At 50.1% G+C, this 56,947-nt stretch carries 58 protein-coding genes and 3 pseudogenes (2 of these 61 only partly in view); 18 read left to right on the forward strand and 43 right to left on the reverse strand.

The genetic code is table 11. From position 1 onward, the window contains the following. From Dvar_RS32560 to Dvar_RS32605, 10 genes are all read right to left on the reverse strand, one after another. Positions 1–1,850: the 5' portion of a heavy metal translocating P-type ATPase gene (locus tag Dvar_RS32560; protein WP_419657298.1), read on the reverse strand. It extends 250 nt beyond the left edge of the window; the window shows 1,850 of its 2,100 coding nt (coding positions 1–1,850); it begins with the start codon at positions 1,848–1,850; the stop codon falls past the left edge of the window. Positions 1,851–1,859: 9 nt separating this feature from the next. Further along, positions 1,860–2,078 (reverse strand): hypothetical protein, encoded by a 219-nt coding sequence (locus Dvar_RS32565; protein ID WP_419657299.1) that lies wholly within the window; start codon positions 2,076–2,078, stop codon positions 1,860–1,862. Between the two features lie 98 nt (positions 2,079–2,176). Then, positions 2,177–2,575 carry a hypothetical protein gene (locus tag Dvar_RS32570; RefSeq protein WP_419657300.1) on the reverse strand — a complete coding sequence of 133 codons (399 nt, stop codon included), beginning with the start codon at positions 2,573–2,575 and terminating at the stop codon, positions 2,177–2,179. Then, complete coding sequence (locus tag Dvar_RS32575) at positions 2,575–3,087, reverse strand: hypothetical protein (protein ID WP_419657301.1); 513 nt, start codon at positions 3,085–3,087, stop codon at positions 2,575–2,577. The genes Dvar_RS32570 and Dvar_RS32575 overlap by 1 nt, the downstream gene beginning before the upstream one ends. A 26-nt stretch (positions 3,088–3,113) precedes the next feature. Then, positions 3,114–4,133, reverse strand: coding sequence for a hypothetical protein (locus Dvar_RS32580; protein WP_419657302.1), 1,020 nt, complete (start codon positions 4,131–4,133; stop codon positions 3,114–3,116). 351 nt (positions 4,134–4,484) lie between these two features. After that, a complete protein-coding gene (locus Dvar_RS32585) occupies positions 4,485–4,880 on the reverse strand; it encodes a hypothetical protein (RefSeq protein ID WP_419657303.1) in 396 nt (131 codons plus the stop codon). A gap of 239 nt (positions 4,881–5,119) precedes the next feature. Then, positions 5,120–7,420, reverse strand: a complete 2,301-nt coding sequence (locus Dvar_RS32590; protein WP_419657304.1) for a heavy metal translocating P-type ATPase — start codon at positions 7,418–7,420, stop codon at positions 5,120–5,122. Beyond that, on the reverse strand, positions 7,404–7,580 hold the full coding sequence (locus tag Dvar_RS32595) for a hypothetical protein (RefSeq protein WP_419657305.1): 177 nt from the start codon (positions 7,578–7,580) through the stop codon (positions 7,404–7,406). The genes Dvar_RS32590 and Dvar_RS32595 overlap by 17 nt, the downstream gene beginning before the upstream one ends. Before the next feature lie 309 nt (positions 7,581–7,889). Beyond that, on the reverse strand, positions 7,890–8,690 hold the full coding sequence (locus Dvar_RS32600; protein ID WP_419657306.1) for a DUF4198 domain-containing protein: 801 nt from the start codon (positions 8,688–8,690) through the stop codon (positions 7,890–7,892). 145 nt (positions 8,691–8,835) lie between these two features. Next, positions 8,836–9,159 carry a hypothetical protein gene (locus Dvar_RS32605; protein ID WP_419657307.1) on the reverse strand — a complete coding sequence of 108 codons (324 nt, stop codon included), beginning with the start codon at positions 9,157–9,159 and terminating at the stop codon, positions 8,836–8,838. Between the two features lie 348 nt (positions 9,160–9,507). On the opposite strand from Dvar_RS32605, the gene Dvar_RS32610 reads away from it, so the two are divergent. Both Dvar_RS32610 and feoB read left to right on the forward strand, forming a co-directional pair. Further along, a complete protein-coding gene (locus tag Dvar_RS32610) occupies positions 9,508–9,780 on the forward strand; it encodes a FeoA family protein (protein WP_419657308.1) in 273 nt (90 codons plus the stop codon). A gap of 38 nt (positions 9,781–9,818) precedes the next feature. Next, positions 9,819–12,359: a ferrous iron transport protein B gene (gene feoB, locus Dvar_RS32615; RefSeq protein WP_419657309.1), complete on the forward strand. Its 2,541-nt coding sequence runs from the start codon at positions 9,819–9,821 to the stop codon at positions 12,357–12,359. A gap of 400 nt (positions 12,360–12,759) precedes the next feature. Here the strand turns inward: feoB and Dvar_RS32620 are convergent, their stop codons facing one another. Beyond that, positions 12,760–12,975 (reverse strand): hypothetical protein, encoded by a 216-nt coding sequence (locus tag Dvar_RS32620; protein ID WP_419657310.1) that lies wholly within the window; start codon positions 12,973–12,975, stop codon positions 12,760–12,762. 2,044 nt (positions 12,976–15,019) lie between these two features. Between Dvar_RS32620 and Dvar_RS32625 the strand changes: the two genes are divergently transcribed. From Dvar_RS32625 to Dvar_RS32640, 4 genes are all read left to right on the forward strand, one after another. Continuing rightward, positions 15,020–15,256, forward strand: coding sequence for a hypothetical protein (locus Dvar_RS32625; protein WP_419657311.1), 237 nt, complete (start codon positions 15,020–15,022; stop codon positions 15,254–15,256). 493 nt (positions 15,257–15,749) lie between these two features. Then, positions 15,750–16,325 carry a DNA methylase gene (locus Dvar_RS32630; protein ID WP_419657312.1) on the forward strand — a complete coding sequence of 192 codons (576 nt, stop codon included), beginning with the start codon at positions 15,750–15,752 and terminating at the stop codon, positions 16,323–16,325. Then, complete coding sequence (locus Dvar_RS32635) at positions 16,306–17,985, forward strand: integrase (RefSeq protein WP_419657313.1); 1,680 nt, start codon at positions 16,306–16,308, stop codon at positions 17,983–17,985. The genes Dvar_RS32630 and Dvar_RS32635 overlap by 20 nt, the downstream gene beginning before the upstream one ends. Continuing rightward, positions 17,961–18,629: an AAA family ATPase gene (locus Dvar_RS32640; RefSeq protein ID WP_419657314.1), complete on the forward strand. Its 669-nt coding sequence runs from the start codon at positions 17,961–17,963 to the stop codon at positions 18,627–18,629. The genes Dvar_RS32635 and Dvar_RS32640 overlap by 25 nt, the downstream gene beginning before the upstream one ends. Positions 18,630–18,900: 271 nt before the next feature. On the opposite strand, the gene Dvar_RS32645 is transcribed toward Dvar_RS32640, so the two are convergent. From Dvar_RS32645 to Dvar_RS32665, 5 genes are all read right to left on the reverse strand, one after another. Beyond that, positions 18,901–19,179 carry a site-specific integrase gene (locus tag Dvar_RS32645; RefSeq protein ID WP_419657315.1) on the reverse strand — a complete coding sequence of 93 codons (279 nt, stop codon included), beginning with the start codon at positions 19,177–19,179 and terminating at the stop codon, positions 18,901–18,903. A 391-nt stretch (positions 19,180–19,570) separates the two neighbouring features. Beyond that, entirely contained in the window at positions 19,571–19,876 is a 306-nt protein-coding gene (locus tag Dvar_RS32650; RefSeq protein ID WP_419657316.1) for a HigA family addiction module antitoxin, read from the reverse strand. 22 nt (positions 19,877–19,898) lie between these two features. After that, positions 19,899–20,111: a type II toxin-antitoxin system RelE/ParE family toxin gene (locus Dvar_RS32655; RefSeq protein ID WP_419657317.1), complete on the reverse strand. Its 213-nt coding sequence runs from the start codon at positions 20,109–20,111 to the stop codon at positions 19,899–19,901. 3 nt (positions 20,112–20,114) lie between these two features. After that, positions 20,115–21,506 (reverse strand): IS66 family transposase, encoded by a 1,392-nt coding sequence (tnpC, locus tag Dvar_RS32660; RefSeq protein WP_419655468.1) that lies wholly within the window; start codon positions 21,504–21,506, stop codon positions 20,115–20,117. A 463-nt stretch (positions 21,507–21,969) separates the two neighbouring features. Continuing rightward, a complete protein-coding gene (locus Dvar_RS32665; RefSeq protein ID WP_419657318.1) occupies positions 21,970–22,446 on the reverse strand; it encodes an N-acetyltransferase family protein in 477 nt (158 codons plus the stop codon). 148 nt (positions 22,447–22,594) lie between these two features. Here Dvar_RS32665 and yefM (Dvar_RS32670) point away from each other — a divergent pair, with 148 nt between their 5' ends. Together yefM (Dvar_RS32670) and Dvar_RS32675 are read left to right on the forward strand one after the other, a co-directional pair. Further along, positions 22,595–22,846, forward strand: a complete 252-nt coding sequence (yefM, locus tag Dvar_RS32670; protein ID WP_419657319.1) for a YoeB-YefM toxin-antitoxin system antitoxin YefM — start codon at positions 22,595–22,597, stop codon at positions 22,844–22,846. Continuing rightward, a pseudogene (locus Dvar_RS32675) lies at positions 22,843–23,098 on the forward strand (Txe/YoeB family addiction module toxin). The gene yefM (Dvar_RS32670) and the pseudogene Dvar_RS32675 overlap by 4 nt, the downstream one beginning before the upstream one ends. Before the next feature lie 146 nt (positions 23,099–23,244). Here the strand turns inward: Dvar_RS32675 and Dvar_RS32680 are convergent. From Dvar_RS32680 to Dvar_RS32720, 9 genes are all read right to left on the reverse strand, one after another. Then, the gene (locus Dvar_RS32680) at positions 23,245–23,688 is read right to left on the reverse strand and encodes a hypothetical protein (protein WP_419657320.1); all 444 of its coding nucleotides are present in this window, start codon (positions 23,686–23,688) and stop codon (positions 23,245–23,247) included. After that, on the reverse strand, positions 23,658–23,951 hold the full coding sequence (locus tag Dvar_RS32685) for a hypothetical protein (RefSeq protein WP_419657321.1): 294 nt from the start codon (positions 23,949–23,951) through the stop codon (positions 23,658–23,660). The genes Dvar_RS32680 and Dvar_RS32685 overlap by 31 nt, the downstream gene beginning before the upstream one ends. 414 nt (positions 23,952–24,365) lie before the next feature. Next, positions 24,366–25,295 (reverse strand): YceI family protein, encoded by a 930-nt coding sequence (locus Dvar_RS32690; RefSeq protein WP_419657322.1) that lies wholly within the window; start codon positions 25,293–25,295, stop codon positions 24,366–24,368. A 385-nt stretch (positions 25,296–25,680) separates the two neighbouring features. Further along, a complete protein-coding gene (locus tag Dvar_RS32695) occupies positions 25,681–26,304 on the reverse strand; it encodes a type 1 glutamine amidotransferase family protein (RefSeq protein WP_419657323.1) in 624 nt (207 codons plus the stop codon). A 96-nt stretch (positions 26,305–26,400) separates the two neighbouring features. Continuing rightward, entirely contained in the window at positions 26,401–26,688 is a 288-nt protein-coding gene (locus Dvar_RS32700; protein ID WP_419657324.1) for a hypothetical protein, read from the reverse strand. Between the two features lie 321 nt (positions 26,689–27,009). Next, positions 27,010–27,402, reverse strand: a complete 393-nt coding sequence (locus tag Dvar_RS32705; RefSeq protein WP_419657325.1) for a hypothetical protein — start codon at positions 27,400–27,402, stop codon at positions 27,010–27,012. A 188-nt stretch (positions 27,403–27,590) separates the two neighbouring features. After that, complete coding sequence (locus Dvar_RS32710; protein ID WP_419657326.1) at positions 27,591–28,145, reverse strand: hypothetical protein; 555 nt, start codon at positions 28,143–28,145, stop codon at positions 27,591–27,593. A gap of 509 nt (positions 28,146–28,654) precedes the next feature. After that, positions 28,655–29,170 (reverse strand): hypothetical protein, encoded by a 516-nt coding sequence (locus Dvar_RS32715; protein WP_419657327.1) that lies wholly within the window; start codon positions 29,168–29,170, stop codon positions 28,655–28,657. A 132-nt stretch (positions 29,171–29,302) separates the two neighbouring features. Further along, complete coding sequence (locus Dvar_RS32720) at positions 29,303–30,106, reverse strand: reverse transcriptase domain-containing protein (RefSeq protein WP_419657328.1); 804 nt, start codon at positions 30,104–30,106, stop codon at positions 29,303–29,305. 339 nt (positions 30,107–30,445) lie between these two features. Here Dvar_RS32720 and Dvar_RS32725 point away from each other — a divergent pair, with 339 nt between their 5' ends. Both Dvar_RS32725 and Dvar_RS32730 read left to right on the forward strand, forming a co-directional pair. After that, positions 30,446–30,625 (forward strand): hypothetical protein, encoded by a 180-nt coding sequence (locus tag Dvar_RS32725; protein WP_419656365.1) that lies wholly within the window; start codon positions 30,446–30,448, stop codon positions 30,623–30,625. Further along, positions 30,615–32,813 carry a recombinase family protein gene (locus Dvar_RS32730; protein WP_419656366.1) on the forward strand — a complete coding sequence of 733 codons (2,199 nt, stop codon included), beginning with the start codon at positions 30,615–30,617 and terminating at the stop codon, positions 32,811–32,813. The genes Dvar_RS32725 and Dvar_RS32730 overlap by 11 nt, the downstream gene beginning before the upstream one ends. Before the next feature lie 22 nt (positions 32,814–32,835). On the opposite strand, the gene Dvar_RS32735 is transcribed toward Dvar_RS32730, so the two are convergent. After that, the gene (locus Dvar_RS32735) at positions 32,836–33,063 is read right to left on the reverse strand and encodes a reverse transcriptase domain-containing protein (protein WP_419657329.1); all 228 of its coding nucleotides are present in this window, start codon (positions 33,061–33,063) and stop codon (positions 32,836–32,838) included. Between Dvar_RS32735 and Dvar_RS32740 the strand changes: the two genes are divergently transcribed. The 3 genes from Dvar_RS32740 to Dvar_RS32750 all read left to right on the forward strand — a co-directional run bounded on the left by Dvar_RS32740 (position 33,003) and on the right by Dvar_RS32750 (position 35,721). Further along, entirely contained in the window at positions 33,003–33,344 is a 342-nt protein-coding gene (locus tag Dvar_RS32740) for a DUF5372 family protein (RefSeq protein WP_419657330.1), read from the forward strand. The genes Dvar_RS32735 and Dvar_RS32740 overlap by 61 nt on opposite strands. A 19-nt stretch (positions 33,345–33,363) precedes the next feature. After that, the gene (locus Dvar_RS32745) at positions 33,364–33,495 is read left to right on the forward strand and encodes a hypothetical protein (protein WP_419657331.1); all 132 of its coding nucleotides are present in this window, start codon (positions 33,364–33,366) and stop codon (positions 33,493–33,495) included. A 144-nt stretch (positions 33,496–33,639) separates the two neighbouring features. Continuing rightward, complete coding sequence (locus Dvar_RS32750; RefSeq protein ID WP_419657332.1) at positions 33,640–35,721, forward strand: recombinase family protein; 2,082 nt, start codon at positions 33,640–33,642, stop codon at positions 35,719–35,721. 1,015 nt (positions 35,722–36,736) lie between these two features. On the opposite strand, the gene Dvar_RS32755 is transcribed toward Dvar_RS32750, so the two are convergent. The 3 genes and pseudogenes from Dvar_RS32755 to Dvar_RS32765 form a co-directional block, all read right to left on the reverse strand. Beyond that, positions 36,737–37,114: a hypothetical protein gene (locus tag Dvar_RS32755; RefSeq protein ID WP_419657333.1), complete on the reverse strand. Its 378-nt coding sequence runs from the start codon at positions 37,112–37,114 to the stop codon at positions 36,737–36,739. A 733-nt stretch (positions 37,115–37,847) separates the two neighbouring features. After that, positions 37,848–38,016: pseudogene (locus Dvar_RS32760) on the reverse strand (transposase); the annotation flags it as partial. 133 nt (positions 38,017–38,149) lie between these two features. Then, positions 38,150–38,923: a transposase gene (locus Dvar_RS32765; RefSeq protein ID WP_419657334.1), complete on the reverse strand. Its 774-nt coding sequence runs from the start codon at positions 38,921–38,923 to the stop codon at positions 38,150–38,152. A 301-nt stretch (positions 38,924–39,224) separates the two neighbouring features. Between Dvar_RS32765 and Dvar_RS32770 the strand changes: the two genes are divergently transcribed. From Dvar_RS32770 to Dvar_RS32785, 4 genes and pseudogenes are all read left to right on the forward strand, one after another. Beyond that, complete coding sequence (locus Dvar_RS32770) at positions 39,225–40,241, forward strand: IS110 family transposase (RefSeq protein ID WP_419657335.1); 1,017 nt, start codon at positions 39,225–39,227, stop codon at positions 40,239–40,241. 407 nt (positions 40,242–40,648) lie between these two features. After that, positions 40,649–41,373, forward strand: a pseudogene (locus tag Dvar_RS32775) (transposase); the annotation flags it as partial. A 239-nt stretch (positions 41,374–41,612) separates the two neighbouring features. After that, complete coding sequence (gene yefM, locus Dvar_RS32780) at positions 41,613–41,864, forward strand: YoeB-YefM toxin-antitoxin system antitoxin YefM (RefSeq protein ID WP_419657319.1); 252 nt, start codon at positions 41,613–41,615, stop codon at positions 41,862–41,864. After that, entirely contained in the window at positions 41,861–42,115 is a 255-nt protein-coding gene (locus Dvar_RS32785; RefSeq protein ID WP_419657336.1) for a Txe/YoeB family addiction module toxin, read from the forward strand. Before yefM (Dvar_RS32780) ends, Dvar_RS32785 begins: the two co-directional genes overlap by 4 nt. A 325-nt stretch (positions 42,116–42,440) precedes the next feature. Here the strand turns inward: Dvar_RS32785 and Dvar_RS32790 are convergent, their stop codons facing one another. From Dvar_RS32790 to Dvar_RS32810, 5 genes are all read right to left on the reverse strand, one after another. Beyond that, a complete protein-coding gene (locus Dvar_RS32790; RefSeq protein ID WP_419657337.1) occupies positions 42,441–43,040 on the reverse strand; it encodes a hypothetical protein in 600 nt (199 codons plus the stop codon). After that, complete coding sequence (locus Dvar_RS32795; protein ID WP_419657338.1) at positions 43,037–43,495, reverse strand: C-GCAxxG-C-C family protein; 459 nt, start codon at positions 43,493–43,495, stop codon at positions 43,037–43,039. Before Dvar_RS32795 ends, Dvar_RS32790 begins: the two co-directional genes overlap by 4 nt. A gap of 111 nt (positions 43,496–43,606) precedes the next feature. Next, on the reverse strand, positions 43,607–44,410 hold the full coding sequence (locus tag Dvar_RS32800; protein WP_419657339.1) for a DUF6597 domain-containing transcriptional factor: 804 nt from the start codon (positions 44,408–44,410) through the stop codon (positions 43,607–43,609). Positions 44,411–44,585: 175 nt separating this feature from the next. Continuing rightward, complete coding sequence (locus Dvar_RS32805) at positions 44,586–44,933, reverse strand: DUF3795 domain-containing protein (protein WP_419657340.1); 348 nt, start codon at positions 44,931–44,933, stop codon at positions 44,586–44,588. Positions 44,934–45,073: 140 nt separating this feature from the next. Then, the gene (locus Dvar_RS32810) at positions 45,074–45,412 is read right to left on the reverse strand and encodes a YciI family protein (RefSeq protein WP_419657341.1); all 339 of its coding nucleotides are present in this window, start codon (positions 45,410–45,412) and stop codon (positions 45,074–45,076) included. Positions 45,413–45,946: 534 nt separating this feature from the next. Between Dvar_RS32810 and lexA the strand changes: the two genes are divergently transcribed. After that, positions 45,947–46,564, forward strand: coding sequence for a transcriptional repressor LexA (gene lexA, locus Dvar_RS32815; protein WP_419657342.1), 618 nt, complete (start codon positions 45,947–45,949; stop codon positions 46,562–46,564). A gap of 9 nt (positions 46,565–46,573) precedes the next feature. On the opposite strand, the gene secD is transcribed toward lexA, so the two are convergent. The 9 genes from secD to Dvar_RS32860 form a co-directional block, all read right to left on the reverse strand. Beyond that, positions 46,574–49,165: a protein translocase subunit SecD gene (gene secD, locus Dvar_RS32820; RefSeq protein ID WP_419657343.1), complete on the reverse strand. Its 2,592-nt coding sequence runs from the start codon at positions 49,163–49,165 to the stop codon at positions 46,574–46,576. A gap of 25 nt (positions 49,166–49,190) precedes the next feature. Then, complete coding sequence (locus Dvar_RS32825) at positions 49,191–49,670, reverse strand: biotin/lipoyl-containing protein (protein ID WP_419657344.1); 480 nt, start codon at positions 49,668–49,670, stop codon at positions 49,191–49,193. Positions 49,671–49,695: 25 nt separating this feature from the next. Next, on the reverse strand, positions 49,696–50,700 hold the full coding sequence (locus tag Dvar_RS32830) for an OadG family transporter subunit (protein ID WP_419657345.1): 1,005 nt from the start codon (positions 50,698–50,700) through the stop codon (positions 49,696–49,698). 13 nt (positions 50,701–50,713) lie between these two features. After that, on the reverse strand, positions 50,714–51,862 hold the full coding sequence (locus Dvar_RS32835; RefSeq protein WP_419657346.1) for a sodium ion-translocating decarboxylase subunit beta: 1,149 nt from the start codon (positions 51,860–51,862) through the stop codon (positions 50,714–50,716). A gap of 17 nt (positions 51,863–51,879) precedes the next feature. Further along, positions 51,880–53,433, reverse strand: coding sequence for an acyl-CoA carboxylase subunit beta (locus Dvar_RS32840; RefSeq protein WP_419657347.1), 1,554 nt, complete (start codon positions 53,431–53,433; stop codon positions 51,880–51,882). Between the two features lie 69 nt (positions 53,434–53,502). Then, complete coding sequence (locus tag Dvar_RS32845) at positions 53,503–54,393, reverse strand: hypothetical protein (RefSeq protein ID WP_419657348.1); 891 nt, start codon at positions 54,391–54,393, stop codon at positions 53,503–53,505. Next, positions 54,390–55,697 carry an SLC13 family permease gene (locus tag Dvar_RS32850; RefSeq protein WP_419657349.1) on the reverse strand — a complete coding sequence of 436 codons (1,308 nt, stop codon included), beginning with the start codon at positions 55,695–55,697 and terminating at the stop codon, positions 54,390–54,392. The genes Dvar_RS32845 and Dvar_RS32850 overlap by 4 nt, the downstream gene beginning before the upstream one ends. Positions 55,698–55,809: 112 nt before the next feature. Beyond that, positions 55,810–56,532 (reverse strand): twin-arginine translocase subunit TatC, encoded by a 723-nt coding sequence (gene tatC / locus Dvar_RS32855; protein WP_419657350.1) that lies wholly within the window; start codon positions 56,530–56,532, stop codon positions 55,810–55,812. Positions 56,533–56,621: 89 nt separating this feature from the next. Next, positions 56,622–56,947, reverse strand: partial view of a hypothetical protein gene (locus Dvar_RS32860; RefSeq protein WP_419657351.1) — the final stretch only. The gene runs 331 nt beyond the window's last position; 326 of the gene's 657 nt are visible here — the last part of the coding sequence; its start codon lies off the right edge, out of view; the stop codon is at positions 56,622–56,624.

Raw genomic sequence — 56,947 nt, forward strand, 5'->3', positions numbered from 1 at the left:
TTGGCCAGGTTCGATCCGCCAGGCATGCAGATCCCCACCTGGGCCGTGATCATGGCCGGCGCATCGTTGACGCCGTCGCCCACGAAAGCCACGGTTGCTCCCTCATCCTTGAGGTCCTTGACGATCCGCGATTTGTCCTCCGGTTTCATCTCCCAGTGCAGTTCGCTGACCTCGTCGAGGGGGCCGATCACGGCCTGGGCCGTGTCCCGGTGATCCCCGGTGATCACGATGATGCGACGGATGCCGGTTTCCTTGAGGCCGCGCAGTATCATGGGTGCCTCGGGCCGCAGATCGTCCCGAAAGGCGATCACCCCCTCCAGAATGCCGGAACGGCTGATATACAAAAGGTTGTTGCCCTCGCGACGCAGCCGGTCGGTCAATTCCTCCACCCCGCTGCAATCCACTTGTTCGTCATCCTGCAGAAAATGCAGGCTGCCCGCCAGCACCCGTTCATCGTCGACATAGGCCGATACACCATGGGCCACGATGTAATCGACATTGGACATGGCCGGCAATTCCAGACGCCGCTCTTCGGCAGCCCGGACCACGGCATGGGCCACCGGATGGGCGTAATGCTGCTCGGCAGCAGCGGCCAGCGCCAACAGCGCGTCGGGGGTCAACGCACCGGTGGAAATGACATCGGTCACATTGAGCACGCCATTGGTCAGGGTGCCGGTCTTGTCGAGTACGAGGGTATCGACAGCGGCCAGGGCATCCAGGGCCTGAGCCCCCTTGACCAGCACACCGCTGTGGGCCGCATCGTACATGGCTGTTTTCACGGCCACGGGATTGGCCAGCTTGATGGCGCAGGAGTAATCCACGGTCAATACGGCGGTGGCCCGGGCAATATCTCCGGTGAGCATGAAGATCGCCAAGCCCAGGGCCAAGGTCACCGGTACCAGGCGATCGGCCAGCTCGGCGCTATGGGTCTGAGACTGCGATTTCATGCGCAACGCGTTTTCCATGAAGCGCGTGATGCGGGCCATGCTCGTCTCCGAGCCGACCCGCTCGGCCTGGATGATCAACCGCCCCTCTTCCACCACGGCACCAGAGAGAATCTCCTTGTCGGGATGCAGGTGCACGGATACCGACTCACCCGTAATCGAACTCTGGTTAACCGACGCTTCCCCATCCACCACGGTTCCATCCACCGGGATGATGTCACCGGGACCGCAGATGATCCGGTCACCAACGGCCACATGGCTGATCGGCTCGCGGACCTCTTCTCCGCAGCGTTCGACCCAGACATGCTCGACCTGGGGCCGCAGCAGGCTTTTGAGCAGTTCTGTGGACCGGTTTTCTGAACTCGCCTCCAGATATTCACCCAAAGACAGTAAAGTAACGATGGAATTGGCCGTAAAAAAATCGCCGCGGGCCAGGGACAAACCCACAGCGGCGGCATCGAGGGTTTCCACCTTGATGCCTTGGTTCAATAGCGTGTCCAAACCGTTCAAAAGGGTCGGCAACCCTAACAGCAGACTCAGCGGCGCCGACACTTCCAATGGTGTTTTCAGACTGCTCAGCGTCAGGGCGCCCTTGAGAAATACATCGGCCAGTTCGGGCGCAATCGAACCATTGAGATCCCCATGGGCATAGGCTTCGGCGGGTAAATCCCGTAACTTGTCGAGAAGTTTAGTACGGTTTTCCGGACGGCCGTCATATTCGACTACAATACTTCCGCCCCGGCGGTTGATCCGCGTGCGCACGATTCCCGGCAGGTTCTCGATCACCGCCTGGAGGTACGCCGCATCCAATAACGGATCGTAAAGGTGCGGGTAGTGGATCCGTATTCTACGCGGCAGTTCATGGGCAATACGCAGCGATCGATTGTTTTTAATTGTTTCTTTCACGGCCCAGGCTCATTTCAACGGTGTTTTGGGTTGATAAAGCCGGTAGTGCCAATAGGAGAAACCGATCATTGCCAGCCCGGCACCGATATGCAGACGGCTGGCCTTGCGCCCCATAAATCCGGTAACAAGCAAGGTTCCCATGGACGCCACCATACCGACTTTGGCCAACTCACGTTGTTCCTTTACCGGCAGGAACGGCTCCTTTTCAGCCGTATTCCATTTTGACATGGGGTGCCACCTTTTCTCACGGTGAGAAAGAGTGAACGACTGGTGCCGTCCGCTCTTTCTCACCTTCTTTTATAAAGCAGGGTTGATATGTGGGTGTCCTAAGGTTGACTCAACGTTTTTTCCGCCCTGGCATCCCTGACCCGTTCCTTTACCTCTTCGATCCCGCCTACAACCGCGGACCAGGCAGCCACAGAGCCTTTGATCACGGCATTTTGGACGGTCGGGTTGGTCACCAGCAGAGTAACGCCGGCCCCCAGCAGCAATCCCTTGAGATAGCTGCTGTTGGTGTAGTCGAACCATGATCCGATGGTGGATGTCGGCGCGGTCGACACCAGGCTCCGCTCCCGAATGGCCGCTTCGGGCGTCCTGACATACGGCGCCTGGCCATCATAAACCGTTTGGTAGGCGGGCTGCTGGTTGGCGACTTGTTGGTTGGCCACTTGCTGAGGCGTCGTGTATCCCGCCGGGTATTGATTGGTATAGTACGTGTTAGACATCAGTCCTCCTTTTCCCCAGCGGAGCCGGTTTTGGCTGCGGCTTTGGCTTTTGGTGTAGTTTTGGCTTTGGCGGCCGGCTTGGTCTTGGATGCCGGTGTGTCCGCTTCTTTGGCCTCCGGTGCTTCTTTGGCCTCCGGTGCTTCTTTGACCTCGGGTAGAGCCGCGGCCGGTGCAGGCTGGGGTTCAAAAGCCGTATCGTAAAGGTATTTGGTGGCCGTCGCCACGGTCAATAGGCCGGCCACATTAAAAAGCCCGCCGAGTCTTAGGGCGCCGACAACCGCTGTCGCCGCGGCCGTGGCCACGCCGGCACCGGCCGAATCGCGGACCACGTTCTTCAGGGCTTGCCCGTGGTTAATTTCGTTGTTGTTTACTCGCCGGATGTTGGCGGCGGCCGAGCTGGCCGCCCCGACGATCACCCCCAGTCCGCCCATGGCCAGGGCCGAGGGCGTTACCGGCGTCGGCCGGGCCGGATACGTGCCGGACGGGTAGTGTATATTGCGCGTATTATCCATCGTCACACTCCTTTTGCCTTTATTACTCAACCCTTATCAGCCTCGGTAGTGGCCTGGGCCGGTTTAGAAAATGCGCCGAAGATGCCGCCAAAGGTGCCGGCAACGGCGGTTTTGACTGTTTCACTGGTCAGCAGCACCGTCAGGACGGCGCCGATCAGGGCGCCTTTCCAGAACTGGGTGTCGAACCCGCTATACAAGGCAGCCAGTTTACTCATATCCGGCTGTTCTCCGTTGGCAATGTCCTTGACCACGTCGGCAATGCGTCCGTAGTTTTCCGCATGATTCCCCGGCGCGGACTGGCCGGCAGCAGTATAGTCCTGAGGATCCCCGGGATAGGGCTGCTGGTAGTAACCGGACGCCGTATATGCCGTGCCCGGGCCCATCGTACCCGTTCCAGGCGGCGGTTGAAAACCGGGTTGTTGGCCCATGGCCGCCGTAGGGTCCATCGTCTGGCCGTAGGCTGGATTCATCCCCCCGTAAGCCATGCCCTGGGGTGGCACCTGATAGCTGGCCTGCCCGCCTGGCATACCCTGGCCCGCAGCCGGGTCCATGCCACCATAGGCCATGCCTTGGGGCGGCATCTGATAGTTGGCCTGCCCGCCTGCCATGCCCTGACCCGCAGCCGGGTCCATGCCTGTATAGGCCATGCCTTGGGACGGCACCTGATAACCGGCCTGGCCCATGCCGCCGCCATCTGCCATCGCGGGACCGGTGGGGGTGCCATTCATTGAGCCGTGCCCCATTGCCCCTGGCATTGCCTGGCCATGGGTAGCCTGTTCGGAACCACCATATCCGCCGCCACCGCTGTGTTCCTCGCCCCCGACCGGCATCCCCTGGACGTTTCCCGCGGAGCTCGGATCGTTGGACGCATCCGGCCGCCCCACAACATACCCTTCTGAATTGTAACGGGGAATGTCATAGGCATTCATGGTCCCGCTTCCCTGGCCCGGCACCGCCGAAGATCCTGTCAGCGTCCCTTTTCGGTCAGCCCCGGAAGCTCCTGACGCAGCTTCATCCTGACAGGCGTCTTCCTTATGGTCACTCATTTTTTACTCCTAAGGTTTAAAATATTTAAATCGATACCAAAAAATTAGTTTGCAGTGTTGTTTTCTTATCGATGAGAAGTGGATAGGATATATAAGGAAGAAATAATGAAATGACCTTATAAAAAAGAAGATTCATTCCAGTTCAACACAGCAATATCCTGTTCAGCATAAGACAACGAAATCCGCCCCTGCTTTAATTGAGCGATGTGCATAACACAGGGCTCAACAGCAGTCAAAGAAAAAAGCAAAAGCACTACATGACTACTTCTTGATTTTCTCAATCGGGAATGGCTGGAACAAAATAATTCTCAGATAGTTGATGCACAAATGTCACATTCTGCACTATTTTTGTCAGTTTTTTCTCATTCGTTTTAAAAAATTATCCAGCATGGTATTTGCCAAGGAACTCAAATGATTTTCATCACTGCTCATCATCATCTCATCCAACCATGACGGCTCCCAAACGACAGGATCATATTCCATGACAATCGATCGCCCGGTCAGGTTGAGGCGCACGTCTTTGATACCGGGAACCATGGCTGGGTTCTCGGCCATGGCCGCGCCATCGATTTGCGGCAACGCATCGACGCCAAAAAGCGTTTTCACCAAGCCCCCCGGTTTTTCTCTCACCTCACGCAGGGCGGGGTCGGTCAGCAGTTTCGTTGCGAAACGCAGGCGAATCCGCCCCGGTATATGATGTGCCACCTTCAAGTACTGTCGTAAGTCCATCAACTCTTTCAGTTCCATTTGTTAGTCTCGTTCGTTGCTTGAATTTTTGTTTGATAGCACTATCCGCTCGTGCTTTAATTTTGGCAAATGCTCGTAACACAGGAGTCAACACCAGTCAAATAAATAATGCAAAATTGCTATAGAAGACCAATTTTTGATCTTCTCTATCGGAAAAGACTGATACCATGGTATTTTCCAATAACAGCTACACGAATGTTACAATAGCGCAACATTTTTCTCATGTTTTTCTCATGGGTCTAGTTGCGAAACGTAGGTGAATTCTCATCGGTATGGGATGCGCCACCTGCAATTACGGTCGTCATGCCATCAACTGTTTCTGTTACATTTGCCGGTCTCGTTCGTTCCATGGTTTGTTGTTTGAAATCCTGCGGCAACAGCCGTGGCGGATCGAAAAAAAGCAGCCGGCTTGAATTGGCCAAAATTCCCAGGGTATGGGTGATATGCACCAGGCCGGCCATCACCGGTGAAAGCAGCCCCACCGCGCCCAGAACCACGCCGGCAATATTGGACCCTGTGGCGATCCAGAAATTCTGATGCACCACGCGCATGGTCTCACGTGAAAGATCGCGCACGTATACGACGCCGGCCAGATCGTCCTTGACCAGGGCGATGTCGGCCGCCTCGATGGCCACCTCGCTGCCGCCCGCGCCCATGGCCACCCCGATATCCGCTTCGGCCAGGGCCAGGGCATCGTTGATGCCGTCGCCCACCATCAGCACCCGGCGACCTTCGGTTCTCAATTCCGCGACGATGTCGGCTTTTTCCTCGGGCAGTACCGAATACCGGCATTCATCAAAATTCAACCGGCAGGCCATCTCCAGAGCGGTATACTTGGAATCGCCGGTGATCATTGCCGTTCGCTGGATGCCGCGATCCTTCAGATGCGCAATCAGGGGCTGCAAGTCCGGTCGCTCACGGTTGGCGAACCCGATTACGCCCAACACCGTTCCATTCCTGGCCACAAAAATCTGGGTCAGTCCCTGCTGTTTGTTCTGCTCCAAAAAGTCGTCCACGCTTGGGTGCGCAACGTCGAAATGCGCCAGCAGTTTGTGACTGCCCACCAGCACCTCATCGCCGCTGATCACCGACCGTACCCCCTTGCCGAGGATATATTCGCAGACATCGTGCTGGATGGCCGTCAGCCCCCGCCGCCGGGCTTCTTCCCGGATGGCCAGGGCCACGGGGTGACTGTTGTGGATCTCGGTGGAATAGGCCAATTCGATCAGCTCGTCCTCGGACAACTTGTCGATACTGATCAATTGACGGATTTCAGGCTGGTTGGTGGTCAGCGTGCCGGTCTTGTCGAAACAGATCATATCGACCTTGTCGACTTCCTCCAGGTACCGGCCGCCCTTGATGAGAATATGGCGCCGGGCCGCGGCGCTGATGGCCGCGCTGATGGCCGTGGAGGCGGACAGAATCGTGGCGCAGGGGCAGGCCATGACCAACATCACGGCAAAGGCCCGCCACAGGCTGCCGGTAATGACCAGGGTCCCCAGGGTGACGACGAAGCCGGTTTTGATCAGGTTCTGGGCCAACCGGTCGGCCACACTCTCGACGGGTGCGCGGGTTTCCAGGCTATCCTCCACCATGGTGAGGATACGGGCCAGATAGGTGCGATCCCCCACCGCTTCGGCGCAGACGTAAATGACCCCCTGACGAACAAATGTGCCGGCATACACCGTGTCGCCGTTGGCCTTGGGCACCGGTTCACCCATACCGGTGATGGAGGCTTCGTCGACCATTGCACCGCCCTTGATGACCCGACCGTCCACGGCGATCTTCTCGCCGGTGTGCAAAACCACGGTGTCCCCGGGCTGAACCTGATCCACGGCCACGCTGACCTCGACCCCGTCGACCAAAAGATAGGTTTCCTTTTCGGTGATATCAAGAATATCACGGATGGCCCGCCGGGAGCGCTCGGTGATCCAGGCCTTGAGCAGGTTGCCGGCGCTGGTGATCCATAGAATCTCAAAAGCCGCCATGGATTCGCCGGCGGCCACGGCGGCGATGATGCTGCCGCCCAGAAAGCTTTCCAATGAAAGGCGCCGCTCGCGTATATCGGATAGCCCGGAGCTTACCAGGGGCAGGGCTGCCAGGGCGATGATGACCCCAAGCGGACTGAACAGAGTCTGGGCCACGGACAGGCCCATAAGGACCGTACGCACGAATACGCCGGCCCCTAAGATCGACAACCCGATAAAGCGCCGTTTGGCCGACGCCAGTTCGGACCGTCGGGAATCATCGGCCCGTGCCGGAACATGTCCATCCTTGGAGACGACGGGCGACACGCGCGTGTACCAGAAATCTTCCAGCGTGCGCGTCAGCGTCTGTTGGGGCAGGGTTTGTGGATCGAAGCGAACAACTACCGCGTCGCATTTCGGATTAACACGCGTCCACTGCACGCCTTCGGTGGCACCAAGCATGTCCGATAGCGGTGTCGCTAATGCCCGGTGCCGGCGAAGCCGCGGCAGGCGATAACGGACACGCCCTGAAATGGCATGCCGAACAATTATCGGTTTATAACCTCTTCTCATTGGCTAACCCTTGTTCAGATAAATTTGTTGGTTTTGCACAGCAGCCACTGCAGCCGCTGCAGTGGCAGGTATTCGTGTTGGGATCGACGATATTTCTGAACCGCCGGTAGAGATACCAGACGGCGATGCCGAAAAACAGGATGACAAGAATCATTTCCATGGGATGCCCCGAAGTTACGGTTTGGGTTTGTTGGGTTATGGGTTTTAAGGTGTAAGCTGTAAGTTATAAGTTATAAGCTATAAGGTAGCAGGTAGCAGGTAGAAGCTGTAAGGTAGAAGGTATGAGCTGTAAGGTATAAATCCGCTCATTCTCCATTCTCCATTATTCTTTCCACCGTTCACCGATTAATTCAACCAACAAGATGGGGAACACCGGACGGCTCATGAAGTTGGGGGTTTACTTTCCATCCAGTGTTCCCCAGTCGCAGGAAATTTAGTTGCTTTGTTGGTTGGTTGGCTGGCTGGCTGGTTAGTTCATGTCCCTGGCTTGAACCCAGATCACCGCATCCTGAGAGAGTTCCTTGCCGTTGTGTTCCTTTGCCGGTCCGGCGCCTAACGCGCAGAAGCCCCACCATCCGGAGCGGGGAATACCGAAGGAGAACTCGCCGTTGACATTGGCCTTGATGGTCATGGTCACGAATGCGTCCTGAGGTGCCTCCACATTGGCTTTTGGGTCAAATGCATTTTTATCCGTCAGTGGCTGATGGTTCATATATTCCACCTCGATCTCGGCATACGGTACCGGCTTGCCACCACCTTTGACAACGCCTCGAAAAACATTTCCCGTCCACAATGCATAAGGCTTGTCCAGGGCGACAATCTCGGCCGGCAGGCCGATCTCGGCATCCCAGTCCGTTGGAAAGCCCCCGGTATTGACCACCATCTTGGTAATCTGCTGGATATAGCAATCCTCTTCCGTTTCCAGGTAAGGCGATGGCACCAGACAGAAAACATTATCGCCCATGCCGCGGAGTTTGTAGGAGGTCTCGTAGGCCGCCCCGCTGTTGGTCAAGCTTTTCCAGGTAATCGATTGCAAGGTTTTCAGCAGATCCTTTTTCTTTTCCTTGCGAACCACGAAAAACTGCTCCGGCTGCCCCATGTCCATGGTGTGCCCAGCCTCGAAGGGGTGCGTAAATACCAATTTCAGGTCAATGGGCGCTGCTTTCTCGAGCGCTGAGTCGGGGGTATAGATCATCTGAAAATGGGCCATGGCCGGCATGGCCAGCGCCAAGGTCAATACACCGGCCAATACCACGATTGCTTTTTTCATTTAGGACTCTCCTTTCAAGCTAAATTGTCGCCTTACAAACTAATGAGTGGTTATCGTGCAACATATTTTCAACCTGCGCGCTTAGTAGCCGTTAGCGGTTGGTTTTTAACTGCTAATCGCTATCTGCTAACCGTCCGGTTACTATCTATTCAACGATTTCCTTGCCGTCGATCTCGATCACATGCCCCTCACCGCCATCAAATACAACCCTGTAGGCCGTGTCAGGCTTGTCAAAGGTATACTCACTGTCCTCGCTCATCTTGCCCTCGATCAGCACCCCGCCGCCGCTTTTTTCAACCCGCATGCGCACCCCGGAGGCCGACGACCCATCGGAAAAGCCGCCTTCGCAAGTGACGGTCCCATCGCCATTTTCATAGCAGGAACACAAGGGGGTATGCGCAGCTGCCGGGCCGCACAGGAACAAACCCAAAAAAATCAAGCCGATACCAATCATTGCCGCTCTCATCATTATTTCCCTCCTGAACAAGTATTAGAATTGTATGGTGTGATAAAAAAGATGCTTCTCAAATTGTTAGGCTTGTCTAACTCATGAAAGCTGTTCTTTTACATTACCATTTCGCTTTGTCAAGTGTTTTTTGGATTTTCAGAAGTACATGGCAAAACGCTTCAAGCGCCGACCAAACAATGGGACCCGACAATAGCGGTCACCCCATTTGTCGTCAAGAAATTTTTTTGGCATGCCAAAAAGTGATGGTAAAGAAAAATATGTTAGAGGCCTAAAATAAATATTGACAACACTTAGACCATCGTATAGCAAGTCCCTCACCCTTATCAACTATCCATAGCGGAGAATAAGATGCCCAGACACGGAAAAAGAAAACACGGCCGGCGGCCATGCTGTATGCTCAGAGATGTCCAATCCGGATGTCATGCCAAAATACATTGCCATCATGCCACCGGGGCCGTGCGCCAGCGACTGCTTGACCTGGGATTCGTTCCCCAGGCACGGATCGATGTCATCCGCAGAGCCCCTTTGGGTGATCCCATCGAATGCCGTGTCGCCGACTACAAGGTTACCTTGCGCAATTCTGAAGCCGCCCTGATCGAAGTCGAGGAAGAGACAGAATAACCAGAACAACCAACCCTTTCACATACACATCACGCACCATGACAACACAATCTGACAATCAAAAGAAACGACTTCTCGTCGGCCTGGCCGGGCAGCAGAATGCCGGCAAGTCGACCACCTTCAACATGCTGACCGGCGCCAATCAGCATATTGCCAATTATCCCGGCGTCACCGTCGATAAAAAGACCGGATTTTACCGCTATCAGGATGTCAAGGTCGAGACTGTCGATCTGCCCGGGACCTACAGCCTGACCTCTTTCTCACTGGAGGAACGCGTTACCCGCGACTTTTTGATCTCCGAGAAACCGGATGTGATCGTCAATGTCGTGGATGCCTCGTCACTCAAGCGAAGCCTCTACTTCACCTTTCAGGTGATGGAGATGGGTTTTCCGGTGGTCGTCGCCCTGAATATGATGGATGTAGCCAAACGCAACGGCACACACATCAAGGTCTCCCGGCTGGAACACCGGTTGGGAGTGAATGTGATCCCCACCGTCGGCCGCAAAGGAAAGGGCAAAAAGGAATTGCGTGATGCCATTTTGGCCGCCAGTCAACGTGACACGCACAATCCCCTGCACATTGCCTATGAAGAATTAGAATCGGCCATCAAGGACCTGCAGGCCAAAATCGACGCCACCCACCTGGCCGGCACCTATCCGGTCCGCTGGCTGGCGGTCAAGCTTGTCGAGGGGGACAGCGAGGTGCAGCGGATCGTCACCGAGGCATTGGGCGCATCCTGCGATGTACTGCAAACAGCAAGGCGGATCAAAGCGGCATTCGAAGACGAGCATTACATGGATGTGGCCGACTACATGGTCGGTTGCCGCGACCGTCTGGCCAATGACATCATCGAATCGTGCGTACGTGAAACCCGCAACGGCAAACCCACGATCACTGACATGATCGATACGGTAGTTCTCAACCGTTTCCTGGCGCCGATTTTTTTGGTGGCCACCGTCTTCATCATTTATCAACTGTCCATCGTCAAAGGCTATGACCTGACCCAGTATTGGTGGCCGGTATTGGCCAAGCTCAGATCCGTCATCGCCGCTATGCTGCCCGATGCCGGTATGCTGCAGGACCCGTACATTCGTTCCATGGGATTGTGGATGGTGGACTCGGCCAATGCCCTGCTCAACTATATTCCCATTTTCCTGATCCTGTTCGCCTTGATCGCTATCCTGGAGGACAGCGGGTATATGGCACGCATCGCCTTTATCCTGGACAAGCTGTTCCATTCCTTTGGCCTTCACGGGCAGTCGACCCTGCCCTTCATTCTAGGCGGCGTTTTTGCCGGTGGATGCGCCGTACCAGGCGTCATGTCCACCAAGGGCATCCCCGACGAGCGCTCGCGCATGGCGACGATTCTGACCGTCCCTTACATGAACTGCCTGGCCAAGGTCCCCTTCTATACCCTGTTGATCAATGTCTTTTTCGTGCCTTACAAATCGTGGGTCATGCTTTTTCTCTCCACGATCACCATTTTCGTGGCCCTTCTGGTCGCCCGTCTGCTGACCGCCACGATACTCAAAGGCATGGAAACCGCACCGTTTGTCATGGAGCTGCCCAAGTACCATCCCCCCACGTTTTTCGGTGTGGGGCAGCGGGCCATCGAACGCACCTGGCAATACATCAAGAAAGTCGGCTCAATCGTCGTGGCCGTCTCCGTTTGCGTGTTCACCCTGCTGCAGTTTCCAGGCGTGGGAGATGAAAAGCAGGCTCAGTTTCAGACGCAAATGGACCAGGCAATCGAGCAGTTTAACGATAAAATCAGCACCACGGCCTACGCCGACCGGTTTCGGGATGAAACGGCGCTGCTCACCCTGGTCAACTTTTATTCCGATTACAAGGCCGCCAAACTGAACGTCAAAAGTGCCGACGCATCCAAGGCACTCGATGCCGCCTACCGGTCGCGAGCCCCTGAGATGTTCACATTTTTAAAACCGGGTAAGGACAAGCAGGCCAAGAAGGTATACAAGGCCCTGCGCCGTTTGACGTCAAAACGCAAATCCCTGCGCCGGCAAATCAAGGAAGAACAAATTGAGACCAGTTTCCTGGGCATGATTGGCCGCGGCCTGGAACCGCTTACCCAATGGGCCGGATTCAACTGGAAAATCAATGTGGCCATCCTCTCTTCCTTCGCGGCCCGCGAATCCAGCGTGGCTACTATCGGTGTACTCTATCAACAGGGCGCCGATGAGAACAAAAGTCTGGAGGAGCGTATGGGCGCCGAGACCGGTGGCGGTGATTTCACGCCGCTTCATGCCCTGGCCATCATGGTCTTTTTCGCGCTTTATCCACCATGTTTGGCCACCACCATCATGATCAAGGTACAAACCAATTCTTATAAGTGGATGGTTTTCTCCATGCTGTTCCCCACCGCACTCGGATTTATCGTGGCCTCGGCGATCTTTACCGGTGGCAGCGCCATGGGATTGACCGGCATCCAGATGATGGGCGTCTTCTATGCCTTCGTGGTTCTGCTCACGGTTGTTTTGGGGTTGTTCAAATCCTGGTCGGATGGCAAAGCCGTCGTCATGCCGGATGCGATGCAGCAATTGCGGCCCCAAAAAAGTTAGGTAAGCGTTCACAGGGTACCTCATCTGCTTTGTTCCCGGGCACTTGAAGTATGCCGAATACGTCGGCGTACCTGGCTCCGCGCATCTGCGGCACCCTGTAAACGCTTACAGGCCAGTGGTTTACAATCAATTGGTCATTTCAACACCGTGAACATGTACAAAGTTTGAGCCTTTTTGAGAATTCTCAAAAAGGTGCTTAGAAGAAAATAGATCACCGGTCGACTCAAGGGAAGAGAGAGGAAGGGCACCCACCATTACCGCCCGGTGATCTAAAGCCGCAAGGAGAATGCGACAGGCCGGCATCGGTCAATTTTCTGTCGAAGCCGCAATCCCCCCGGATCCCGCTGTCATCGACATGATTTGACCAATTGGATCTCAATAAGAAAAAGAATCTCTTCTTTCAAACGGCACCAACCGGTTCCGGCGCCTTTGCGAGGCCAACGGGTTCACGTAAAGGCGCTGCACAGCTTTGAATGCAAAGGCGCCGGAGGTGTTGTTTGGATTCGCCGTCCAGGCAACGCAAATCCGCCGCACAGACTTGACCGCCCGCCAGAAGAGGAAGTAGTGTCGCTGTGGCGATTTCAACACGGATATGTTTGTTTCCCGTCGTTTTCATATCCTTCTGTAAGCTATAAGCAAACTAGTTATAGTTTGTAATCTCTTTTTAAGATAGAAATTCCTAACTTTTATTCTGGAAACTGTCAACCCCTTTTTCACCCACGCGCAGCAGCGCAATGCCAGATAAGAATATTAGGATCAGGGGCCGTCGTGATCAACCTTAATTGGGCTATTCCTCGGCGCCGCTTTGTCTTCTTCTTTTTCTTGAAGTCAAAACGGTATGATGAGATTCGCACATGGCCGTTCTGTCATAGGCGCTGATGATTGCTTTGCAATCATCACAGTATTTGCGAGGCATCCCGCGTCCGGACCACAGCATGTATACATGAGTGATTTTTCGGCATCTCGGGCAAATACACCGCATAAATCGCTTTTTACCGGTAAACGGCTCTTTCCCGTCGCTCCATTTTTTCCACGCCTTTTCTTGTGGTGATTTATCGCTGATTGTTCCAAGGCCTTCGCCATTCGAATACATGTTTTGACTCCTTTTTTAAATAGTGGAGATTTATGTGGTGGAGCGTTTTATCAAAAACCCTTTCGTTAACAGGCAGGTTTTTCATACGGAATAAAAAAAGGCGCTAATCCAGCCTTGTAGATGAGCTGGTTGCGCCTTCACTCGCTTTTGCGCCGTTTGCTTGGGGGGCCAAAAGTCGTAAGGCAGATCTACTATTATGATTAGAATTATCTATTATAAATAGATGATACTTTATTTTCAGATTGAAACTTTCGTGTCAAGTCTTTTTTATCGATTAATGGAAACTCGAATTGTTTATAAATCGCGAACAACGCAAGTAAATGGCAGACCCGAAAGCACCAAGCATCAGCATAGCCGGATAGTGCTTTACCGGAGTCAGTTTAACACCATGGACACGGATTTTTATACCAAGGCAGTTTTTCTCATGCATCTATTTATGGGGACGGACTGACACCTAAAAGTAAATCGTGCTCATTCATGGATAATTTTGAGTCATAGTATTATTTTAGAGAAACCGAACGGGCTGCGGATCAGCGGCAGGTTCGCCGTCTAATGTGGCGCGATAGCGTCACGATTAGGCGGCGGTTCTGTCCGCTGCATCCGCTTGATGACTGTCGCTACGCGCCAGCCATCAAGCGGATGGTAATCCGCAGCCTGATGGCGTGGTGCGAAGCGCCACGCCATCGTAATAATCGTAGAGAGTTTTATCCGTCGTCCCGCCATACCATTGAAAAACGAAAAGATGCATTCCACTCAAAAGCTGATCTGAACTCAAAATCTATGTATCGCGCTGCGGGATGATGGATAAAACTGGTTGGACTAAGACAATTTAGAACAGATTCTTGAAATGACTACCATTTTATATGGGGATTGTAAACAGAGGGCTGCCTCGCTGGATCTGGTGCAAGGACAGAATTAAAATTCTGGGGGTGATCGTGATTGTTGAATTGGTGAAAACACCGGGCAACCGATCCTTTTCGTCATCAATCGCAATTTATGAGAATGCCGATTTCGAGCATTTCATGACTTGAGAACAAAATAATCCCATCACTTTCAGCGCCTTAAAAATACACGCCCAAACTATCCCTGGAAAACAAGTTCGAATATCGATTCGCTAAGGATCTTTACCGCTTACAGACGCCGGCCTCAAAATATGGAATGAACTGCTTCCGGACCCTTGCTAAGACAAAAATAGTGTAACGGCCTACCTCGCCTATGCGGCAAAAGTGTAACGGTTGGTTCTACTATCCCGCAGCGATACCCCGCCCCAAAAATGAATAAACGTACCCCGCCTACCCCGCTGTAAAAGCTCCCGTTGGCAATCGTCTTTTCTGCAGTTCTATTGTAAACCGTAATGGGGCATTCGTATGGTCCAGGAAAATGAAGAGAAAGCCCGGAACTATCCCTTCCGGGCTTTCAAGGTGAACTCCGTATCAAGGCCGGATGTTCAATATGTAAATTACTTTAAACTCCGGCGACGTTCAAGGCCGGATGTTAAAGTTGATCCAAATATCCTGTCGTTGGTGCAAAAACGTTTTTTGTATGTGCCGGCGCTGCTTTCGTGGGCATGCTTATTGTTGCGATGCATGCCGCATCGCCGGTCGTCTCCAGTCCCGCCGAAAAGCGCAGCGACGCTACCGTCAAACCCCAAAAGGCAAAAAGACCCACTGTTTGGCCGAAAACCGCCGGCGGCATCGGAAAATCAATCCACCTTCAAAAAATATGGATGATCATACTACTACAGGCCCTTGGCAATGGGGTACGGTCCTGTCACGGGAAGAAAATCCAGTACATTTTCGCATAGGTTCTCGATGCCGCTGCCATTTTTGCGGTCGAACAGGTGAAATTGTCAGCCATTTTCCTCGCCGTGGCTATGGGTAAGATCTTTTTCACAGAATTTTTCACGCAGATAAGGAGGCATTATCATGAAACGACGGTTTACAGGGGGGAGAGCTGTTTCAACTGCGCAATCGAATCCCGGTTGACTGGCTGATCAAAGAACAGCTTCATATTCCATCTAAAGTGATCGAAGGTATTTTCCGGTTCCTATGCCCGCTGTGCAATGAATTTCAAACCGCGACCAACCCCAAGACCAATCTTGCCAGGTGCTTTCTTTGCGAGAAAAACTTCAACCCGATTGATTTGGTCATGACCGTGAAAGGTCTTGGATTCGTTGACAGCGTTAAATATTTGCATACCCTTTTGCCTGACACACCGGATACACCTACAGACCAGCGGCTAAAAATTGAATCAACTGCTGGGCGATATCGGGAAACGGATGAGCATCGGGTAAACAGATGGCTGATAATCGACTCATCCAATTGGAAGATATCATCGCTGCCAATCAACACCATTTTTACCAAACCGGTAAGGCATTAAAGCAGATTCGTGACGATCGATTATTTCGCGATTTGCTGTTCGAGTCGTTTGAAGCCTATGTCAAACAACGATGGGATATGGCCCGATCCCAGGCATATCGCCTGATTAAGGCCGCAAATGTCATCGACAATTTGTCCCCAATTGGCGACGGCATCCTTCCGGAAAATGAATACCAAGCCAGGGTCTTAGCGCGTTTTACAAAAGAGGATCAACGCAATATTTGGCGTGCATTTATCGCATCCGGCATGGCGCTTACGGCCAAAAATATTCGAAAGTTGGCCTACCAAGCCTCAAAAAACAAGCCCGTCAAAAAAGCGAATGCGCCCATGGTCGATATCATCAGCGCTGACTATAAAGCGGCTGTAATGGCCATGCTGGAACAGATTCGGTCGGCGCAAAACGACGATTGGCAAACGACCTCCAGACAAACTGCTTTATTCTGGCTGAAAGTGATGAAAGAGAAAATCATACATCATGAAAGACAAAGACTTTGAACGGCTGCCCATGGACGAACGTTTTCTGATCTTGCTGCACAAAAAGATCATGGACAAGACCGGCAGCGCCAAACGCAGGGCCAAAAAATATTACATGGATCAGTACCGTAAGACCGGCGTCATTCCCAAACCACTGCTGCTTGCCAGCCAAGGCATCATGGAAGGCAGAAAGTGCAGCGGCCGCCGCCGGGTCTTAACCGAAAAAATCCAAAAACGCTTCATCGAGATGGTCAAGGCCTCCAGCGATCCATTGGACGATCGTTTTGTATTTATCACCCGCCATGGACGAACCATCAAAAATTACCACGCCTGGCTCGAACAAGAGTTCAACCGCAAAATTTCACTTGGCGCTTTAAGGCGTTTTGCCAGGCAAGCCCACCTCAAGGTCTATCTGGAAAAACCGGACTTCGAGGAAGAGGCGGATCCCGGCGTCTGCTTTCAGGACGAACCGGTTTTCGACTTGATTCAGATGGACGGGTGCAAATTTCGCTATTTAAAGATTCGCTGGGGCAAGGGCGCCTGGGCCAAGCCCCAGGTGATCGAGTTTTTTGACACCGGATCACGCTTCATGCTCGTGCTTGAAGCCTATTTTAGCGAAAGCAGTCTAAACGCGGTGGACCTGTTCGAGAAATTTTTGGTGAGCACCCCTTTCCCGCAAAAAAAGATACGGCTGAGACCGGACAATGCAAAGGGTTTTGTCAACCTGAAACGCCCCATCAACGAACTGAACATCAAGTTTTCATTGCCAGGCGGGTTTTATCTGCAACCGGACTTCTCACGCATCCATGCGCCCAAGGACAAAGCACATCTGGAGTCATCCCATCGCAGCATTCATCATTTTGAAATGCGGATCATCAAGCATTTTGAAGATCGCATCGCCAAGACGGAACCGGGCTATATCTACAGAAACGGCAAGAAGGAAAAAATCACCGTCACCTATCTTGACATCGATCTTGAAACGCTGCGCCAAAGCGACCTGCTCGAATCCTATCGCCGGCAGCACAATGAGCAAAAGCACTATTATTCTGTGAACGGTAAAACATCGGCCTGGGTGCCGAAGGAAAAATTTGACGCCGGCCTTGCCCAGTGCGAACGGTTAACGTTCGGTGCGGATGACGTACGCCATTTCGCCAAATACGGCTATGACAAGATCAAGGCCACCGTGGGAGCGAAAGGCATCATCACCTTCAATAATCAGACCTACCATGTGGCCGTTGGTGCACAACACTTCAGCCGCCACAAGAGTACCAAGGTGTATATCTCCGATCTTGGCGACAAGCTGTTCATCTTCGAGCATAAAGAAAACGGTATCTTGCTGGGTGAAGCGCTGCGACGGGAACCCTACGAAAAGCCGGTCAACCAGGCAGTTGCCGAACCCAACGCGGTCGAATTGATCAGCGCTTATCTGCAGGAGAAAAAGATGGCGGTGGATAGGCCACGATTGATTGACATCCACCTTCGGGGCTTGACCCTCGATGCCGCCAAAGCCATCTACCGACAGAATCGAAAACGATATATCGCTTACGCGATCAAACTACGCCAGCCTGACGCCATCACCGGCAAGGCGCTTTTCAATGCGTTCATTTTGGATTGCGAAAGACAATTGTCAAACAACCCTTTGGTTGAGTATGCCCCATGCAGCGAAAACAAAGTTTTATAAATGACAAGCGCCGAGTATCCTATCTGTCCGCGGTATACAACCGGATCTACCGGGGACAGAGCGTATTGATCGAGGGCGAATATGGCGTCGGGAAAACCCGTTTTCTTGAACTGCTCAAACCCAAAAAGCTTCAAGGCGTATGGGTCGAGTCGCTTTGCAATGTGCATGAAATTTTGGCTTCCATCCTTCAAGGGCTGAACTACGAAGCGGTGGCTACTTACCAACGCACCCACCACCATTTGAAACTGATCAGAAGCCTGACCGACTATTACATCGTCATCGACGAGGCCAATGACATCGGCAAAAGGGTTTGGCCTTACCTGAAGCGAATCATGGACGCGCATGTACCCATCGTTCTGGCCGGACTGCCAAAGGTGAGAACCTATTTAACCAGCCAGCATCCGGATATCCTCAGCCGATTGAAAACCTTGATTCTCTATCCCATCGTTGTCGAGGATTTCATTCTGGAATATAAAGATTTTGAATCTGAAGCCATCGAACAGATTTACGTTGCCACCAGGGGAGATATGAGAAAGTTCAAGGAGATTTGCACGGATTGCCGCGACAAAGCCAAAGAACTGGGCCATAGCTTCGTCGATTTAAATCTGGTGGTCGACTTTCTCGCCAATCTTCATCCCATGTAGGCTCCAAAAAATAATCTCTTCCTTCACTCTGCGGCATATTAGCCTTCCCCCAAAACCTATCAAACCGACATCTTACCTTTTGTTAAACGCGTTCGCGTAGCCGATTACGTAACGATGCATCGTTTTTCTAATAACCACTAACGGCGCAACGGCATAAAGTGATTTAAAATAATGAAATACGATGGAAACGTGACATTATTTTACCACGCCTAAAAAATGGTTCGGGCGCATTAAGGTACTAAAATTTTATGATTATTCCTTGTGTGAAGCCTCAAGTAACGGGAAAGATAGCGTTACACTTTTTGCGTCTTAGCATATGATGGTAGAAAAACCGCAACCCTGAAATGACAACATTACGAGTGCTGGGGCTTTTCCCCGTTTCTTTCAGATGCAACAGATAGTCATCCACATCAGTTTGGGTTAGTCGATCCGGTGGCTTCTTGTGAAACTTTGCCAAACCTTCCACTGCCGCCAGGTAAGACTGATGAGTCCTTGGTGAGAAATCTTTTAGCTCCATTGCCCGAATCATTTGGTGACGCAAGTGTGACATGAGTTGCCTCCATTGATAAAATTGAAAATTGAGGGGTTATACCGCTGAAGGGAACAAGAATGGAAACAAAGAAAAAAAGGAAATAAGGTAGGAATGTATATGAAAAACAGATTGTTAACTGCCGTGTAGCGGCTTAGTCCAACGGGCTGCGGATTACATGGTTCTGTCCGCTGCATCCGCTTGATGGCTGGCGCATAGCGACAGTCATCAAGCGGATGGCAATCCGCAGCCCGATGGCGTGGCGCGAAGCGCCACGCCATCGCTTCAGTTCACCAGGGCGCAGGGTGGAATGTAAAATTTTCCAAAATAAGAAAAACCTTTAGAAAGACGTCGTACTTCAGGAATGCCACGGCCCCTGCGCTCTGGTGGAACTGGTTGTTCGCTTTTCTTTTTATAGGTTAGGATGAAGTATTTTGTCAGATAGTGGACGGACACGCTTCCAGTCGTTCGAGGAATGTTCTGCTTGCCAAAGATCATAATGCTTTTGCAAATTCAGCCACAATTCAGGTGTCGTATTAAAAGCTCTTGAAAGCCGTAAGGCCATATCAGGCGTTACAGCCCCCTTTTGGTTTAAAATTTTTGATAAGGTTTTTCTGGATACATTTAAATTTGAAGCCATTTCTGTTATTGAAATCGCCAAGGGTTCAAGATAGTCTAATTTAATGATGTATCCAGGATGTGTCGGTTGTCGTTTCATTCGTCTCATGATATTGCGCCTTTTAATGGTAATCGTCGTAATTAACGACATATGCATCACCATCAATAAATTTAAAAAAGATACGCCAATTCCCAGACACTCTTACCGAATATTGGCCTTTCAGGTTTCCCGTTAGTTTATGTAAATATGACCCAGGATAATTCATGTCTATAATATCATTGGCGCCATTCAATCGATCTAAAATTCGTAAGCGTTCACGGGATAGGCACGGCAAGAATCAAATCCACGCAAGATCAGGAATCGATTTTTGGAAATAGGCTTTGACGCAATCCACAAGAACAGGAAAAGTTGCCTTTGCTTTGATACGGCAAGTTTCTCTTAGAGATAAAACACGTTCCACCCAGCGGTTTCCTTTTTCGCTTTGGGTGCCAAGGCTGCGTTTTCTCCACAGCACACCAAAGCGCAACGCTCTTTCGGCACGATTGTTGGTGGGCTCAACGCCTTCGTGATCCATGAAAACCCAGAGGTTATCAATTTCCCGGATGATTTGGCGTGCGAGTCTACCGGCATCGGTCTCATCAGATTCCCAAAGGGTGACGGTAAACAGAAAGAAGGTATAAAAATCCGACCACTTCTTTGGGGCGGGAGGCTCTTTGGCAAAATGGACCAGTTGCCTCAACCAGCCAGCGATGATTTCTCCAAAGCGTCGCAAATCGGCCTTTTTCCTTTCCGCGAGTGCGTCGGCTTTGCGAATCAGATGGGCCAGACACGTTTGGCGGTTGACCCATTTACGATACAGACCATATCCATCGCTGACAAGGATTCCTTGCCAGTCCTGGATCAGGTGATCGAAGGCTTCTTTGGATCGATGAGGATCGATGCGATAAAAGGCGACCCGCTCATTGACCATGGCCCACAGCCAGTGCAAATCGTTTTCCCTGAACCATGAGGTCTCGTCGATATAGTTGCACCAGAAGCTGCGGGCGATCCGCCCGATCTCATCATACACCGGCAGCAGCGCTTCGGCGTTACGGTCGACGAGTTTTTGGATAGTTCCTGTAGAAATAGGGATTTGCAGTACGGATTCGCAAAACTGCTTGACGTCGTTTCTGCTCATCGCCTTGATGCCGCTCAGTTCTCCGACCAGGGCGGTAAAACGCGGGCCATAGCCGGTGGCCTGTTCCGGTGGAAGCTGGGCTTTGACGGTTTTGCCGCAGTTGGGACAGTCGCATTGCTGGAGAATAAAGTGGCTGACTTCCATCTCGATCTTAGGCAGTTCAATACGTTGGTGGACGTAAAACGGCTGCATTTGCTTTGGATCAAAGTGTGTATTTCCGCATGAGCAACGTTTCGGCATTAACCATTTGGAATCAGTCGGATCCAGTATTTGCTGCTGATGCGCCTTGTGACCTTTTTGTCCGCCCTTGGAACGATTGCTCTTTTTCTGTTTGCGTTGCTTTTTAGCAAAAGGCGGGTCTGAAGATGGCGGTTTGCTGGAATTATGAGAATTTTTTTGGGTACTCACCTCAAGCTTTTCAATGCGCTTTTCGTGGGATTCGACCTGCTTCTGCATATCGTCCAGCGTACGTTCCAGGTACATAATGTAATGCCGCACCATCTCTGGTGTCTGTAGCCAATCGAGCTCTGAGAAGGGTCTTTTGAGTGCCATGAAAAGCACTTTATCATAGGTAAAATAAAAAATCTAGCGATTTTTTCAATTATTTCAGATAGTTGCTGATGGCTTGTTTTTTCTTTTGTTTTCTGATGGTTACGACTGGAGGGTAAACATCCAGAATACCCCCTGAACGCTTACTAAAATTCTTGCTATCTTATCAGCATGTTCAGGGCGGATTCCTTTTTTGCTACCATCATAAAAGAAATCCTCGAGTCCTTTATGTTTGAACGATTTGATCATAGTTCATGATGTAACCCATAAGGTTACATATGTCAAGGTTCTTATCAGTTGGTAAGTGTTTTGAAGCGAAACGGCCTGTGTCAGCGGGCGCGACGATCTATCAGCGATCCGCTGAACACAAAAGTTCTGTATCGATTAATTATATTCCCCTATGACCTCGATTAAGCCCACTATATTGTAGTTCAATTCATCAAGATCATCAGCTGGTATCCACCATTCACTGTGATTTTTGCCACCTACCTGCTGGATTTCGTATTTCCAATTTTAAAGTCATTGCTTTTGACTCAAAACCATTAAAATTGCCAATGAATTTCTTTTCGATCCTAAAGCCAAGGCTTTTGTATAAATTATTTGCAGCCTCATTATTTTGTGCAACATTAAGAACAATAGAACCTTTCAATGTACTCAACATTTTGTTAAGCAACGCTCTGGCAACATTTTTCCTACGATGGTTAGGATGGACAAAAAGCCAAGATATATAATTCCCTTTATTACCAGCAAAACCTATGATTTTATCATTTTCTTCCATGACGATTATTTCTGAATCCTGAAATAATTTTATCATGTTTGGATCTTCCTGAAGTCGAATTAGTGCCTGTAAGTCCACAGATCCTCTCATTTCATCTGGTTTTGAGAGATTATAAATTTCTTCAACTTCTCTCCAATCTTTATCTGTGTATTGTCGAATTTCCATTTTTAACTTCCGCTTGGCTAACGGGCTGCGTCAGTGGGCGCATGGTCCTCGCGCTCCACTGAACGCGGATGTTGGGTTGTCCCTCATTCATGTTGACAAAACACGACCCGTGCTGTACAGTTTACTGTACAATAAATGGAGGAAAATAATGAAAGCCATATCTTACACCGCAGCACGACAAAATCTTGCTAAAACCATGGAACAAGTATGTCAAGATCATTCGCCGATAATAATTACTCGAAAAACCAATGAGTCCGTCGTCATTATGTCTCTTGAGGATTACAATGCACTCCAAGAGACAGCTTATTTATTACGTTCTCCTAAAAATACCAGACGTTTGATCGAATCCATTGCCCAACTTGAAAATGGAAAAGGAACTGAACGGGAGCTGGTCGAGTGAAACTGATTTTTTCCGATCACGCATGGGAGGATTACCTTTATTGGCAAAAAACCGATAAAAAAAATCCTCCGTAGAATCAACATGTTAATTAATGACATAAAACGTAATCCTTTTGAAGGCATTGGAAAACCTGAACCTCTAAAGCACGCATTTTCAGGATACTGGTCACGTCGTATTAACGATGAACATAGAATCGTTTATAAAACTTCGGACGATGCCATCCTATTAGCTCAACTTCGTTACCAATACTAATTTCTGCAATAGCAATAAACCCAACGCGAAACTAACCAGCGGCGTATAGATAGGAACGGCCTCCCGGAAAGTTCCCGATAATGTAAAACGCGATGATGTTCAATCCGCCCAGCATTTAGCCGTCTGAGTTTAGTGTCAGGTTAGGTTCAACGCATGTTAAGCTCTTTCTCATATACGACAGTATCTCCTTCGCATACCTTTATAGCTGAAGCAGGAACACGAAGTTTTAGAATTAAATCTTCTACATACGGAAGGTAGTCAGTGCCACTAGGCAGAACGTCAGTAAGGTTTTCCTTATCTTGGTGAAAAAAATAAAGTTTGATTACCTTAGGATCATTCTCATTTGCACCTGAATGAATAAGGGTAAGGGTTGGACCACCACGGCGTCCAGGATCCCAACCTCGATGATCATCGTCATAAACCCATAATGGAAAGGGGCGACTAGCATGCTGGAAAATAGCTATCACAGCTTCACGTACATTCTCTATTGCTGCATCGGCAACACTTTTATCTGGAAAATATTCATTTTCTGATATGAATCGATGTACATAGCCTTTTCTTAAGTTTTGAAGAGCTGAAACACGCGCCAAATCCCGGAGCCCCAATCAAGCCTCATGAGTCCGTTATTCTCAATTGCTTTATCCAAATTCCTTTTAAAGCTATATGATATATTAGGCTCGTTTAAAGCATCCTGGCAGGCAATTTCCATTACAGTCCAAGAAGTAGTTACAGCCCATCTGACATATGTTCCTCTATCCCATTTATTATTTGCTTGACGTGCTAAAGACCGTGCATGCAGCGCATCGGTCCAGAGGTGATAGTGAGGATTTTCTACAATCTTTGGATGGTTCATTTTGTCCCCGTAAAACCTAACATTGATATTCTATAGACGTCTATTTTATGTCCCATATGGGGATGTTCTATAGACGTCTTGATAACATTCCAAATAGGGGAATAAAATTGACGTTTTCAGCCTACCGTCGTATTTGGAACCAATTTTTTATCAGGAAATTAAGTTTACAGACACAAAAAGATTACCTTGCGTCGGCCAGCCCTGTCAATTGTTGTGATAGACTATGTAAAATCGACGGTAATTGAGCGCTGACGGAAGATACGTACAGGGTATTTGCCTTCTCAGTGGCACTTATAAACCTTTATTTCCAGCTATCTACAGAAATGTCAGATCGTGTGGATTATTTGAGTGAATCGTCATAGGCGAATTTAATATACATTTCTATTATGCAATTATCGTACAGGATCGCCACCTTCACCTTGCGACAATTCGCACTTGAAAGCTTATTAGATCAAAAACAAGATGCATTCCAAGATGTTCATAAAACCTGGCTGATCCATAAATAACGCCCCATTTTGTGCGATCGATGTCAAAATGCGCTTCAGCTACAAGATCATCTTCTGGTGTCCTTACTATAGTTGCCACAAAATCTTGCTGGACCTTGATTCCCCTTAATTCTAATGTTCCGTTTACTTTATAATTTGGTAGGCTTAAATAAGGCTTTTTTACGGATATCGCTTGATTAATCCCAAATTTTGCCTTTGGAAAAATTTTTGTTAGGAAAAAATCATCGGATTTAAGGTGAGCAATCAAGACTGGCTGTAATTCATCGCCTTCAAGATTTATATTTATGATGGAATCCATGTCTATCTCAAACATACCGGTTATAATTCCATCCCTGACGGCGAGCTTTCCATTGACGATTTTGACTGTTCCGAAGTGTGTTGTATTTGGATTTCGGCCTCTCCATTCGATAGCACTTTGATTAGTATCAACGTGATATGATCTATTTTCAAGTTTCAGGAAGGTCTGAGGATCGACTGGTTCATTAACAGCTTCACCCTCAATAGTTAAACCTGCGGATCTCCAAGCTTCAATGCCACCTTTTAATATATATGTATATTTGTAACCATTCCGTTCAAGTTTTTCAGAAGCAGTAGCGGCATCCACGGATTTATTGCTGGATCCGTAAAGAACAATAATAGAATCCTTATTATTTGTTATGGACTTGACTTGCTCGATGAAAGTCACTTCGAAAACACATGCATTCATCGCGTTTGGTATATGTCTTTTTGTAAAATTATCAACTTTTAGAACGTCAATAATGTAAATGGTTTTTTTCCCATCGATCCAGGCATGAAGTTCCTCCGGGGACATTTCTTTTCCTATTTTGGACTCAACCATCTTTGACTCCTTTTTTTGGTCACCGTTGCAATTCTGCCCCATTAATGGCGCACTAAATAAATAGAAATTACCTTGCACAAGCAGGCCTGTCAAATGTTGTGATATATGGATTTTGGTCCACCTTGCCGGATTGATAGTGAGAGCAAAGATTAGAGTTCAGGGTATTTGCCGTCTCATCAGCTATTAAAAACATGAATTTTCAAATATTTACAAAAATGTCGAATCGTGGGGATTAGTATATCGTATCATTACCAACGGGCGACGGCGAGTTTGGTATTGTTATGTGTAACGAAGCCCTGAATGAATTCGGATGAATGAATTGATGATATCTGTAACGCTCTGCTGTGGGGCGCGCGGCTTTTTGCGCGTCCCTACTAGCGGTTGGTTATGCAACTGATGCTTTCATTAGTGCATCTATATATTCTGGTTGTCCCGTTTTATAAAGATTATACCAAGCATCCAACACTGGCATTAAGTAAAGATCGAGACAGCGAAAAATATGGAATGCAAAGTCAAGAGGTGCGATTCCAGATGCTGTTATTAGATTGCCATCTGTTACCGCTGGAGCATCTTCATAAAAGGTTGAACCTCCGTACTTAGTGGCAGAAAGATATTCACGCGAATTACTAGTATGTCTACGATGATCAAGTAATCCTCCTCGGGCAAGTCCGGCAGTAGCACCACAAATCGCTGCCACAGGTATGTCTAACCCGATAAATTGTTGAGCAACCTCCACTGATTCCATATTCTTTCCTTCATCCCAAGCAATCCCGCCCGGCAAAATAAACATTGCGCTGTTTGTTGGAGAAAGCATGTCGAGTGTGATGTCAGGAATAACACGAAGTCCACCCATAGTTACAACTGGGCTTTCCCGTAACGCGACAGTACGGATACAGTGACTATCTGGATTTTTTTTAAACTGCGGACTATTTATCCCAGCTACTGCAAAACCTATTTCCCAATCTGACAGACTATCAAATACAAAAAGATGTACGTTTTGTTTTTTCACTTCATATCTCCTATGCATAACGCTTTTCTTTGGGGCGTCATGGTCCTCGCCGTCCCCAACAGAAAGAGGTTATAAGCCCACATGTCTTATGCAAACTCAATCAATCTTCAGTTTCTTTACAAAATTATCTTGATAATCTCGCTCAATTCTTATTTTTTCCAGTTCTTCTAAAGTATAATCGCCATCAAGTTTGTACTTGCGTTTCATTTCATCAATTTGGCGCATTCTACGCCGGTACTCGTATGGCAGATATAATAAGCTAAATAAGCCTATTATCAAACCTGATATAGAAAATCCGCTTAACCCGAATATGGAAATGTAAATCCAGATGCCGCCATTAATAGTGGCTAATATTCCGAAACTTATTTTATCAAAATTTTTCATCGAATAGGTTCTATTTTTTTGCTTATAACGGGCTGCGGATCAACGGCAGGTTCGCCGTCTAATGTGGCGCGATAGCGTCACGATTAGGCGGCGGTTCTGTCCGCTGCATCCGCTTGATGGCTTGCGCGTAGCGACAGTCATCAAGCGGATGGTAATCCGCAGCCCGATGGCGTGGCGCGAAGCGCCACGCCATCGCCATGCTAAGCGGGCCGGGAATAAACACTGCCAAGTGCTCAAAATATGTAGGGCTTCCAAAAAATGACAATGCTCAAAATGACAACGCTTTTCCCGGTCCGCTTAAGCTATTGGTTCGCATTTAGTTTATCCATCTCTGAGTGGTGCATCAACTAGATCTTCTACAGGGTGAAACTCTATATCAAACCATTCTTTGAATGTTTTAAAATCTCTTGTTTTAGGCCACCTTTCAGGCAATATTGTTCCCCATTCTTGTAGTTGCCTTTCAAAGATCATATCGAAATAGTGAAAAATAATTTCTTCCTTTTCTTCGTCATTATCATATTCTGGCAGAAGGTAAGTGGTGTTGTTGAAATTAATTTCAGCGAGAGTAATTTTTCCATTCGAAGTGGGTAAAGATTTTACCCAATCCAAAAAAGGCTCTTTAATTTTTATAATTGCAATTGATCGATTTAGCATATTTAATCTTTTATATTTTGAATGCGAACGGGGAGCTGAGGGGCCAGGCTCTTTAAACACCAAAACTCCCTATAAAAAGTTAAATTTTCCTTAACCAAATACTTCCGAAAGGGCCGCGTAGTATGCCTGGTCCCTTCGAGCGTTTTGTTGGCACCTTTGATAACCACGGATAGCTCGGGAGAGAGATGGGTTTTGTCTCGCTCTACCCGAGCTCTGTGGGTTTTTACGAACCAGCCTGTTTTACACAATCAGTGAGATGGCTGATAAGGGAACGCCGAATGATGGACGTTGATCAATAGCTTGCCATCTGCGCCGCGAATATAACCGAAGGTAAATTCTACCTTGGCTTCTTTGCCGGTGTTGGCATCTGTGAAAAAGTAGTTACCCATCGCTACAGCGGAGTCAGTGTCGATTAAAATACCGGCATTCTCAAACCGGACGGCTGACCATGGCTGGAGGGCAAATCCGTGATCCTCGGGAACCACGCCAGTCACAAAGTATGAGATCGCATCGGACTCAGTGAGACGGAATTGCTGCGCGGCAGCCTTGGTTGGCTTGAATAGCACTGTGCCTTCATCATAGGCGTAGAGTGTATCTACATGAGTAGCAGCCAGAGCCTTATAGTCTCCTTTCTTCACGTAGGCGCTACCTATGGCAACGATACCATCGCCCCAAATTTTTTGTGCTTGATGTACATCAGCTTCAGTAATTGGCTTGGTTGAGATTGGATCTTGTCCAACCCAAGCGCAACTGCTCATAAGTAGGAGACACGCACCGATTACAGTAGAAATAGCTTTCATCATAGTTGATTCTCTTTGAATATGGGTTAATAAGTAAGGTCTGAATAGGACCATTCTGAACTTGTCAGACCACGCTGCGGTGCAAATTGGATTTGCACCTTATTTCAAAATCAACGACTTCCAGTCGCAGGTCTTGGCGACACATCACTGTATCCCGAACCCTCTGAGCTGATCAAAGATTCCTCAGACAGAATAACCGCTTCACATTGGTGACCGTCCATACGCGTTCTTCCTCCCTTCTGCGCCAACGGGCTGCTGATCAGCGGCAAGTTCGTCGCCTAATGTGGCGCGACAGCGGCACGATTAGGCGGCGGTTCTGTTCGCTGCATCCGCTTGATGGCTGGCGCGTAACGACAGTCATCAAGCGGATGGTAATCCGCAGCCCGATGGCGTGGCGCGAAGCGCCACGCCATCGCTAAAATCAGGTGGCAGCCAGGGCTTCCACTGACTTCAATAAAGGTATTAAACTTCAATTCAAAAATGAAATAACAAAAGCGCCTTGGCCCTGGGTGTCACCTGGATTTAGTTGTTATGCTCAACTGATGTAAAGAATTGTGTCCTTGGCCTTCGACTCTCTCCTTAATTACCCTTAAGACTTTATTTGCAAATATTACATGAAAAGGTATTGTAAAAAAACAATATACTTTTTCCATAAAACTTGGATCTTCAAAAATGAGATCAAAGTTGAGTATTGTTTCGCTATTGATAGAAGTAAGCGTATATCCTGTTCGGCAATTGACGAAGAATGACCTTACAGTGAACCAATATTTAAAGGGTTTTTCTGATTCTGTTAACGTAAAAGGTCCTATTGAATCACCAACATTTAAAATCAATATGTCATCGGTCTTATTAATGTGCATTGCTCCAATGGCAGAGCGTAATCCATCCACTAAAAGGAGCCTCAAAAAAACGAAAGGCTTTGTTTCTAATATCTTATAAATTGGAAACTTGTTTGGCATTGTTTCAATTAAATCAAATACAATTTCAGGAGATGACTTTATCTGGATGTTTCTTTTATCTTGAATCATAACCACCTTCTTCTTTAAATGATAAGCAATTGAGGTAGGACGGCCAGATACCCGACCGCCCCCTCACAGATCCCTGTGTGCGGTTTTCCCGCACAAGGCTCTTCAGTATTGTTCGCTTCGTACAAGCGCCTTTCAGCTCCAATAACCAATAATCCGGGGTTGGGGTATCTCAAAATGTTTGAGCAACTCATTGTACCCGTTCCAATTGTAACTCTTACGCTGACTGCGTCGGTTAAGCCATTTGAACACGAGCCGCCGGGCATGGTGATTGAAAGCGCTCAGCATCTCCATATTGCCAGAGACTCCGTAGTAATTAAAATGTCCCAGTAGCTTGGCGCTGAGGCCTTCCATTATTTCGACCATGTCTGATGTATGGCGTTCGATTTTGATCCACTTCGTGAGCGCTGCTAAGGCTGTACGGAACTTCGGTTTCGCTGTCCGCATTTTCACCAGCGGCTTGTTCTTTCGACTCAAGCTCCAGCGAAATTCGAATCCAAGAAAGACAAATGATCTGTTATTCCTGGTCTCAAATCGGGAGAACTTTATAACACGGGTCTTTTCATGAGACAGCTCCAGGTTAAATTTCCCCAAGCGCTTGCCCATAACCCGCCTCACCTTCTTAAGATCCCGATGGTATTGAAAACAGCACACGTAATCATCAGCGTATCGCATCAACAATACATCTCCGTCGCACCGTGGTTTGACGATCCTCTCAAACCACAGGTCCAGCACGTAATGCAGGTAGATGTTTGCCAGCACGGCGGAAACAACACCCCCTTGTGGGGTACCGGTGACAGGTGATATTACCTGGCCGTCGGTCTCCAGTATACCAGCTTTCAACCATTTCCGGATAAGGCCAAGGAAAGCTCGATCCTCAATCCGTTGTCCCAGCATCTTTAGAAGCCAATCGTGATCAATATTATCGAAGGAAACCACGACACACTACCCACCTCGACGGTTTTCCTCAAAGTGTAGAAATAATACGCAACCGACACCCATTGCAAGGACAATCCCTGCAAGTTCTCGGATGGACACACCGAGATGGAAAATTAAATTTGACACTGGTTCTGCCAGACGGGAGCCGATCGCTCATTCCGGCCGATTGGACTGATCTGAATGAAGGCAACTCCACAGCGACTATCCGCCTTCCGGCATCTAATTTGATTGCCACTACAAGCCACTTGCTCCATACACGCAATATAGTGGATGCTCTTCTTTGTAAGCTCAATTCTTCAAAACAAGAATCGAAAAAAGCTTCAAAGGAGGGCCGCAATCATGCCAAGACAAATGCAACTTTGGGCCACCCCAAAAGAATCGCCTCAGTCTCAGAAAATTTGGAGAAACCTCGAACATCAGCTTCAAAAAGACGTCATCGCCGCTCTGGCAAACCTGATTTGCAAAATGGTTCTTTCACAAGACGCAAATCAGAGTCAGGAGGAAAGCCATGAGCGATAGCAGAAAAGTAACATCAACCCACTTGCAACGATGCGCATACGTGTATGTACGTCAATCAACAGCCGCTCAGGTTGAATATAACCGAGAGTCTACCGATCGACAATATAAGTTGGTCGACCGAGCCATTGGTTTGGGTTGGCCCAAGCAACAGGTAACGGTTATAGATGACGATCTTGCTCAATCCGGATCCAGTACGATACAGCGCAGTGGATTTACAACAATGACCGCAGAGGTTGCCTTAGGCCAGGTTGGACTGATTCTTTCCATCGAGGTCTCCAGGGTAGCCCGCAACAACGCGGATTGGTATCGACTGCTTGATTTGTGTAGTGTCACCGACACGCTGATTGGTGATGAGGACGGCTTGTACCATCCGGGGCTTTTCAATGATCGACTGCTACTTGGATTGAAAGGAACCATGGCCGAGGCCGAACTGCATGTGATACGTGCCAGGCTCGAAGGAGGCATTCGCAATAAGGCAGCCCGTGGTGAATTGCGCCGTGGGCTACCAGTCGGTTTTATCTGGGGTGAACAGGATGGTGAAGTCCTAATGCATCCAGACCAGGCAGTCACCGGAGCTATTCGTACTGTTTTTGAAAAATTTGCTCAGATAGGGTCAGTCCGCCAAGTATGGCTTTGGTTCCAATCCAACCAACTGAATTTCCCACTGCAAACAACCACTTTGCCAGAGATAACATGGGTTGCGGCCAGTTACCACGCCATTCACTCGGTCTTAACGAATCCGGTCTATGCAGGCGTTTATGCTTATGGTAAAACAAAACAAGAATCCTTCGTGGATGAATTCGGGCAGGTAAAAAAACGAGTCAAGCGTTTGCCTCAAAAACAATGGGCGGTATTGATCCAGGATCACCATAAAGGATTTATCGACTGGGAGACCTACGAGATGATTCAGGCTCGAATTGCCAAAAACACCAGACCTGTTGAACATCAAGCCACAGGAGCTGTTCGAGAAGGTGCGGCGCTGCTGCAAGGTCTCGCCACCTGTGGCAAATGCGGTCGTCGGCTCAGAGTTTACTACCAAGGGAAGTATTCTACTCCCGGATATTATTGCGCTGCGAGTCAAGCCATGGAAGGTCGGGCTCGTTATTGTATGCGTGTCGGTGGTGTCAAAATCGATGAAGCAGTAGGCAATGCTTTCCTTGAGGCCATCACTCCTGCCGCAATGAAAGCGGCGTTGCTTGCCGAGAAAAACATTGCAGCGGATTATGACGCTGCTCTTGAACAATGGCGTCTGCAAGTTGAACGAACCAGGTACGAGGCTGATCGTGCACAACGTCGCTATCATGCAGTAGAGCCAGAAAATCGTCTTGTGGCTCGCACATTAGAGACACAGTGGGAATTATCTCTAAGCGATCTCAAAGATGCAGAGAGAGAACTTGAGCGGCGTCAAAAGCAAAGACCTGGAAAATTAACACCTGAGCAGCGCAACAGCATTCTTAGTTTGGGTAAGGATCTCAAACGCGTTTGGCAAGCACCCACGACAACTGATCGCGATAGAAAAGAGCTGCTTCATATTCTTCTTGAAGAAGTAAACATCTCTTTAAAACGAAAAGAGAACAAAGCTCATTTGATCCTGCGATGGAAAACAGGCAATATCTGTGAGCACGAAGTAAATTTGCAATATAAAAACGTTCCCCCTCTCCGGACTGATCAAGACACTATCGAGCTTGTGCGCCGTCTTGCCGCGCACTATCCTGATGCAGTTATTACCGGCATACTCAATCGGCAAGGTAGAAAGACCGCTCGCGGTGATCGGTTCACCGCAAACAAGGTCGGAAATTTACGCCGGTATTGGAAAATCCCCCGATTCGATGCTTCGACGGTTCCCACCGATGGAAAATTGGTAACGATCACAAAGGCGGCCGAAATACTCGGCATTGCTGCTTCAACAGTCCATCGCTGGCTTGCTGACGGTTTCATCGCCGGTGAACAGATCACAGCAGGAGCACCCTGGCAAATTCGCATGACTGATGATCTGCGGTCTCGCTTTATCGAAAAAGCCCCCGAGGGATACGTGACGATGAAGGAAGCCAAAAGCATTCTCGGTGTTTCACGGCAAACGGTGTTGCAACATGTAAAGCGCGGGGAGCTAAAAGCCGTTCATGTTCGTCGCGGCAAACAAATTGGCTTATATATTAAAGTGTTAAGCAAACAGATAGGTCTCTTTTAATCCTTTCATAAAAAGGGGGGCATTATGGCGAGGGCTCCAAAAACTTTTCAAGGTCCATGTCCACGACCCATCGGCACCCCGCTTTTATGTATTCGCGGGCCTGATATACAGCGTCGTGGGCGGACCGGCCGGGCCGGAACCCGTAGCTGTAATCGGAGAAGCCTGGATCGAAGATCGGCGTTAATACCTGTGCAATGGCTTGTTGGATCACCCGGTCCAGCACACTCGGCACGGTCAAAGGTAAAAGCACTTCACAACAGCGAGCCTTCGGGATGCGCTAAAATTAAACATCCATTTCATCCTCTTCTCGATCAACAATTTCCTATATTAAAAACCAGAATCGTTTCGGGCTGTCAAACCCTGATCCTGCAGGGGGCAGCTAACGGAACATTTGCCGTCCCTATTGAATGGACCGATCAGAATAGTAGCTTCAGCCCTGATCATCATCAACAAGAAAATTTGATACTTGATTTCCGGGGCCTTTTGGCGCTGAACGATTTCCTCAAAAAACTTGATATCTCTATTAAATAATTGACAAATGAAATTTAAAATGGATTACATCCCCCTGGATTACAAAGCGCAAGCTTTAGAATATATAGAAAATTTTCGCCACATAAAAACGATTCTGGAAGAGCTTTGCGAAATCAACCGCGAGCTGATAAGGCGGCGGGAAAAACTTTAGCCAGACCCCCTCCATACCTCTGACGGAGCCTTTAGATGGCCATGGATTGCTTTGATATTCAAGAGTTAGCCATTTTATTGGCTAACATGCTCGAAAATGCAATGCAATGTGATGACGTCCAACTTTGGACAGCGGAGGTAGAAGATGAACAGCAAGATTCAAAAATTTCATCTGCAGAAACCAGCCTATATTTATCTGCGCCAATCAAGCATGAATCAGGTCCGGCACAACCAGGAAAGCACCGAGCGCCAGTATGCCCTGAGGGACAAAGCCATCGCACTGGGATGGCCGGCGAACATGATTCATATCCTGGATGGGGACTTGGGTCTATCGGGTTCACATGCAGCCCTGCGCAAGGATTTCCAGAGCTTGGTCGCCTTGGTCTCAATGAGCAAGGCCGGTGCGGTCTTTGCGCTGGAAGCGTCCAGACTGTCCCGATCATGCACAGACTGGCACCGCTTGTTGGAGCTTTGCACCTTCACGAGTACATTGATCATAGACGAAGATGGATGTTACAATCCGTCGGACTTCAACGATCAATTGCTATTAGGCATCAAAGGAACTATGTCTCAAGCCGAGTTACATTTTCTTCGCGTGCGCCTCCAAGGCGGGAAGTTGAACAAAGCTAAAAAAGGAGAACTCAGGCGACCTTTACCAGTAGGCTATGTTTACGATGATGAAGATAAAATCGTTTTCGATCCCGACATGCAAGTTCAACATGCGCTACGCTTTTTGTTTGATTCTTTTCGCTTGACTGGTAGCGCTTACGGTGTGGTTCACAAGTTCTCGAAAGAAGGTCTGGATTTCCCCAAACGATCTTACGGCGGTGTTTGGAAAGGCAAGTTGATCTGGGGCCGCTTGACAGAAAACCGTGTCCTTGGGGTATTGAAAAATCCAACCTATGCCGGGGCTTATGTTCATGGCCGGTATCAAAGCATTAAAGAGATCGGATCGGATGGGACCTTTCGTTCCACAGCGAAAAGGATGCCCATGTCGTCCTGGACCGTTTTAATCAATGACCACCATGAAGGTTACATCACTTGGAGAGAATATATAGACAATCGAAAAATTCTTGAGAGTAATCGCACCAATGGAGAAGAGACCATTTTAAAAGGCCCGGCCAGGGAAGGGTTGGCTCTTCTCCAAGGACTTTTACTTTGCGGATGTTGCGGTCGTCGACTGACGGTGCGCTATAAAGGCAATGGCGGGATCTATCCCACCTACGAATGCAACTGGAAACGCCGAGAGGGGCTCTCGACCGGGTCATGTATGCACTTGCGCAGTGATCTGATTGATACGCCGGTCATCAACAGAGTCCTTGAGGTGATTAAACCAAAACAGATTGAAGCGGCAGTTAAGGCCTTGGAAGAAATCGAACGAAGAGAGGAAGCTGTCGATAACCAGTGGCGCATGCAAATTGAAAGAGCCGAGTATGAAGCCAATTTGGCACAAAGGCGCTATGAAGCGGTGGACCCGGACAATCGCCTGGTGGCCGGAACACTGGAAAAAAGGTGGAACGAAGCACTGTTGAAGTTCGAAGAAGTCAGACACAAATTTGATGAACACAAACAAAAAAACAGGATATCTGCTACAGAAAATCAAAAAGCCCAAATTTTAAAACTAGCCCATAACCTTCCAAAATTATGGAAAGCTCATAGCACAAGCGCTAAGGATCGCAAACGTATTCTGCGCCTGATCATAAAAGATATCACCGTAGAGAAACTGGCTGAGCCGAAACAAATAGTACTGCATATTCGCTGGCAAGGTGGAGCCATAGAAGATATCCCGGTTGAAATACCAGCGAAATATTCTGATCAAATTCGCTATGGGGATCAAATTATCGCCAGGGTCAGAGAATTGTCCCAAAACTACACCGATGCACAAATTGCCAACCTTTTTAATGAAGAGGGGCTCAAGAGCGCTAAAAGCAAACGTTTTACCATATCTATGATCAAGTGGATCAGATATAAACACGGCATTTTAGGCCCTGTACTGAAACGGGCTGATGAGCTAACGGTCAATCAAGTGATGGATAGGTTCACAGTCAGTAGGTATGTCGTTTACCACTGGATTGAACGAAAAATTATAACCGCCAGAAGGCTCAACCATGGTTCGCCTTACTGGATCTCTATCGACCCGCAAAAGGAAAAAGAGCTGACCGAATTAGTAAAAAATTCAACTAAAATTCAAGACCAATCCAATCAACATTCCAAAACGAAGCAGTAGGAGGTGCAGTATGAGTTCACCGTGGGTATTCCCAGTGGGCGTTTCCGGTCGCCGGATTTGGGTATATAGCTGCGACGCACCAGCTTAGCCTTATAACGCTTTTCCTTTAGGTCCAACGCTATCCGGCCGACGTTTTCTTCCAATTCCTCCCCAAAGGCATCCCAATCGACTCGATCGACTCCCGGTGCCGCCTTCCGATTGAACTGTGGAAAGCACCAGCGTAGGTTCGCCTCGTTCAAAAGGCTGTAAAGGTTACCGAATCGGTGTTTTGGAGCTTCCTTTGCCCTCTTTGCTATTCCCCGCAGTGAGGTTTGCATATGTTGGTCAGCCTGTCTTATCTGCATATGTTTCCTTTACGGGCTACACAATACCGTCATCCCCTTCCCCATGTAATCGGCATTACCGTCTCAGAGTACTATGAGATGATCTGACTCCCTTCGCTTATTTGACCCATCGGACGGCCTTTTGGTGATTGTACCGTCCTACCTCTGACTTCTGAGGAGGTGGAAGGGTCTCCCAAGTTCCTGATGCCTCTCTCACCACATGCCACGCTCTTGGACCCCGGCAGTCCCTCGGGGATCTCACCATGACGATCCCTCTGTGCAGGCTTCCGGCACGTTAAAACCGTCGCCGACTGCATTGTGCTCTAACGGGGCTGAATTGCTTGAGGGAGGTACGTCTCCCCTGCGGCCTGCAGTGTTCCCTGTGTACGCTTCACGATCATTGTTCACCGGTATTAAGACCGATTCCGCCGATCGCGCAACACTCGGTACGGGCTGCTGGTTAGGCTTTGCCCGATGGGGACTTCCTGCCCAGGAACCGAGGCAGGTCACCCTATAAGAAGCACCAAGCTGCGCTTGGCGCACTAACGTTCTGCGTGACCGGACGGAAAATAAATAAATCCAATGATTATGACACGTTTAACGATGACTGCATATAAACAAAAACAGCATGTTTTTCCGTTCTGCTGTCTACGCAGTTGTTATGTCCACTTCATTCTTAGAAAAAGTTTAAACTAAAACGTAAAACTTTCAAGATACCATGAACCATCACCAGCATATGATATCGAAAATATAGCCGATACTTCTACCGTATTTACTCCTTCTACTAATTCCGTGCCAAAGGGAATGAAATCTTTTTGTCCTCTATTATTCCAAACCATGGTGTCTTTGTGATTAATAAAATCAACTTGTAACAGTGCTCTGTATTTATTATCCATCCATGAGGAAGATTTTACTGTAACAGTTCTCAATTCTAAAAAATCATTTTTTGCAATAATTGTATCATTTTTAATTGTTTTGAATATTTGTTCTTCTGTTGGATTATCTTTTGAACAAGCGAGCAGTACAGGGAACAATACTATGAAAAATAATATACAAATTATTCTTTTCATTGTTTCATCCTGTTAGTTTATGATTCATATTCTCTGCTAGTATTTTTAGATTTTAGCTATAACGTAGAGAGTTTTATCCGTCGTCCCGCCATACCATTGAAAACGAAAAGATGCATTCCACTCAAAAGCTGATCTGAACTCAAAATCTATTTGTCGCGCTGCGGGATGATGGATAAAACTGGTTGGACTAAGACAATTTAGAACATATTCTTAAAATGACTACCATTTTATATGGGGATTGTAAACACAGGACTGCCTCGCTGGTTCTGGTACAAGGACAGAATTAAAATTCTGGGGGTGATCGTGATTGTTGAATGGGTGAAAACACCGGACAACCGATCCTTTTCGTCATCAATCGCAATTTATGAGAATGCCGATTTAGAGCATTTCATGACTTGAGGACAAACCAATCCCATTACTTTCAGCACCTTAGAAATGCACGCCCAAGCTATCCCTGGAAAACAAGTTCGTGGATCGATTCGCTAAGAATCCTTATCGCTTACAGACGATGGCCTCAAAATATGGAAGGAACTGTTTCCGGACCCTTCCGGGATGTCGTATATCTTTTTCATCGTTCCTTGTTTGCAGCTTGGGCACCTCAATATGTCGATACCAGCCTGTGCCATCATTATTGCCTGGACGGATTGATCCTGCACCACGGGAATATCGGAGGACAAGTTCATCAACAAGCGGCACAGGCCAATGTTCTTTTTCTTGCTACGGTTCGATAAAAAACCATAATGCCGGATGCGCATGAACCGCTTGGGCAGTACATGCAACAAGAACCGCCGGATGAATTCGACCGCATCGAGGGTGACCGTTTCGGTCGTCTTGCGTTTCCTGTTTTTAATCGTGAACGTCACACGGCCGTCAGAAAAATCAGTGATGCGATGATTCGATATCTAGTCGGCATATTAGTCGGCGGGTCGGGCCGTAGCAACCTATTGTAATGTTTTAGTAAGAGCTGAAAACCAGGGCCTAAAATGGCCTTAATCGATACTTTTTGGTGCAAAAACGCGAGATTAAGGATTATCGTCACTGGTCCCATAAAATCGTGTTATCGACTTCGTAAGAATCAGCCGATCCGTAGGGCGTCATCGTTTCTCGCAGCTCAAATGAATCTCCAACCTGGCATATTTTTCGTCCTCTCGCTCTGAATCCGAGTGCTTCTTTTATTTTTTTGATGTAAGCTTCGCTTCCGACGGCAATGCTTTGCGACCATTTTGTCTTTCTGCTGTTATTCTCATCCTTCATGGCACTGTCTATACATTTGAAATGGGCATTCTTCAACTGCTCATAGGTGTCGAAACCCAGCAACCCCATTAGACGATCAAAATCGATAATTCTCTTTCTTTTTCGGGGATTCTGTATTTCATTGTATCCACACCATTGCCACTTTTCAGGGTGATCGACTGCGCCGGCACGGACCATGTTCATGTCGATGTAAGCAATGCATTGGCGCAGGTGATGATTCCCTTCCACAGCAGTAGCATGATAACGATCCTGCCAGAAGGCTCCTTTTCTTTTTTTCCGCAAGTTGTATTCCTGTCCGGTTCTGCCGGCGACCAGCTTGATCGAATCCGGGATAGCCGTATCCCCTCCACCGTCGAATAGAAGCAAATGAATATGGTTGGAGGTGACCATGTAATCCAATACGCTCAAATGGCGGTAACGTTTTTTTGCCCGATAAAGCCATTCGATCCATCTGCTACGATCTTTAGCGAATTTCAAAAGAAAGGCCCTTTTATGGCAGCGATGGGTAATATGCCAGACTTGACCGGGGATATAATGTCGCTTTGCACGGGCCATAAAGCAGTACTTCCCTTAAACGGATATTTTTGAGGGTAAAAACAGTGGATTAAGCTTGTTTTAAGCCTTTTTTTAAGCTACTAATCTTTTAATATCAATTGATTAGCGCGGCCTGATAATCATTAAAGTGCGGTTGCGGCCAGCAGAGAACCATCATGGACACCGAAGAACTGTTACAAATTTTCCACCTCAATACATGATGGTTCTCTGCTGGCCGCTAAAAAGAAAGGCACCTCCTTTCCATAGCGACCATCGCTGTGGAATAATAGAGTAACCAATCAACCAAATTGGGAGGTGCCATATGAAAACTTACGCTGGAATCGATCTTCATTCAAGTAACAGTTTTATTGGGGTAATCAACCAGAATGACGAAAAGCTCCACAGTCGTCGTCATAACAACAATCTCAAAGAGATTTTGAAGATGCTCAGAAAGTATAAAAAAAGCCTTCAAGGGGTTGTCGTCGAATCAACCTATAACTGGTATTGGCTGGTAGATGGGTTGCTGGAGCAGGGGTACAAGGTTCATTTAGCCAACCCGGCCGCCATCCAGCAATACAAGGGGTTGAAAAACAGGGATGACAAATATGATGCATTTTGGCTTGCGCACTTGCTTAGACTTGGCATCCTGCCACAAGGCTACATTTACCCCAAGTCATTACGCCCGATAAGAGATCTATTTCGAAGGAGAATAATGTTCGTAAAACAACGGACAGCTCAAATTCTCAGCTTACAAAGCATGATTGCCCGCAATAAAGGGGTGGAGCAAAGCGCAAGTGCCATAGCTCGCTTTCGCGACGATTTCATCAATCAGATGTTCGATAGTCCACATCTGGTATCCACCGCCCGTCACCAAATGGAAACGATTCGTTTTCTCGAAAAACAAATCAAAGATATTGAGTTGGAAGTAGATGGTATAGTAGAAATAGACCGCGCTTATCAAAAGCTACTGACCATTACCGGAGTCGGAAGAATTTTGGCAACAACCATCATGCTTGAGGTTGGAGATATTCATAGATTTAAAAATGCGGGCAACTATTCTTCCTATTGCCGCTGCGTCAAGGCGCAGAGCACATCCAACGGTAAAAAGAAAGGAAACAACAACCGTAAAAACGGAAACCGCTACCTGGCTTGGGCTTATGTTGAAGCAGCTAATCATAATAAGAAAAATTGCCTTCGTGCACGGAAATTTGTCGAGCGCAAAACGGCTGAGAAAAACTATACAGTGGCTATCAAGGCCCTTGCTAATAAACTGAGTAAAGCATCGTATTTTATCATGAGAGATCAAACAACTTACGATCCATCGTTGTTGTTTGGGTAAGATTTGGGTACGGCAGCAACCCAGGCTCGGGGACTGGTAAAATCCATATGGTCTGATTGGTGCTGCCGTATCCCGTCTGTTTTCGATTCGTCCGCCTATGCCGTGAACCACACAATGGGTGGTATCAACCACAGGTCTGAAAATACACTTGGAACCGGCATGGTACCGAAGGTCTTCTGGGGCTCTTTGAGCCAGGGATGGCATAGACCATCTTGATCCCGATGGGTGACGGGTGAGGATCGACCACAATCGATCTAACCGACCAAATTGAAGCTACGGGCGCGGGTGAAGGGAAACAGCGAAAACGTCGTTTAAACAAATAGGGGCTGTTTCTAAAAAAAGCCTTAACATTTTTACTCAGTTATGCTGGTATGCCCAGCATGAGAAGACATGAGATATCAGATGAGAAATGGAAAATTATAGGCCCTTTGCTGGTTCGTGAAAAAAAGGATCCGCGTGGCAGACCGCCTAAAGACGACCGATTAATGTTTAACGGAATTCTTTGGATCATGAAAACAGGAGCTCCTTGGCGCGATTTGCCTGAATCGTTCGGCCCATGGCAGACCGTTTACAAACGGTTTGCCATGTGGGCCAAATTGGCCATTTGGGATGACATCCTCTTGGTGGTATCGAAGGATGCCGACTTAGAATCGATCATGATCGACGCTTCTTATGTAAAGGTCCACCAGCATGGGACCGGCGCAAAAGGGGGCACTTCAATCAGGACATCGGCCGAAGCGCGGGTGGCCTGACAACTAAAGTCCATGCTTTGGTAGACGCATTGGGCAATCCTTTGCGTATTGGTTTGACCGGTGGAAACGTTCACGACATTGTTCCAGCTCCGGATTTGGTTTCCAGCCAATCGGCTGATAACCTTCTCGGGGATAAAGCCTATGACGCAGATCAGTTCATTGCTCAGGTGCAATCTCAGGGAATAAAGATTGTAATCCCGCCCAAACGCAACAGACAAGAAATGCGGGATTACGACCGCCATATTTACAAAGAGCGGCATCTGGTGGAATGCTTTTTTGCCAAGATTAAACAATGCCGTCGTGTTGCCACTCGTTATGAAAAATTGGCCCTAACATTTAAAGCCGTTGTCATGATAGCTGCTTGCTTGGTTTGGTTAGATTGATTTTTTTAGAAACAGCCCCTAATATGGGTCAAGCGAAAAAAGTCTATTTTTTCGTACGGGGAGGTGTTTTTTTTACTTGACCCGCACTTTAATGGGTGACCCATTTCAGATCACTGCGTCAGTGGGCGCATGGTCCTCGCGCTCCACTGAACGCGGATGTTGGGTTGTCCCTCATTCATGTTGACAAAACACGACCCGTGCTGTACAGTTTACTGTACAATAAATGGAGGAAAATAATGAAAGCCATATCTTACACCGCAGCACGACAAAATCTTGCTAAAACCATGGAACAAGTATGTCAAGATCATTCGCCGATAATAATTACTCGAAAAACCAATGAGTCCGTCGTCATTATGTCTCTTGAGGATTACAATGCACTCCAAGAGACAGCTTATTTATTACGTTCTCCTAAAAATACCAGACGTTTGATCGAATCCATTGCCCAACTTGAAAATGGAAAAGGAACTGAACGGGAGCTGGTCGAGTGAAACTGATTTTTTCCGATCACGCATGGGAGGATTACCTTTATTGGCAAAAAACCGATAAAAAAATCCTCCGTAGAATCAACATGTTAATTAATGACATAAAACGTAATCCTTTTGAAGGCATTGGAAAACCTGAACCTCTAAAGCACGCATTTTCAGGATACTGGTCACGTCGTATTAACGATGAACATAGAATCGTTTATAAAACTTCGGACGATGCCATCCTATTAGCTCAACTTCGTTACCACTACTAATTTCTGCAATAGCAATAAACCCAACGCCGGAATTGTGGTAGCCGCCGGGCGCTCCACTGAATAATAACGAGGACCGCCGGCCCCGGCGGTCCCACACCAATGACAGGTTATATGACCAATCTTATTTCTTATTTACTTTATCCCGATCTTCATACAAAACAAAAAAGGGCGGTTCGCCTGGACAATACTGTATTTTCTTCAGTTTCTCTAATTCAATAGTTGCTTCCCTGACCTTTCGAGCAACTTCCTTGTGACTTTTAGGCGTATAATCAGGATATAGCTGTTTCATAATTTCAGAAAACCAAAGGTTAAGCGATTCTATAGCTTAGCGCTCTGGTCCAAATAAAACCATCTCAAAATCATCTGTCGAAATGGATGTTGATGAATCTAACCCTTCCGACCTCATTTGTGAACAGATAGACATAAAAGTCTGCATAGACTCATTTGTAGAAAGATTCGCACCTTGTCGCTCGAAATTTGCTAACAATCCGATAATTTCCTCAGAACCATAAATGCATATTCGAGTTTTTGCATCGGCTGCCTCAGCAAGTAATTGATATCGCTCATTTGGGTTTGTTTTAGCGGCTTGAGCAAATTTGGAAACAGAACTGAGATAATCAATGTATGCCTGAGTTCTTAAAAGATCCTTTTGTTTTCGTTCTTCTGATGCACGAGAAAAATAATATTGAAGTCCGGCACCGATAGCGACGCCAACTAAAGGAAGTGTCCCTGTAATTATTGTTGCAATTTCTGACATAATTTTAATTACATTCGACTGATCAATTGATACCTCTTTTAAAGTAGAATCGTGAAATTCGATTTCTCTATTCATTTTATCAAACACATAACCGCCGCAAATCAGCCGCGCGGCTTTTTGCGTCGGCTGAATTTGCCTGGTATGCGATTTATGTAAATGGATATTCAAAAAATCTCTTCTAATATAATGATTGCACTGGATACAATTTGAGGAACTCTGCCTTTCTCTCGAATATGCTTTCGCCCTTCAATAGTAGACATATCAATTTCACCAATTAAATCCCTGCAATAGGTCGAATCATTACGGGCTTTAAAAAGATCCGCAAAATTGGCAACAGATTCATATGTGAGTTCTCTCGAATAACTGTCTTTTACGCTATTGGCTCCATATTTGAGCCCGATAACCATGTATGCAGCTGTCACGGCACCGCATGTTCCCCCCATAAACCCCATCCCGCCGCCAAAACCACTGGCAATTTTAAAAGCCCGTTCCTGTTCGAGACCCAACTGTGGGCCATAAGTCAGTAACACCGCCTCCGAGCAGGAATAACCAGCTCTAAGGTATTCAATTGCTTTGTTTATTTTTTCTTTTACATACTCCGGCCTCTTTGATTCCAACATCATCGCTCCTCCTTAATCTCATATTGGTTATTTTGTCCTGAGCAGATTAGGGGAGTTTGCCAAGGGTGTATTGTAAAAATACGACCTTACCTGTTAAACTAGCTGCCGTTTTGTCTATGAAGGTTTCCCTGTTAAATAGCTTACAGGAGTATGTCCTGTAACAAATTTGAATTCATGAATAAAATGCGCTTGATCAAAATACCCGTTCGCTACAGCGAAGGAAGCCCAATCACATTCAGCCGACTTCAAGTGGATTAATGCATTCTTGAACCGGAAAATTCGACAAAGCTGCTTGGGTGGAACACCAATACGTTCTGTAAATTTTCGTTCCAGGTGACGGCGGCTGATCTGTAAACGATTAGCCAAAGTTTCTACTGGAACTTCACCTTTATATGAACGAATAATGGTCACCGCCATTTCAATCCTCAAACTGTGGCTTCTGAAATCATTCATTCGTCTTTCAAAGAACCCTTCAAAAGTTTGAATGAGTCTTTCTGGTGTTTGATTAGTGCCATGAATTAATTTGGACAGGCCAAATCCACTAAGCTCCCATACTTCTTCAAGTTCGATGCAAAAATCCGATAGATCGACGGGGGGCATCGAAAAAAACGGATAAAGCCCCTCAGGAGTAAATCTAACCGCAAACATTGATATAGACCACTTTGGCTTTATTTGGATTTGCCTTGCTAACGAGCCTATCATGAAATCTCCGGCAATGGTAACTGGTGAAGAATCATCAACGATACATTCAATAGGACCAGATAAATTAAATATGAGATCCAAACCCGTATCCAATGCGGTGCGATAGATTGTACTGATATCATCATCAGAACAGTTTAGTGTCCAATAGCACTGAATAAAATCTTTGAATCTTGGATGGGGTTCATGTTTATTTATTGGAGATTTTCTGTTCATCATCTGCTGCCATAGCCTTCTAAAGGCACTTTGAGTGAACGGCATAACGCAATGCTCAGCATCAGCCAGGGCTGACGCTGAATTTGAATAATATGATTAAGTTCAAGCAGCTTCGCATAGTCAAAAATGCCACAGCCCTGGCTGTCTGCTGAAGCTACAGGTTAGCAACACTTTGAAATCAGCTTAACTTTCCTACTAAAGATTCGAAGCTTGCTTTTGCTTCTGGAGAAAATTCATGAAATTTATTTAGTTTCTCACAAGGTTGCTCATCACAGATTGAGCAATTTTCGACTGACTTTGTTATCGCACACTTTCTAACTTCGCAAGTATTACAATATCCAATAAGCCTTGCTCCCGAAGATAGGCAACCATCACAATTGATTTCTTCTGCTTTAAAATTCAGACCATATTTCTCTGATAAAAACGATGCCGTTTTTTTCCGCGCGACATCATCATCACTTTGAGTTGCCAAGAATGTAGGACATTTTGAACACAAAAGACCGCAATAGGCTATCATATCCTGCATCGTATTTCCCCCTTTTTTATATTGCTAATGGCTCGGCTCAGGCGACCGCAAAAGCGGCCTACCTGAAGCAAGGAAAGACACCAAGCCCGCGCCGCTTTTGCGGGTCGCCTGAAGCCGATGGTTATGCCGCATCTTCGGGTTCACTCAACCAACTCGTTCCATACCGGGCGTACCTCGATTGTGGCCGCTTCTGCCATGGGATGCAGGGACGCTACCTCGATGGCTTCTTCCTGACTCGAGCACTCAATTAGTTCGTAGGCGCACATTTTTTCCTTGGATTTTGCAAACGGGCCTTTCGTTATCGCCAACTTCCCTTTACGAATTCGCACGGTTGTTGCAGCCCCAGGTGGTTGAAGCGGATTTCCATGCACCCGGATGCCCCGATCTTCCATCTTCTTAATCCAGGCGCCAATATTCTCTATGAGATCCGCTGTCGGACGAAACAGATCATCATGGCTGATGATGAGCAGATACTGCATATTTTTCCCTCTCTGTGGCATAACCTAGTTTCGACCACAATGATTTACACTCATGTCCTGAACAAGGGCGGCAAAGGCGTGCAAAGCCCAAGTGACATGCTTTTCAACTAAACTGGGCGTTTCAAATTTTATCGAAGATGATATTACACAAATTTTAATGTTTTTGAAGGTCTTCCTTATAAATTTGAAACGCCCAGCTTAGTTCAAAATTTGAAGGTGTCGAAAAAATTGCGGTATCGACTGTATCTACGCCCTTCTGGATACCGGATCGAGTCCGGTATGACGGGCCTGTACCTTCAGACAAATCTATAATGCGGTTTTGGCGCTCCCACACGTAGCATGGGAGCGAAAGGTGATGGTGAGCGGTCAGCTTTTAGCAATCACCGACTATCTGCATAGCAGCTGGTTTAATGAAGCCCTCTCGAAGGGGGTTGAGAACCAGATCAATGAACATCGAACACTGAACGTCCAACTTTGAACATCGAATATACGGCTAACCGCTCAATTCAGGAAAAATCATTGTGGAGTGATTCCATGACATCCGATCTCACCCCCAGACAAAAAAGCGTGCTTGAGTATGTCATTTCATTTCAACAGGAACACCGCATGGCCCCCACGGTGAGAGAAATCTGCGCCCACCTGGGCTTGAGCGGGCCGGCGGGCATTCACCGCATCTTGAACATTTTAAAGGACAAAGGCTATATTTTGGCCGAGCCGGGTAAGAAGCGATCCTGGCGGTTCAGCAAGGACATCACCGGCGCCGGTATTCCGCTGATCGGCACCATTGCGGCCGGCCTGCCCGTGGAAGCTATTGAGAACCTTGAAGGAGAACTGGCCGTATCACCAATGCTGTTCGGCGCTAAGCGCTGCTTTGGCTTGCGGGTAAAAGGTGACTCCATGATCGACGCACACATTCTGGATGGGGATCTGGCGATCATTCGGCCCCAAAAACGGGTGGAGAGCGGAGAAATCGCCGCCGTCATGGTGCAGGATCTGTTGTCCGAGGCCACGCTTAAAATCTTGCGGCGCACGCGCAGCGCCCTGACCTTGGAGCCGGCTAACCCGGCCTATTCGCCGCTGGTGTTTAAAGGCCCTCAGCGCAAGCAGGTGGTTATTCTGGGTAAATATATGGGTTTGCTTCGCATGGTGTGATATCATTATCTAAAACCTTGTTTTGACCGCAGCGTTTACCCGGGTCCCCTGCCCACTGGTTTCCCAGATAAACACGAGCGGACTGGCGACAAAGATCGACGAGTAGGTTCCCACGATCACGCCGATGACAAGGGCCAGGGCGAAATCGTGCAGCAGGGCCCCGCCAACGGTTAAAAGGGCGATCAGCACCAGGAAGACCGTGCCGGAGGTAATAATCGTGCGGCCGAGGACTTCATTGATGCTGGCGTTGATGATCTCGCCCAGTCTCCGGCGGCGCAAAAGAATCCGGTTTTCCCGGATGCGGTCGAAGACCACCACCGTATCGCTGAGGCTGTAGCCGGCCAGGGTCAACAGCGCGGTGACCACCAGCAGATTGATTTCCTTGTCCAGCAGGTAGAAAATTCCCAGTACGGTGAGTACATCGTGGAAGGTGGCGATGGCCGCCGCCAGGGCAAAGCGCAGGTCGAACCGGCGCCCCAGGTAGACGATAATGCCTCCCAGCGAGATCGCGATGGCGATCAGGGCGGCGCGCTTGAGATCCCGGCTGACCGAGGCACCGATCTCGGCCTTGCTTTCCAGGGTGAAGGCATTGTCGGCGACTTTGGTATTGAGAACTTTCGCCACCGTATCGGCGATGCTCGTCGCCGAAGGTTCGGCCTGCTTGATTCGCACCATTAGAACACGCGCCCCGGGCACCTCCTGCAACTCCACGTCGGCCAACCGGTTGTCGGCCAGCAGACGGCGGATTTGATCCAGGTGAAAACCCTTTTCGGCCTTGAACTGGATCATCGCCCCCCCGGAGAAGTCGACCCCCAGATTGGCCCTGCCCCGCTCGATCTGGACCAGCGCGAACAGCCCCAGCAGCACCAGAATGCCGGACAGCACAAAGGCGCCATGGCGCAGGCGAACGAAGTCTATTCTGGTCTGCCTGAGAACATGCATGAAGCGCGGGGTCTTGAGTCGGCGCTTGAAATGCAGATAGTCATAGACCACCCGGGTACCGTAAAGGGCGGTAAACAGGTTAAACACGACGCCGATGCTCAAGGTGACGGCGAACCCCTTGATCGGGCCGGTGCCGAAAAGAAACAGGGCCACGGCCGTGATCAGGGTGGTCACGTGGGAGTCGATGATCGTCCACAGCGCCTTGTCGTAACCGGCTTTGACACTGGCATAGGCCGGTTGGCCGGCGATCATTTCCTCACGCATGCGCTCGAAAATGAGTACGTTGGAATCCACGGCCATGCCGATGGACAGCACGATCCCGGCGATGCCGGGAAGCGTCAGGGTGGCCCGGAAAACGGACAGCGCCGCCAGCATCAGAATCAGGTTCAGCCCAAGCGCCAGGTTGGCGATTGCACCGGAAAAACGGTAGTAGACGATCATGAAAATCACCACCAGCAGGGCACCCAACGCTGTCGCGGCCAGCCCGTTGTGGATGGAATCAGCCCCGAGCGAGGGCCCCACGGTCATATTCTGGACGATCCTGACCGGGGCCGGCAGCGCACCGGCGCGCAGCACGAGCGCGAGGTCATGGGCCGCTTCCGTGGTGAAACTGCCGTTGATCTGGGCCTTGCCGCCGGCAATGGGTTCCTGGATCACCGGCGCCGACTGGACAATGTCATCCAGGACAATGGCCAGCCGTCGCCCCACGCCTTTGCGGGTAATCTCCTCGAACAGGCGCGCTCCCTTGGCGTTGAATGTCAGGCCCACGGAGGGCTCGCCGAAATTCCCGCCGATCTCGGTGCGGGCGGTCTTCAGGGCATCGCCGGTCATCAGCACCGGTCTTTCCAGAAGGAGCGGCGCCACATGCACCGCGCCGGACTGCAGATCGGTGCGTTTTTCAATGTAGAGTTCCGTGCCGGGAGGAATTTCTGCCGCCAGGATGCGGTTTAGTTCCCGGTGGGAGGCATCGGCGTGCAGACGACCACTGCGCATGGCCGCGTCAAGGGCAGCCACCAAGCCGCTGTCCGGCGCCTGGGAAACCATGCGAAATTCAAGCTGCGCGGTCCGGCCGACGATCTCCATGGCCCGCTGGGGATCCTTGATGCCGGCCAGTTGCAGGACGATCTGATCGCGTCCCTGGCGCACGATAACCGGCTCTTCGACCCCGAACTGGTCGATGCGGTTGCGGATGATTTCCAGGCTCTGGTCAACGGCATTGGCCGCGATGTCCTGCCGTTCCGCTTTGCCAACGGCCAGGTCGAGCCAACCGGCGCCCTCGGCAGCGGTCGCCAGTCCGGGAAACTGTTCTTTGAGCATTTGCCGGACCGGCTGCAAGGTGTCGGTGTCGTCATAGGCGAGGCGAATGCGCCTTGCATCGGTCAACACAGGCGCATGCACGCGCAGATGGGCCGCGCGCAGACGCTCGCGCAGGTCGGACAGCGCCATTTCCGTCCGCTGGCGGACGGCTTTGTCAACGTCGACCTGTAAAATCAGATGCATGCCGCCCTGCAGGTCGAGCCCCAGGCGCATCCCGTCGGTCAGCCGTATCTTGTGCATCCAGGCCGGCAGGAGAGGCTTGGCCGACGGCAGGGCGAGCAACAGGCCGGCCAGGGTCAGGGCGGCCAGAATCAGAAAACGATTACGAATATGACGAGGCATGCGCGCCTCCTTTTTAAGACAACTGCTATCCGATGTGCATGATCACCTGACCGGTGGATACCTCGGCGCCTTTCTGGACCAGAATGTCAAGGACCGTTCCATCCAGTTGAGAGACCAGGTTGTTCTCCATTTTCATGGCCTCCATTACGGCCACGGTCTGTCCGGCGATTACGGATTCACCGACCTGAACAGTGATCTGGACGATCAGTCCCGGGATGGGCGCCAGAACGTCACCTTGTTGGGCTGCCGGGGCCGGGCTGGCGGCGGCGGCCGTTGCCGGCGTCTCAACTGCTGCCGGTGTCACCGCCACGGCCGGGGCCGCCGATAACGCCTGGCCAGCGAATGCAGGCGTGACGGCGGCCACCTGGGGCATTGCCGCGCCGGCCGGCTGCACGAAGGCCACATCGTAGGGTGTCCCATTGACCGTGACCCGAAGCTGATTGGCCTGTTGCGCGCCGATCTCCACCTTAAAATCCTGTCCACTAACTTTCAGTTGATAAAACATATGTACATTCCTTTACATTGAGGGATTATCGCCTGCGGGTTTGATTAAATACGGCCAGTCGTTCCTGCATGATGCGTACGCGACCGGACTGGCTCCAGGCCGTTCCGGGAACCGGAGATGGTGCCACTGTTGATGCCGATGCCGCCGGAGGCTGGCCGATAACCGCATAGGCCGCGGTGGTGTCCCGCAGGTAGACGGCGGCCGCGATGGCGGCAACCGTCGCTTCGGAGATTCCCGCCGGAGTCGGCCGTATCGCCGGCACCGCCGAGGGCGCCGGGGCCGCGGGCTGCACAGCGGCAGCCGGCGCAGCCTTTGGTGCCGCTGGAACCGGTTGGCCTTCACGCAGGCGATCCAACCATCTGAATACCCACCCCGAGGCAAACATGCCGATCATGAGCAGTGTAAGCACGAAGAAGATGCCGAAAAACCGGATAAACAGCGTGCCCAGGGCATATCCCCAGAAGCTGTCGCGGGGACCGCCCACCAGCCGGATGCGGCCGTTGACGGCGCCATCGGCATCGCGGTCACCGCCATCTTTGACCTCGACGACAATCTCGCGCACCCGGTCGGCAACCAGGCGGTTCTCCTTCTGGGCATCCTTTATCCAGGGTGCGGCCAGATTCGGGTTGAAAACGTAAAAGGCTGTCGACATGCTGAAGAAATCCGAGCGCAATGCCACCGCAGCGGTGCCACCCGGTGAGACGCCCTGCACATCGATTTCAAAGGCGGCCGATTTAAAGTTTTTGATGTCCACCTCGGGCCGGTCGATGGTGAAAAAATCCACGCCTTTGACGTCACCGACGGTCCCGCCGGCAATGACCTGAAATTCGAGCGTCACGCTGGTGCTCTTGGCCCGGGGGATGAACTTGGCCCAGATCCGATCACCTTCCCGGGTAAATTGGGGATTGGGCTTTTCCACGTCGGCCCCGGAGAAAAGCCCCGCGGCATGGACGCCGCTTGACGCGGCGCTGATAGTCAGGATCACGGCGGCCAGCCGGATGAGATATTTGCTGATGGTTTTGATTCGCATCGGTTCTGCCCTCCTATCGAAACATGGCGATGAACATGCCGGCCGCGGCCGCCGACCCGATTACACCGGCCAGGTTGGGCCCCATGGCATGCATGAGCAACCAGTTTTCCGGATCGGCCTTGAGCCCTTCGGAATGGGAGACGCGAGCCGACATGGGCACCGCCGACACGCCGGCCGAACCGATCAGGGGGTTCATCTTCTCTTTGACGAAAAGGTTCATGATGTGCACGGTGAGGATGCCGCCAAAGGTGCAGACCACGAAGTCCATCAGGCCGAATCCGAAAATCAGCAGCGGTTTGACGGTCAAAAACTTCTCCGCTTCCATGGTAGCCCCCACCGAAAGCCCTAAGAAAATGGTCACGATGTTCATCAGGGCGTTCTGGGCCGTGTCGGAAAGGCGCTTGACCACCAGACACTCGCGCATGAAGTTGCCGAACATGAACATGCCCATCAGCGGCGCCACGGCCGGCACCATGAGAATGATCAGGATCGAGCCGATGATCGGGAAGAGAAGCTTCTCGCGCGGCGAAACCGGCCGCAGCTGGCGCATGCGGATGCGGCGCTGCTCGGGCGTGGTCAAAAGGCGCATGATGGGCGGCTGGATCAACGGCACCATGGCCATGTACGAGTAGGCCGCCAGGGCGTTGGCACCCAACAAATGCGGCGCCAGCTTGGCGGTCAGGTAGATTGTGGTGGGACCGTCGGCCCCGCCGATGATGCCCACCGATGCCGCCTCCTTGAGGGTGAAGCCGAAGAAGAGCACACCGATATAGGTGATGAACACCCCCAGCTGGGCACCAGCACCGATGAGCAGCGTCTTGGGGTTGGCGATCAGGGGGCCGAAGTCGGTCATGGCCCCCAATCCCAGAAAGATCACACAAGGGATCACTTCCCACTCGACCCCGTACTTGTAGAACACCCGGATCAGTTCGGGGGCGCCGTGCTCGGTAAAGCCCATCAAGGGCACCAGCGGGAAGTTGACCAGAAAGATGCCGAAACCGATGGGCACCAGCAGCAGTGGCTCGTAGTTCTTGACCACGGCCAGATAGAGAAAGAAGAAGGCCACCCCGATCATGATCACCTGCTTGAAGGCCAGGTTGGGAATACCGGATTGGGTGGTGATAATACTGATAAGAAGGTCCAGGACCTGATCCCACGACATGGTGTAGTCTCCTTTGCTTACAGCGGGATGTTGCCGTGTTTTTTGGGCGGGTTGACATCCCTTTTACCGGCCAGCATGGAAAGGGCTTTGATCAGGCGCGGCCGGGTATCGGCCGGGTCGATGACATCGTCGATATATCCCATCTCGGCGGCCTTGTATGGGTTTGCAAACTTCTCACGGTACTGTTCCACCAGTCGCTTGTGCTCGGCCTCCGGGTCGTCGGCCGCCTTGATCTCCTCTCGGCTGATGATGTTCACCGCGCCCTCGGCGCCCATGACGGCGATCTCGGCCGTGGGAAATCCCAGCACCAGGTCGCCGCGGATGTGCCGCGAATTCATCACGCAGTATGCCCCGCCATAGGCCTTGCGGGTGATGACAGTGATGCGCAGCACGGTGGCTTCGCAAAAGGCATAGATCAGTTTGGCGCCCTGCTTGATGATCCCGCCGTGTTCCTGGTGGGTGCCGGGCAGAAAACCGGGCACGTCCTCGTAGACGATCAGGGGGATGTTGAAGGCATCGCAAAAGCGCACGAAACGCGCGCCCTTGACCGATGCATTGATATCCAGGCAGCCGGCCATGCTCAGCGGCTGGTTGGCCACGATGCCCACCGCGGCGCCGTCCAGGCGGCCGAAACCGACCACGATGTTCGGTGCATAAAGGGCCTGCACCTCGAAGAAATACCCGTTGTCCAGGTTGGAGCGCACCAGATCGCGGATGTCGTAGGGTTTGTTGGGATCGGTGGGCACCAGGTCGCGCAGAGCCTCGTCGCGGCGGGCAGGGTCGTCGCTTGGGATACGGCGCGGCGGGACCTCCATGTTGTTCGACGGCACAAAGGCGAGCAGTTCGCGGATTCTGTTCAGGCAAGCCGTGTCATCGGGTTCGGCAAAATGGGCCACCCCGCTGGCGGTGTTGTGGGCCATGGCGCCGCCCAGGGCCTCCTTGGTCACGGTTTCACGGGTGACGGCCTTGATCACATCCGGTCCGGTGATGAACATGTAACCGGTTTTCTCGACCATGAAGATCCAGTCGGTCAGGGCCGGGGAGTAGACCGCCCCGCCGGCCGAGGGTCCCATGATGGCCGTGATCTGGGGCACGACGCCCGAGGCCATGACATTGCGCAGAAAAATATCGGCGTAGCCGGCCAGGCTCATCACGCCTTCCTGGATGCGTGCCCCGCCGGAATCGCACAGTCCGATTACCGGCGCGCCGACCTTCATGGCCGTGTCCATGACCTTGCAGATCTTCTCGGCATGGGACAGGGACAGGGACCCGCCGAACACGGTGAAATCCTGGGCGAACACGAATACCTGGCGGCCGTCCACCAGCCCGTGGCCGGTCACGACACCGTCACCGGGAATCTTTTCGGCGGCCATGCCAAAGTCCGTGCAGCGATGGGTCTTGAAGCGGTCCATTTCCACGAAACTGCCAGGATCCAGCAAAATGTCGATACGTTCCCGCGCGCCAAGCTTGCCGGCCGCATGCTGTTTGGCCATGCGATCCTTGCCGCCGCCGGCCAGGGCCTGTTCAGCCTTGAGCATGAGCGTATCGAGCGGTGAGTTGGTGGTGCCCATACATCCTCCATTTTTTATATATGATCCGTTGAAATTGAGATGGTACATATGCCTGTTGATGCGTGCATCTTAAGATCCTGCATCCGCCAAGCCCTCCGGCGGGGTCATTTCTCCTGTTTCGGTAACCAGATGATCGATCATCTGAAGGTCGATGAAATCGTGTGAAAATGTCTTCATGCGGAACGTGAAGTCCGCCTCGGTCTGAGCTTTCTCCTCATTGTAGATGTGCTGCTCGGCAAGGGCTTTATGGGCGAACTTGATCGATTCCACAAACAGGTAGACCGGCACATGGTACCAGTGGCAAAGGCTGACCACGTTGGCGGTACCGATGCCGGCAACCACCTGACTATCCGGCGTCACCGAAACCGCACCGATAAAAAGCTTGCCGGCTTGACCCAGGTAATGGCTCAGGTTGTATTCCGGAATCAGGACATGCGGCACCTCGTGTTGCGCCAGGGCGTCAATCAATTCACGGGCACGGATAAAATCCTGTTTCAGAACGAGGACTTCAAACGAGCGCTGCCGTTCGTTGCGGGCGCTGACCAGGGCGTCGCGGATGGTGGCCGTGGGGGAATGGACAATAATCAGGTCACCATCGGCAATGCAGTTCATACAATGATCGGTTACGATGCGAGTGGCCTCCTCGAATCGCTTTTTCTGGCGCTCCAGGATTTCCACGGCCCGCTTTCTGGCCGCTTCCAGACCGAAATCGATGGCGGCGGTCATTTCCTCCTCAAAGGATTCGATCAGGTGCACCAGCGGGATGACCTTGGGCTCGGTGTTCTTGATCACTGTGTTGAGCCGGCCAAGCATACCCATAAAATCGCCGGGCTCACACTTGAGCCGCAAGATGGCATCCATATATGATTTGAGCGCCACAATCGTGGTCCGTGACGTTCCCAGGGCTTGCATATAGGTGCGGATCAGGTCGTAAAGGGTCTGAGTGGTGTCTGTTTTCATACAAAAATCCATATGTAGACGATCAATACGATGGAGCTGATCATAAGGGAGAGGATCGCTCCGGGAGCGCTTTTGCGCGTGTATTCGCCAAAGGAAATCTCATAGCCGTGTTTTTTGAGCTGACCGGCGGAAATGATATTGGCCGAGGCGCCGATCAGGGTCAGGTTGCCGCCCAGGCAGGCTCCTAACGCCAGCGCCCACCACAAAATGTTGTGGGGCACGGGTTGCTGGGTCAGCATCATCTGAACAATGGGGATCATGGTGATGGTGAACGGAATGTTGTCGATCACCCCCGAGGCGATTCCCGACACCCACAGCACCATCAACGTCATCACATACACGTTGGTGCCGGCCCGCATGAAGATGTTGCGTGCGATCCATTCGATCACCCCTTGATGCTCCATGGCGCCCACCAGAATGAACAGGCCGGCAAAGAACAGCAGGGTGCTCCACTCGATTTCCAGAAGGATGTGCTCGATGTCCATGCGCGTGATGATGAAAAGGACCATGGCCATGGTCAGGGCCACTACCCCGGGCGAGATATGGGTCACCGTCTGGGACACGAACAACAACAGGGCCACGGCCAGACAGGCCAGGCTTTTCGTCAGAAACGTCCGATCGATGGTGATCTTGAGAAAATCGAACTCAATTTTTTCGATGAGCAGTTGGACGGAAAACAGCTTGGTCAGGTCGTTGTCGATGGATTTGAAACTGGCCCGGTTGCTCCGCCAGAAATACCCGATTACGGCAACCGTTGAGATCACGACCGGAATGAACAGATTACCTGCGAACTGGTTGAAGGTCAGCCCCACCTTGGAGCCGATGATGATGTTGGGTGGATCGCCTACCAGGGTCGCCGTTCCGCCCAGGTTGGAGGCCATGGCCAGGGCCACCACATAAATCCTGGGATCGAGCCCCATGCCACGGGTCAGCTCGATAATGATCGGCACCATGATCAGTACGGTGGTGACATTGTCCAGAAAGGCCGACGTAACCGCCGTAACAGCACAAAACAAAATCAAGATCCGCAGGGGCTGCCCCCCGGTCAGCTTGGCGATACGAACGGAAAGCATGGCGAAAAAGCCGGTCTTTTTCAGCACGGCGACAATGCCCATCATGCCGATGAGCAGCATAATGGTTTCAAAGTCGATATAACTGGCCGCCGTGTGCTCATCGATCACCCCGAGGATAAGCAGGCTCATGACCCCCAAAAGGGCGGCAACCGCTTTATTCATCCATTCAAAAGCGATGATCACATAAACGGTCAGGAAAACGATGACCGTCATCAATGCATTCGGGTCCATAATGATTCCAATCATAAAAACCAGAGTAAATGTTGCTGGCAACCATCCACGCTTCACGAAGGCCAACCGGCATGCGGATGGGCGAGTCGTCTCCCGTTGCATGGGTTCCCAGTCAGCTTGAATCCAAAACCGGCGAGAGTTGACGGCGGCGCTCGCAAATGCGCATGCCCAGGATGCCCAGTTCAAAAAGCAGATACAGCGGCAAGGCCAACAGCAGCAGGTTGAACACGTCCGGTGTCGGCGTGACCACCGCGGAGACGATGGTGATACCGACAACGGCATAGCGCCGGAAGCGCCTGGCCAGGCTGGCGGTGACCAGGTTGAGCCAGGCGAGCAAAGCCATGATCAGCGGAAGCTCGAAAAGCGCTCCGAACCCCAGGGTCAGAGCCAGGCAGAAGGAGACAAACTGACGGACGCAGATGACCGGCCGGAGTCCCTCGTTTCCATAACCGAGCAGGAAACGGCTGCCGTAAGGAAGGGTGATCTGGATGCAGAACCCCACGCCTGCGAAGAAAAGCAGCATTGAAGCAAACCAGAACAGCCACCGGGATCTCCGGTTCAGCGCGGGATACGATTCAGCCACGGCCTGAAGCATTTCAAAGGCGGCAACAGGCATCGCCGCCACCGCTCCAGCGCCCAGAGCGATGGTGACCAGGGCCAGGAACGCATCGGCGATGCCGAACGCGGCCAGGGGGGCGGTGGTCCGGTTCCGGAGCCAGTCGAGAATATGTTCAGCTACAGGAAACACCGCCGCAGCCACAACGACGAGGAGGATGCCGGTCCGCAGAAGCCGCCACCTTAATTCCTCGGCCATTTCAACAATGCGCGTGTCCATATCGCCCTTTCAACCGGTCATCTTGCCTGCCACGCAAAAGGAGAAGCCGCGTCCCCAACCAACGCCCATTGCAACCGAGTCACACCGGATCAGGCCACCTGACGGTGAGGCGCCGGATCGATGGTCACCTGCCGGCGGTCGGCCGTATACAACCCGCTGACAATGGTCAGCTCCGGATGCGCGGCCAGGGTATCGAAATCATCGACAGCCACGCCTGCCTGCCTGACCTGATCGGGGATGAAGGCAATGAAGCGCAGGCAGCCGGGCAGATCCTTATCATCACGCTCGACACAGCGCATGATCTGGATCAGGGCCGGTTCATAGCCCATGGTATCGGCCAGGTGCAGACGGACCTGCCAGGGCAGTTTGCGAGCGGGTCGGCACTTTGCGGCAGCGTTGTCGAGCGGACGTACGG

It is taken from the genome of Desulfosarcina variabilis str. Montpellier (assembly GCF_048565275.1).
Classification (GTDB): Bacteria; Desulfobacterota; Desulfobacteria; order Desulfobacterales; family Desulfosarcinaceae; genus Desulfosarcina; species Desulfosarcina variabilis.

Bases quoted from the DNA above. Each gene is read 5' to 3' on its own strand.
- Dvar_RS32565 (WP_419657299.1), bottom strand. From the start codon at position 2,078: ATGTCAAAATGGAATACGGCTGAAAAGGAGCCGTTCCTGCCGGTAAAG.
- Dvar_RS32570 (WP_419657300.1), bottom strand. From the start codon at position 2,575: ATGTCTAACACGTACTATACCAATCAATACCCGGCGGGATACACGACG.
- Dvar_RS32575 (WP_419657301.1), bottom strand. From the start codon at position 3,087: ATGGATAATACGCGCAATATACACTACCCGTCCGGCACGTATCCGGCC.
- Dvar_RS32580 (WP_419657302.1), bottom strand. From the start codon at position 4,133: ATGAGTGACCATAAGGAAGACGCCTGTCAGGATGAAGCTGCGTCAGGA.
- Dvar_RS32585 (WP_419657303.1), bottom strand. From the start codon at position 4,880: ATGGAACTGAAAGAGTTGATGGACTTACGACAGTACTTGAAGGTGGCA.
- Dvar_RS32590 (WP_419657304.1), bottom strand. From the start codon at position 7,420: ATGAGAAGAGGTTATAAACCGATAATTGTTCGGCATGCCATTTCAGGG.
- Dvar_RS32595 (WP_419657305.1), bottom strand. From the start codon at position 7,580: ATGGAAATGATTCTTGTCATCCTGTTTTTCGGCATCGCCGTCTGGTAT.
- Dvar_RS32600 (WP_419657306.1), bottom strand. From the start codon at position 8,690: ATGAAAAAAGCAATCGTGGTATTGGCCGGTGTATTGACCTTGGCGCTG.
- Dvar_RS32605 (WP_419657307.1), bottom strand. From the start codon at position 9,159: ATGATGAGAGCGGCAATGATTGGTATCGGCTTGATTTTTTTGGGTTTG.
- Dvar_RS32610 (WP_419657308.1), top strand. From the start codon at position 9,508: ATGCCCAGACACGGAAAAAGAAAACACGGCCGGCGGCCATGCTGTATG.
- feoB (WP_419657309.1), top strand. From the start codon at position 9,819: ATGACAACACAATCTGACAATCAAAAGAAACGACTTCTCGTCGGCCTG.
- Dvar_RS32620 (WP_419657310.1), bottom strand. From the start codon at position 12,975: ATGAAAACGACGGGAAACAAACATATCCGTGTTGAAATCGCCACAGCG.
- Dvar_RS32625 (WP_419657311.1), top strand. From the start codon at position 15,020: ATGCTTATTGTTGCGATGCATGCCGCATCGCCGGTCGTCTCCAGTCCC.
- Dvar_RS32630 (WP_419657312.1), top strand. From the start codon at position 15,750: ATGGCTGATAATCGACTCATCCAATTGGAAGATATCATCGCTGCCAAT.
- Dvar_RS32635 (WP_419657313.1), top strand. From the start codon at position 16,306: ATGAAAGACAAAGACTTTGAACGGCTGCCCATGGACGAACGTTTTCTG.
- Dvar_RS32640 (WP_419657314.1), top strand. From the start codon at position 17,961: ATGCAGCGAAAACAAAGTTTTATAAATGACAAGCGCCGAGTATCCTAT.
- Dvar_RS32645 (WP_419657315.1), bottom strand. From the start codon at position 19,179: ATGTCACACTTGCGTCACCAAATGATTCGGGCAATGGAGCTAAAAGAT.
- Dvar_RS32650 (WP_419657316.1), bottom strand. From the start codon at position 19,876: ATGAAACGACAACCGACACATCCTGGATACATCATTAAATTAGACTAT.
- tnpC (WP_419655468.1), bottom strand. From the start codon at position 21,506: ATGGCACTCAAAAGACCCTTCTCAGAGCTCGATTGGCTACAGACACCA.
- Dvar_RS32665 (WP_419657318.1), bottom strand. From the start codon at position 22,446: ATGGAAATTCGACAATACACAGATAAAGATTGGAGAGAAGTTGAAGAA.
- yefM (WP_419657319.1), top strand. From the start codon at position 22,595: ATGAAAGCCATATCTTACACCGCAGCACGACAAAATCTTGCTAAAACC.
- Dvar_RS32685 (WP_419657321.1), bottom strand. From the start codon at position 23,951: ATGAACCATCCAAAGATTGTAGAAAATCCTCACTATCACCTCTGGACC.
- Dvar_RS32690 (WP_419657322.1), bottom strand. From the start codon at position 25,295: ATGGTTGAGTCCAAAATAGGAAAAGAAATGTCCCCGGAGGAACTTCAT.
- Dvar_RS32700 (WP_419657324.1), bottom strand. From the start codon at position 26,688: ATGAAAAATTTTGATAAAATAAGTTTCGGAATATTAGCCACTATTAAT.
- Dvar_RS32710 (WP_419657326.1), bottom strand. From the start codon at position 28,145: ATGATGAAAGCTATTTCTACTGTAATCGGTGCGTGTCTCCTACTTATG.
- Dvar_RS32715 (WP_419657327.1), bottom strand. From the start codon at position 29,170: ATGATTCAAGATAAAAGAAACATCCAGATAAAGTCATCTCCTGAAATT.
- Dvar_RS32725 (WP_419656365.1), top strand. From the start codon at position 30,446: ATGCCAAGACAAATGCAACTTTGGGCCACCCCAAAAGAATCGCCTCAG.
- Dvar_RS32730 (WP_419656366.1), top strand. From the start codon at position 30,615: ATGAGCGATAGCAGAAAAGTAACATCAACCCACTTGCAACGATGCGCA.
- Dvar_RS32745 (WP_419657331.1), top strand. From the start codon at position 33,364: ATGGATTACATCCCCCTGGATTACAAAGCGCAAGCTTTAGAATATATA.
- Dvar_RS32750 (WP_419657332.1), top strand. From the start codon at position 33,640: ATGAACAGCAAGATTCAAAAATTTCATCTGCAGAAACCAGCCTATATT.
- Dvar_RS32755 (WP_419657333.1), bottom strand. From the start codon at position 37,114: ATGAAAAGAATAATTTGTATATTATTTTTCATAGTATTGTTCCCTGTA.
- Dvar_RS32765 (WP_419657334.1), bottom strand. From the start codon at position 38,923: ATGGCCCGTGCAAAGCGACATTATATCCCCGGTCAAGTCTGGCATATT.
- Dvar_RS32770 (WP_419657335.1), top strand. From the start codon at position 39,225: ATGAAAACTTACGCTGGAATCGATCTTCATTCAAGTAACAGTTTTATT.
- yefM (WP_419657319.1), top strand. From the start codon at position 41,613: ATGAAAGCCATATCTTACACCGCAGCACGACAAAATCTTGCTAAAACC.
- Dvar_RS32795 (WP_419657338.1), bottom strand. From the start codon at position 43,495: ATGATGTTGGAATCAAAGAGGCCGGAGTATGTAAAAGAAAAAATAAAC.
- Dvar_RS32800 (WP_419657339.1), bottom strand. From the start codon at position 44,410: ATGATGAACAGAAAATCTCCAATAAATAAACATGAACCCCATCCAAGA.
- Dvar_RS32805 (WP_419657340.1), bottom strand. From the start codon at position 44,933: ATGCAGGATATGATAGCCTATTGCGGTCTTTTGTGTTCAAAATGTCCT.
- Dvar_RS32810 (WP_419657341.1), bottom strand. From the start codon at position 45,412: ATGCAGTATCTGCTCATCATCAGCCATGATGATCTGTTTCGTCCGACA.
- lexA (WP_419657342.1), top strand. From the start codon at position 45,947: ATGACATCCGATCTCACCCCCAGACAAAAAAGCGTGCTTGAGTATGTC.
- secD (WP_419657343.1), bottom strand. From the start codon at position 49,165: ATGCCTCGTCATATTCGTAATCGTTTTCTGATTCTGGCCGCCCTGACC.
- Dvar_RS32825 (WP_419657344.1), bottom strand. From the start codon at position 49,670: ATGTTTTATCAACTGAAAGTTAGTGGACAGGATTTTAAGGTGGAGATC.
- Dvar_RS32830 (WP_419657345.1), bottom strand. From the start codon at position 50,700: ATGCGAATCAAAACCATCAGCAAATATCTCATCCGGCTGGCCGCCGTG.
- Dvar_RS32835 (WP_419657346.1), bottom strand. From the start codon at position 51,862: ATGTCGTGGGATCAGGTCCTGGACCTTCTTATCAGTATTATCACCACC.
- Dvar_RS32840 (WP_419657347.1), bottom strand. From the start codon at position 53,433: ATGGGCACCACCAACTCACCGCTCGATACGCTCATGCTCAAGGCTGAA.
- Dvar_RS32845 (WP_419657348.1), bottom strand. From the start codon at position 54,393: ATGAAAACAGACACCACTCAGACCCTTTACGACCTGATCCGCACCTAT.
- Dvar_RS32850 (WP_419657349.1), bottom strand. From the start codon at position 55,697: ATGGACCCGAATGCATTGATGACGGTCATCGTTTTCCTGACCGTTTAT.
- tatC (WP_419657350.1), bottom strand. From the start codon at position 56,532: ATGGACACGCGCATTGTTGAAATGGCCGAGGAATTAAGGTGGCGGCTT.